The following is a 57,671-nucleotide window of genomic DNA, read 5'->3' on the forward strand; positions in this document are numbered from 1 at the left end:
GCCCGGACTTCTTCGAGTTGAAGCGGACGCGTACCGGAGGGCTGTCCTTCGACTGAACCAGGGGCCAGTTTCAGTCGCGCAGTGACATAAACGCGGCGCGAGACGCAGTACGGAAAGCGACCCCCGCGACCAGGCTCACGCCGGCGGGGGCCGTGCTGCGGACGGGCCGTCCGGGGTCCGACATCACAGGGGAGTGCCGGACTTCGGGCGGCACGGGCCGCCTAATCTTTTCGCCGGGTCGGTCGTGCGTCGGCTCGGCCCCCGTCCCGGTCTACGCCGGTCACGCGCCCGGATGTTCGGCCCGTCGTCCCCGTCCCGACAGCCGTCCCGCGAGTCGGCCCAGTGCGCCGGGGCGGTTCCAGGCGCGAAACGCTTCGAGTTTGTTGCGGCCCGCGTGGTCGAGCGCCGTCTCGACCGCGCCCTGGTCCGCTGCGGACAGGGCCCGTACGGCCGGTCGCAGCACCTTGGTCAGCAAGGACGTACGGGTCTCGTCCCAGGCGGGATACGTGCCCGGGAACGCGCTCCAGTCGCAGAAGCGGGCGGCGACGTACGTCGGCTCGGTCCGCAGCCGGTCGCCCACCCGCTCGGAACGGGCCGTCCGTTCGTACGCCGCGAGGAGGCGCGGCCCGGCCGAACGGGCCAGTGCGTACAGCTCGTTCTCCGGTGCCGTGCCCGCCAGGAGCCGCGCCGCGAGGGCCTGGAAGGCGCGTTCGGCGACGGCGTCCGGTATCGGGTCGGTGGCGGTACCGGTCATCAGCTCCAGTACCCGGCCGACCCACTCCTCGCCCTCACCGCCGGTGCCCAGCAGGCCGGTGAACTCCAGCAGGAGCAGGGCGGTACGCCGGCCCGGTCCCAGTTCCGTGGTGAAACAGCGCAGAAGATCCGTGGCGAGCGCCGGGATGTCGGGGTCGTTCGGGGGAGCGGCGAGCGCCGCCTCGATCAGCAACTCCCGGGTGCCGGCGGTGCGGTGGGTGTCGGAGCCCAGTTCCGTCAGGAGCAGGGCCGCCTCCCGGCCGGTGGGCAGTTCGGCGCCGGGCCAGGTGAGGCGGAACGCCGTGCGCAGGACTGTCGGGTCGGCGTGCGGCGAGACCCCGGCCGTGCGGAGCAGACCGTGGAACCGGTGGAGCGGATCGTCCGGCCCGGCGGGCGTGACACACATCCGCAGATGCGGGAACCCGGACTGCTGGACGTCGAGCGGCAGCCCCGAACCCTTCAACACCCGTGCCACAGACGCTGGTTCGGCGACGGCGAGCGTGTCGAGCGAACCGAACAGCGCGACCCGCAGCCCGGGATGGGTGTGCACCGCGTCGAGGAGCCCGGGCGGACAGCCCACGGCGGGAGGCTCGCCGCCCGGCGAAGACGCGGCCGAGGCGCCCACCAGCTCCCGCGCCAACCGCTCGGCCAGCTCCGGGAGTTGGTCCTGACAGTCGACGTCGAGGAGGTCGGCGGCGCGCAGCAGCGCGAGGGGCCGTCCGACGGCCGGTTCGTGCGTGTCCGCGATACCGGCCCGCAGGGAGGGCGCGAGATCGCGGGCCAGGTCGTCATGGGCCCGCGCGGTCAGGGACCCGGCGCGCAGCACGGGCACCGGTCCATGGGCGAGGACCGCCGACGCCAGCACACGCGCGGCGAGCGGCGCCGACACCGCGGCCGTCACGCGTCCGTCCAGCCGGGCCAACAGCGCGGCCAGGGCGACCTGTTCGGCCGTGCCGGGCAGGGTCGCCGAGGGGGAGCCCAGGTGCGGCACCGGGCCGCCGCACAGCCCGGCGACCAACGCCGTCAGTCTGTCGTCGGGCAGTGCGTCCACCTGCTCGGCAGCCCAACTCGCCGCCGCCGCACGGGCGTCCGTCCGCAGGTCGATGCCCGCGACGAGGGCGGACACCGCCAACGGGCCCAGATCCTCGGGGTCGTTGTGGAACAGGTCGGGGCGGCCCGCACGCCAGACACGGGCGCACACCTCGGCCCAGGTGTCCGTGACCGGCCCGGACGGCTGCCGGCCCGTGCAGTTGTGCACGCGGTAGCGCTCGTCGTCGGCGACGGGTTCGGAGGACGGCAGCGCGCCGATGAGCTGCCGGCGGGTCTGCCGGGGGTCGTGGGTGTACGTCGTGAAGGTGAGCCGGTGCGCCTGCTCGCGGGGCAGGACCGTGCAGGCGAGCGCGATCCACCGGGCCACGTCGGCGCTGTCGTGCTCCACGACCACGATCTGCCCGGCACCCGGGTCCGCGGCCACCGCCCGCAGATCGGCGAAGAACGCGGCGAGCCGTCCGGCCCGGGACACCGCGAACGGGACCAGCGCCTCCTTGCGCAGCAGCCCGGAAGGTTCGACACGGTCGACGGGGTCGGGCCCGCCGTCCGGGGGAGTCGACTCGGCCCAACGCGGGGACTCCCACGTGGAGATGGGCAGGACACCGTCCGGCAGCCGGGTCCCGGCCGGCAGCAGGACGGCGTGCGTGTGGAAGGAGACAGGGCCCCCGGCCCAGTCCGTGCCGGTGCACACGGAACGGCTCAACAGCCGTCCACCGTCGGCGAGTTCACTGAAGCTGAAGACTGTGGGGAACCACTTGAGCTGCTCGGCGTCGGGCTGTCGCGGGCTGTCGGGCGGCGGCTCGTACCCGAGGAGCCGCTCGGCCTCCCTCAGCACTCCCGGCGGCACCTCCGCGCCGACCGCCGTGAACCGGGGGCCGGGATCCTCGGAGCCGGCCGGCGCCGAGGTGTAATGCAGCTGGGCCAGGACAGGCCCTTCACGATGCCCGAACTCCTGACCCGCCACGTGTACTTGCTCCCCACTAGCCCGCAGAGGAACCATCCCAGCAGATCCCGGAGCCTGGGGTGACCCCTTTCCGGGAAACCGGGCAGGTGGGAACGGTGAAGGCGTTACGCGCCGACGGCCGCGAGCAACGGTGCCCGGGCCGCGTCGTAGCGCTCCAGCAGGACCCGCACCACCTCGGGTGCCGGACCCAGCACGTCGGCGAGCACATCCGCCTCCGCCGCGCCCCGCGCGATGCGGTCGGGCAGGAAGCCGGGCGCGAGGACGTACGGCGCGACCGCGATCCGCCGGCAGCCGAGCGCCCGGAGTTCGCGGACCGCGTCCTCGGTGCGGGGGAGCGCCGCCGAGGCGAACGCGGGGCGCACGGCACGCCAGCCGGTGTGCCACCACTCCCGCGCGAGGTCGTCGATCACCGCGATCGCCTCCGGGTCGGTGGACCCCGCCGAGGCCAGCACGATTCCGGTCGTGGACTTGTCGGCGGGCGTCAACCCGGCCTCGTAGAGCCGCCGTTCGAGCGCGCGCAGCAACAGCGGCGACGGGCCCAGCACCTCCGCCTGCCTGATCCGCAGCCGCGGCGGCGCGTCCCGCAGGACCGCGGGGATGTCCGCCTTCGCGTGGAACGCGCGGGTCAGCAGCAGCGGGAGCGCCACGACGTCCTGCACGCCCTCCGCCGCCAGGGACTCCAACACGCCGTGCACGGAAGGGACGTTGAAGTCCAGGAAGCCGGTCTCCACGCGCAGCCCGGGCCGTCGCGACCGTATCCGCCGCACCAGGGCGTGGACGGTCGCGGCGTGCCGCGGATCGCGGCTGCCGTGGGCGATGACGAGAAGGACCGGCTTCCTGTGCATGGGATCAGCTCAGCTCTTCACCAGCAGACCGCGGCTGCGCAGCACCCACCGCTCCAGCGGGCTGAAGATCAGCAGGTCGATGGCGATACCGACGAACAGGATCAGGATGATGGCCTCGAACACCATGGACATGTCGCTGTTGGTACGGCCGTTCTCCAGCAACTGGCCGAGGCCCACACCCAGGTCCGGGAACTGCGCGATGATCTCCGCCGCCATCAGCGAGCGCCACGAGAACGCCCAGCCCTGCTTCAGGCCCGCCACATAGCCGGGGAGCGCCGCCGGCAGCGTGACGTGCCAGACGCCCTTGACGCCGGTCGCGCCCATCGTGCGGCCCGCGCGCAGGAACAGCGGCGGCACCTGGTCGACGCCGGACACCAGGCCGTTGGCGATCGAGGGGACCGCGCCGAGCAGGATCACCGCGTACATCATCGAGTTGTTCAGGCCCAGCCAGATCACGGCCGGTGGCACCCACGCCACCGACGGCAGCGACTGGAGGCCGGACAGGATCGGGCCGATCGCCGCGCGCACGAACTTCACCCGGGCCACCACCAGCCCCAGCGGCGTGCCGATGAGCAGGGCGAAGAAGAAGCCCAGCAGACCGCGCGAGACGCTGGTCCAGATGTAGCCGAGCAGATCGCCCTTCAGCCAGGCGTCCTTGAACTCGCCGCCCACGGCACTCGGCGAGGGCAGCTTGCTCGGGTCGTCGACGACCGGGGTCAGGATCAACCAGATCACCATGACCACCGCGAGGGCGACGATCGGCGGGAAGATCTTGTTGACGAAGGTCTGCCGGAAGGTCGGCCGGCCCGTGACCTGATTCTCCAGCGCGTCGAGGCCGGCCTCGACGCTCCCGCCGTCCTGGACGGTCGTCGTCTCAGTGCTGGCCATGACGGCGGATCTCCCCACGCAGTACATCGGTGATCTCAAGGGACAGTTCGGCCACGGGCGCGTCCTCGATGCGGCGCGGCTGCGGGATGTCGACCGTCCACTCGCGGGCGATCCGGCCGGGCCGAGAGGACAGCAGGATCACCCGCTGGGCGAGCCGTACCGCCTCGCGCACGTTGTGCGTGACGAACAGGACGGAGAGCCCCGTCTCGCCCCAGATACGGGTCAGTTCGTCGTGCAGGACGTCCCGCGTGATGGCGTCCAGCGCCGCGAACGGCTCGTCCATCAGCAGGATCCGGCTCTCCTGGGCGAGCGCGCGGGCCATGGCGACACGCTGGCGCATACCGCCGGACAGTTCGTGTACACGCTTGCCGTACGAGCCCTGCAGCCGGACCAGTTCGAGCAGTTCCTCGGTCCTGCCGCGCCGCTCGTCCTTCGGAACTCCCCTGAGTTTCAGGGCGAGTTCGATGTTCTTGCCCGCGGTGAGCCAGGGGAACAGGGCGTGCTCCTGGAACATCAGCGCGGGGCGGCCGTCCGTCGTGATGGACCCGGCGGTGGGCCTGTCGAGGCCCGCCACCAGGTTCAGCAGGGTGGACTTGCCGCAGCCCGAGGCCCCCAGGAGGGTGACGAACTCGCCCGGCGCGACATCGATGCTGATGTCGTCCAGGACGAGCTGCTGCCCGCCCGGCGTCGCGAAGGACTTCGAGACATGCGCAAGGCGTGCCGCGTGCTCGACCGACGCGGTGGTCTCCTTGGCGAGAGTCGTGGCCATGGTCGTCACCTCCTGGGAAGTCATCGGGATCCCTCGGTCAGCTCGTGCCGAGGCCGGCGGCGTCGACCGTGCTGTCGCCGTCCGCCTTGAGGACCTTGTTGAGGAGCGTGAGGTCGTAGATGCCCGTCAGATCGGGCTTCTCCAGCAGACCCGCCTTCACCGCGTGCGCCGCCTCGGTGTTGAGGGTGGCGGCCAGCGGGTCGTTGGTGAACTGGATCGAACTCCACGCCGGGTCGAGCACGTTGGCGGGCAGCGCCTTGCCGGAGTCGGCCTCCAGCTGCTTGTTCGCCGCGGCCTTCGCCTCCGCCGGGTTGGCGTTGATCCACTTGTTGGCCGCGACCGAGCCCTTCAGGACCGCCTCGACGACCTTCGGGTGCGCCTTCAGGAACTTCTGCGACACGATGATGTTCGTGATCACGAACTTCTTGTCGGGCCACAGCGTCGACTCGTCGAGCAGCACCTTGCCGCCCTCGGCGACCAGCTTCGACGCGGTCGGCTCCGGCACCCAGGCGCCGTCGATCGAACCGGCCTTGAAGGCGTCCGGGGTGATCTTGTTGTCGGTGCGGACGACGGTCACGTCACCCTTGCCGCTCTGCGCGTCGACCTTCCAGCCCTGGTCCGCGATCCAGTTGAGGAACGCCACGTCCTGCGTGTTGCCGAGCTGAGGCGTCGCGATCTTCTTGCCCTTGACGTCCTTCAGGGACTTGATCTTCTTCGGGTTGACGACCAGCTTCACGCCGCCCGACGCCGAACCGCCGATGATCTTCAGGCTCTTGCCGTCGGACTTGGTGTACCCGTTGATCGCGGGGGAGGGGCCGATCCAACCGATGTCGATGGAGCCCGAGTTGAGCGCCTCGATCTCGGACGGGCCCGCGTTGAAGGTCGCGTAGTCGGCCTTGGTGGCGCCCAATTCCTTCTGGAACAGGCCCTGTTCACGGCCGACCAGTGCGGTTCCGTGGGTCAGGTTGCCGAAGTAGCCGATCTTCACGGAGGCGAGACCGTCGATCTTCGAGGACCCGGCGGCGACCTTCTCCTTGGAGTTGGTGCTCTTGGAGTCCGACCCGTAACCGCAGGCGGCGAGGGTGAGCAGAGGGAGCGCGGCGAACACGGCTATGCCGCGGCGCAGATAAGTCGAGCGGTTGGCAGGCACGGGAGGTGTTCCTCTCGTTGGCCCGGCGGTCACGGTCTCAGGTCGTGGCCGGGAGGTCGGCAGGTCTTCGTTTTCGTCGCGTCCGGGACGGCGGGTGGGGGGACTGGGCGCGCAAGCGGTGCGCGTACGTCAGCACGCACATCGCGCCACCCCGCCCTGCCCGCTGCCGAGGGCGCCGCTGCCGACGCGGCCGCCCTCCTTCGCGAACGTGGAGTAGAAGTCCGTGGAGTTCATGGTCAGAAGTCCCAACCGTCTTCGTCCGACGCGTCCTTGACCGGCTCCGGCGCCGCGAACGACTCGCCGACCATGCCGGCGGTGAGCGTGGTGCCGTCCGCCGGATCGATCAGGATGAACGAGCCCGTACGGCGCGAGTCGGCGTACGAGTCGACCGGCAGCGGCTCCGCGGTGCGGATCTTCACCCGGCCGATGTCGTTGGCGACGAGCTGTCCCGGATGCGGGTGCAGGGACAGGTCGTCGAGCGTGAGCCGGGACGGGATGTCCTTCACGATCGCCTTCACCGTGCGGGTGCCGTGCTTGAGGAGCACCCGGTGGCCCACGGTCAGCGGCGCGTCGGCGACATGGCAGACGGTCGCCTCGATGTCCTGCGTGGTCGCCGGGGCGTCCTTGCTGGGCACGATGAGGTCGCCGCGGGAGACGTCGATGTCGTCCTCCAGCAGGACCGTCACCGACTGCGTGGTCCAGGCGGTCCTGACCGGCTTGCCGAGCAGGTCGATGCCGGAGATCTTCGTGGCGCGCCCGGACGGCAGGACCGTCACGGCGTCACCGACGCGGAACGTACCGGCCGCGATCTGACCCGCGTACCCCCGGTAGTCCGGAAGGTCGGCGCTCTGCGGCCGGATCACGTACTGCACGGGCAGCCGCGCGTGGCAGTGGCTCAGGTCGTGGGCGACCGGCACCGACTCCAGGTGCTCCAGGAAGGTCGGCCCGCCGTACCAGTCCATGTTCGCGGACGGGTCCACCACGTTGTCGCCGGCCAGTGCCGAGATCGGGATCGCGGTGATCTCCGGGACGCCCAACTCGCTGGCGTACGCGGTGAATTCCTCGGCGATCGCGGCGAACACGGTCTCCTTGTACTCGACCAGGTCCATCTTGTTGACCGCGAGCACCACGTGCGGGACCCGCAGCAGCGCGGCGATCGCCGCGTGGCGCCGGGTCTGCTCGACGACACCGTTGCGGGCGTCGACGAGGATCACCGTCAGCTCGGCCGTGGAGGCACCCGTCACCATGTTGCGGGTGTACTGCACGTGACCGGGAGTGTCGGCGAGGATGAACCGGCGCCGGGGCGTGGCGAAGTAGCGGTACGCCACGTCGATCGTGATGCCCTGCTCCCGCTCGGCCCGCAGGCCGTCGGTGAGCAGCGCGAGGTCGGGACCGTCCTGGCCGCGGTCGGCCGACACCCGCTGCACGGCCTCCAGTTGGTCGGTGAGGACCGACTTGGAGTCGTGCAACAGCCGCCCCACCAAAGTGGACTTGCCGTCGTCGACGGAGCCCGCCGTGGCGAACCGCAGCAGCGTGGTGGCCGAGAGCTCCTCGGTCGTGATGGTGCTCATGGTTAGAAGTACCCCTCGCGCTTGCGGTCTTCCATCGCGGCCTCGGACATCTTGTCGTCGGCACGCGTCGCGCCCCGCTCGGTCAGCCGGGAGGCGGCGATCTCGGTGATGACCTGCTCCAGCGTCACCGCGTCGGAGTCGACGGCACCGGTGCACGACATGTCACCGACGGTCCGGTACCGGATGAGCCGCTTCTCCACGGTCTCGTCCGCCTTCGGCCCGCCCCACTCACCGGCGGTCAGCCACATGCCGTCCCGCGCGAACACCTCACGCTCGTGCGCGAAGTAGATCTCGGGCAGCTCGATGCCCTCCCGGGCGATGTACTGCCAGACGTCCAGCTCGGTCCAGTTGGAGAGCGGGAACACGCGGACGTGCTCGCCGGGCGCGTGCCGCCCGTTGTAGAGGTTCCACAGCTCGGGGCGTTGCCGACGCGGGTCCCACTGCGAGAACTCGTCGCGAAGGCTGAACACCCGCTCCTTGGCCCGGGCCTTCTCCTCGTCCCTACGTCCGCCACCGAAGACCGCGTCGAACTTCTCGCTCTGGATTTTCTCCGTCAACGGCACGGTCTGGAGCGGATTCCGCGTCCCGTCGGGGCGTTCGCGCAGCACACCGCGGTCGATGTAGTCCTGTACGGAGGCCACATGGAGGCGCAGCCCATGTGCGGCGACCACACGGTCGCGGTACTCAAGGACTTCGGGGAAGTTGTGTCCGGTGTCCACATGCAGCAGCGAGAACGGCACCGGCGCGGGCGCGAACGCCTTCAACGCCAGATGCAGCATGACGATCGAGTCCTTGCCGCCGGAGAACAGCACCACCGGCCGCTCGAACTCACCCGCCACCTCACGGAAGATGTGCACCGCCTCCGACTCAAGAGCGTCCAGGTGCGAGAGGGCGTACGGCGTGTCCGTACCCTCGTCGGCCGTGGCAACGGTCGTCGTCATGCCAGTCCCCTCTCGGTGAGCAGCGCGTGGAGTGCCGCCGCCGACTCCTGCACGGTCTGGTGCTGCGACTCGATCCGCAGGTCGGGCGACTCGGGCTCCTCGTACGGGTCGTCGACCCCGGTGAGCCCGGTCAGTTCACCGGCGGCCTGCTTGGCGTAGAGACCCTTCACATCGCGTACGGAGCACACGTCGACCGGGGTCGCCACATGCACCTCGACGTAGGCGGCGCCGCTCTCCTGGTGCCGCTTGCGGACGGCCTCGCGGCTGTCGGTGTACGGCGCGATGACCGGGACGAGCGCCAACACGCCGTTGCGGGCGAGCAGTTCGGCGAGGAAGCCGATGCGCTGCACGTTGGTGTGCCGGTCCTCGCGGCTGAAGCCGAGGCCCGCGGAGATGAACTCGCGGATCTCGTCGCCGTCGAGCACCTCGACGAGGTGGCCCTCCTCGCGCAGCCGGCCGGCCAGCTCGTACGCGATGGTGGTCTTGCCGGCACTCGGCAGTCCGGTGAGCCAGACGGTGGCTCCGGTCGTCACGTGCGACTCCTTCTCGGTGATGGTCATTCGTGCAGCCCGCACTCGGTCTTCCCGCGCCCCGCCCAGCGGCCGGCGCGCGCGTCCTCGCCCTCCAGGACCCGGCGGGTGCAGGGCGCGCAGCCGACGGACGCGTAGCCGTCCATCAGCAACGGGTTGGTCAGCACGCCGTGTTCGGCGACGTAGGCGTCCACGTCGTCCTGGGTCCAGCGGGCGATGGGGGAGACCTTGACCTTCTGGCGCTTCTCGTCCCAGCCGACGACCGGGGTGTTCGCCCGGGTCGGGGACTCGTCGCGGCGCAGCCCGGTCGCCCAGGCCGCGTACTTGGTGAGGCCCTGCTCCAGCGGCTGCACCTTGCGGAGCTTGCAGCACAGGTCCGGGTCGCGGTCGTGGAGTCGGGGGCCGTACTCGGCGTCCTGCTCGGCGACGGACTGGCGCGGGGTGAGCGTGATGACGTTGACGTCCATCACGGCCTCGACCGCGTCGCGGGTGCCGATGGTCTCGGGGAAGTGGTAGCCGGTGTCGAGGAACACCACGTCGACACCGGGCATGGCGCGGGAGGCGAGGTGGGCCACCACCGCGTCCTCCATCGAGGAGGTCACACAGAACTGTTTGCCGAAGGTCTTCACCGCCCACTGGAGGATCTCCAGCGCGGAGGCGTCCTCCAGGTCAGGGCCCGCCTGCTCGGCCAGGGCTTTCAAGTCGTCGGTCGGGCGCGCTTTCTGAGTAGTCGTCATATCTCGTCTCCCCCTGCGTCGGTCTGCCGGAGTCCCCGGGCGAGGAGCCCGAGGAACTTCAGCTGAAAGGCCCGATTGCATGCCGCGCATTCCCACGCGCCATGACCCTGCTCGCTGGGACGCAGGTCCTCGTCGCCGCAGTAGGGGCAGTAGAAGGGGGCGGCCCGCTCGCTCACGTGAGGGACTCCTCACTGGCGCGCGTGGCCCAGGCGGCGAAGCGCTCGCCGTCCTCGCGCTCCTGCTGGAACCGGGTGAGGACCCGCTCGACGTAGTCGGGCAGTTCCTCCGAAGTGACCTTCAGGCCACGGACCTTGCGGCCGAAGCCGGCCTCCAGGCCGAGGGCGCCGCCGAGGTGCACCTGGAAGCCCTCGACCTGCTCGCCCTGGTCGTTGAGGACCAACTGGCCCTTGAGACCGATGTCCGCGACCTGGATCCGGGCGCAGGCGTTCGGGCAGCCGTTGATGTTGATGGTGATCGGCTCGTCGAACTCCGGGATGCGGCGCTCCAGTTCGTCGATGAGCGTGATGCCGCGCTGCTTGGTCTCGACGATCGCGAGCTTGCAGTACTCGATGCCGGTGCAGGCCATCGTGCCGCGCCGGAAGGGGGAGGGCTTGGCGGTGAGACCGAGGGCTTCGAGACCCTCGACCAGGGACTCGATCTGGTCCTCCGCCACATCGAGCACGATCATCTTCTGCTCGACCGTGGTGCGCAGCCGGCCCGAGCCGTGCGCCTGGGCCAGTTCGGCGATCTTCGTGAGCGTGGTGCCGTCGACGCGGCCGACGCGCGGGGCGAAGCCGACGTAGAACAGGCCGTCCTGCTGGCGGTGGACGCCGACGTGGTCGCGCCAGCGGGCCACCGGCTGGGCGGGGGCGGGGCCGTCGACGAGCTTGCGCTTGAGGTACTCGTCCTCCAGGACCTGGCGGAACTTCTCCTGGCCCCAGTCGGCGACGAGGAACTTCAGGCGGGCGCGGGTGCGAAGCCGCCGGTAGCCGTAGTCGCGGAAGATGCCGATCACGCCGGCCCAGACGTCCGGGACCTCGTCCAGCGGGACCCAGGCGCCGAGCCGGACGCCGATCTTCGGGTTGGTGGACAGACCGCCGCCGACCCACAGGTCGAAGCCGGGGCCGTGCTCGGGGTGGTTGACGCCGACGAACGCGATGTCGTTGATCTCGTGGGCGACGTCCAGGAGCGGGGAGCCGGAGATCGCGGTCTTGAACTTGCGCGGCAGGTTGGAGAATTCCTTGGTGCCGATGTAGAGGCGGTGGATCTCGTCGATCGCGGAGGAGCCGTCGATGATCTCGTCCTCGGCGATGCCCGCGACCGGGGAGCCGAGGATGGTGCGGGGCGTGTCGCCGCAGGCCTCGGTGGTGGAGAGACCGACCGCCTCCAGGCGGTTCCAGATCTCGGGCACGTCCTCGATGCGGATCCAGTGGTACTGCACGTTCTGCCGGTCGGTGAGGTCGGCCGTGCCGCGCGCGAACTCCTGCGAGATCTCGCCGATCACCCGCAGCTGGTCCGTGGTCAGCCGGCCGCCGTCGATGCGGACGCGCAGCATGAAGTACTTGTCGTCCAGCTCCTCCGGCTCCAGGATCGCGGTCTTGCCGCCGTCGATCCCGGGCTTGCGCTGGGTGTACAGCCCCCACCAGCGCATACGGCCGCGGAGGTCGTTCGGGTCGATCGAGTCGAACCCGCGCTTGGAGTAGATCGTCTCAATGCGTGTCCGCACATTGAGACCGTCGTCGTCCTTCTTGAACTGCTCGTTGCCGTTGAGGGGGGTGAAGTGTCCGGCGGCCCACTGACCCTCACCGCGGTGACGGCTCACCTTGCGGCGGGGCGCTGCGGCTGCAGGGTTCTCGGGGGTGGCGGCCATGGTTCTACGTCCTCCGGGACAGGCGGGTTATCGGCTCTGACCTGCGTGTACGGGCGCATGCGGGCATACGCGCGCGTCTTTGCGCAGTATGAGGCAGATACGGGGAAATCCGGCGGTGCTGCGGCTCGGCTAGCCCGCCGGACAGATGGCGCTGGACATGCGGCCGAGGTCGACGTGCCGCCGACTCACCAAGGCAATTCCAGTTCCGGACATGACGGAAGCGTGTCACGGCGTTCTGGACACAGTCCAGCTTCGTCCGCCATGCGGACACCCTGGTCCCGCTATGTGAGACGAGGGTGTCGTCGGTCACAAGCTGCGCACGCTGTCTTGTCGGCGCAGGTCAGACGCGGTAGGCCCCCGGCCAGGGGCCCGGAGTGGGCGCCTGCGTCACCTCCTCGACCTGCGTGTCGAAGAGCTTGAAGCCCCGGCGCTGGTAGTTGTCCATCGCGTGCACGCCGTCCAGGCTGCAGGTATGCAGCCAGACCCGCTTCGTGGGGGCCCGCCCGGGCCAGCGGTCGGCGAGGTCCCAGGCGCGGGCGGCGCCGTACGCGAGCAGGTGGCCGCCGAGGCGGCGGCCGCGGAAGGCGGGGACCAGGCCGAAGTAGACGATCTCGACGACCCCGTCGTCCTGCGGCTCCAGTTCCACGTACCCGCCGGGCGTGCCCCGGTCGTACACGACCCAGGTCTCCACGCCCGGCCGGTCCAGGTGCTCCTGCCACTGCGCGAACGTCCAGTGCAGCCGGTCGATCCAGAGGATGTCCCCGCCCACGGACGCGTACAGGTAGCGGCTGAACTCGGGGGAGGGCACCTCGGAGCGGGCGATCCGCACGTCCCCCTCCGGCGCGATGGCCGGGAGGAGGTCGCTCGGGTCGGTCTGCTCCAGGGACCAGGTGGTCACCGGGATGTTCGTCATGCCCGTCAGGGAATCATCCGACCTGGGGATCTGTCGATCAGCTGATCAACCGAGCGAGCTGTCGATCGAGTTCAGCGGGAGTGCGAACAGCATCCGCCCGGACACCGACCAGACCTCGCCGGTCTCCTGCCAGTAGGAGAGGGAGTCGGTCTGCGGGCTCCAGCACTGGTGCGTCTCGTCCGCCCCGCACTCGGTGGCCTTGGCGCCATGCTCGTCCTGGCGCCACATCGAGCCCCGGCCGCCGTCCGTCCCGGCCGCGCCGCCCACGTACCAGGCGGACCGGTCCGCGAGCACGGCCCCGGCGCCGTCGACCTTCGTCGCGTACGCCTCGTCGGCCGTCGCGCGCCCCGCCGAGTCGGTGGCGAGCAGCCCCGCGCGCCGGGGATCCCCGCTGAAGGAGTACCGCCACAGCCGCTTGGCCCCGCTCGCGACCAGACTGTCGGGCACCGTGCTCCGGTCCAGGGACAGCCCCACGGGCCGTACGGCCGCTGTGCCACCGGCCAGCCGGTACGACCCGATCGCGGGCAGCACGTACCGGTACCCGGCCGCCGACCAGCCGTCACGCACCCGGCCGACCGCGGAGGCTGTCACCGTGGTGCGCTGGATGCGGTTCATGTCGTATACGTACAGCGCGTCGCGGGTCCCACTCGTGGTCGTGACCAGGAGCTTGTCCTGGTACCAGACCATGCCGGAGATCTTCGAGGCGAGCCCTCGGTAGTCACGCCCGCCGTCCGTCGGAACGGCGAGGAGGGCCCAGGTGTAGGTGAGATGCGCGGTGTCGGCGGCGTTCACGAAGGCGACCTTGGCCAGGCCGCGGGTGTTCGCGCTCCAGCCGGAGAGGATCACGCGGTTCGAGCCCCACCAGCCGTCCTCGTCGGCGTCGCCCGAGGTGGTCACCGAGCGGGGCGTCCAGGCCGGGTCGGCCGCGTCACCGCTGTCCCAGCAGTACGCGCGCGTCGCCGCCGGTTCGACGGGCAGCGCCGACTTCTCGTCGGTCGTGCAGTCCGCGGCATCGCGCAGGGTGTGGTCGGCGCTCTCCAGGACGGCGCCGACACCGACCGGGCGGCCCATCGCCGAGGACAGCCGGTCCAGTGACTGCTGTGGCTCCAGGTGCTCCCGCAGCCGTAACACGCTCAGATCGGAGGCCGAGGTGAGGGGCTTCAGCGCCCCGGGATCGGAACCGACCGTCGCCTGCGACGCGCTGATCATCGTCGCGGCCGCGGTGAGGCCGAGCGCGGCCCCGGTCAGCACGGCGCGCAGCGCCCTGCCCCGCCTGCGCCGGCGATGTCGCCCACGTGCACTCATAGTGTCCTCCCGAGGCGAGCCAACTGCGCCTGGTGATCCGTGCGTTGACCAGGGAGCAGGTGGGGTGGCCCGTACAGGGATGCTACGGCAGTCATGGCCGCCCCATGGGTAAGACCCCGCAAATATGCGGAAGATGCAGCCGGACGCGCCTTTTGCGCCACCTGTCCGCCACACCGCCCTGACCCGCACCTCCGCCTCCGCCACGGCATCCGGCGGGTCCTTCCGTCTCCGCCGCGGCACCTAAACCGACATCTCCGCTACGGCACTTGGGCCGACGTCCGCCCCCTGGTCACTCCGGGTGCCGTCGAGTGCGGCAGCAACTCCCGCGGGTCGCCCGGCAGCAGCACCTCGACCTCGGCGTCCTCACGGAAGCGGTACGGCCGGTGCTCCAGGAACGCCCCGAGATAGCGCCGTACCCGCGACATCTCGGCACGCACCGTCACCGTGCGGCCGGGGTCGCCGAACATGTCCTCGGCCAGGGCGGCGGCGCTGCGGCCGGTGCGGTGCAGGGCCAGGAGGTAGAGCAACTCGGCGTGCCGGGGGCTCAGTTCGTGGGTCCAGGAGCCCGCGCCGCCGTAGACCGTCACCGACCAGCGGCGCGGCAGCGCGAGGTCGAGGACGATCCGGGTGGCGCCCGGCACCGGTTCGTCGGCGGCGCGGACCAACCAGCCCCCGGCCAGCGGCTCCAGGGAGCACAGCCCGAGCGACGGCAGCCAACGGCGGCCCCCGGAGGGCGACTTGGGCAGCTGGATCCGCTTCACGTACGGCATCCCGGTGACCGCGGCCGTCCAGCCGTCCCGGTCCACCACCAGGGCCTGGCCGCCGATGCGGGGCAGGATCGGCGCCGCCACCGCGCGCAGCCGCTCCAGCGAGGTCATGTGCAGCTCGCGCAGCCGGGCCTCGGCGAGTTTGGCCACCGAGTCGACCCAGGCGAGGGTGGCCGGGTGCATGGTCTCCAGCGGGCCGCTGACATCGACGACACCGATCAGCCGGCCGTCCCTGGGGTCCGTGATCGGGGCGCCCGCGCAGGTGAACGTGGCCAGCGCGCGCGAGAGATGCTCGCCGGCGAAGACCTGCACGGGCCGCCGTACGACGGCCGGGGTGCCCACGCCGTTGGTGCCGATGACGTCCTCGCGCCAGTCGGTGCCGATCTCGATGCCGACCTCGTCGGCCTTGCGCAGCACGGCCGCGCTGCCCTCCCGCCACAGCGCGCGGCCCTCGTCGTCGGCGACCAGCACGATGTGGTGGGCGGCGTCCGCGACTGACACCAGACCCTCCCGCAGCACCGGCAGGACGTGCCGCAACGGGCTGGTGCCGCGCCGCCGTTCGACCTCCTCGCGGGACAGCAGCCCGGTCCGCAGGTCGTGGTCGGGGTGGGTCCCGCCGCGTAACGCGCGCTCCCAGGACTCCTCGATCACCGGGCGCGGAGCGGTGCGGGCGCGCTGTCCGAAGGGCGTGGCGTGCCGGGCGTCGCTCAGCATCCGGGCCGTCCGCGCCGCGTCGACGGTGGTGTGCCGCGGCAGTCCGGCCGGCGGGTTCGCCATGGGTCCTTCTCTCCGGTCCCGTATCGACTGCTGTTCTCGTATCTTCGACTGCTGTTCTCGTATCGACTGTTGGTCTTATAGTGCCGCTCCGCGGTGACGGAGGGAGACAGTCCGGACACAGAAGCCGCCAAGTTGCAACCCTCTGCAACCCTGGTGAACAGCCGTACGGTGTCTGAAACTTGTCCCAGCTGCGAGGGTGGTGCCGTGTCGGCGCAGCACCACCCTCGCGTTGTGCCGGTGTTGGCTCAGACCGTCGGCCGGGCCCGTTCCGCGATCGACGTGAGGTCCAGGCTCGGCGGCAGGGTGCCGAACGCGGAGCCCCAGTCGCCGCCCAGCCGCGAGGCGCAGAACGCGTCGGCGACCTCCGGTGGCGCGTGCTGGACGAGCAGCGCACCCTGCAGCACCAGCGCCATCCGCTCGACCACGCGCCGGGCGCGGCCCTCGATGCCCTCCAGGTCGGCGAACTCGGCGAGCAGGTTCTTCATCGCCCCGTCCAGCCGGTGATCGGCGCCGCGCACCCGGCCGACCTCGACCAGGAAGGCGTTCAGCGCCTGCGGCTCGCGCTGCAACGCCCGCAGGACGTCGAGGGCCTGGATGTTCCCGGCGCCCTCCCAGACCGAGTTGAGCGGTGACTCCCGTACCAGGCGCGGCAGTCCGGACTCCTCGACGTATCCGTTGCCGCCCAGGCACTCCGCCGCCTCGACCGCGACCGGCGAACAGCGCTTGGTCACCCAGTACTTGGCGGCCGGCACCGCCAACCGCAGGAACGCCAGCTCCTGTTCGCCGCCGTCGTCGTAGGCCGCCGCGAGCCGCAGCGCGAGCGTGGTGGCCGCCTCCGACTCCAGGGCGAGATCGGCCAGCACGTTGCGCATCAGCGGCTTGTCGAGGAGCTTGCCGCCGAACGCCTCGCGGTGGGCGGCGTGATGGACGGCCTGCGCGACGGCCTGCCGCATCAGACCGGCCGAACCGAGCACACAGTCGAGCCGGGTCGCCGCGACCATCCCGATGATCGTGCGTACCCCGGCGCCCTCGTCGCCGACCCGGCGCGCCCAGGTGCCGTCGAACTCGACCTCGGCGGAGGCGTTCGACCGGTTGCCGAGCTTGTCCTTGAGGCGCTGGAGGAGGAACACGTTGCGGGTGCCGTCCGCCAGCACCCGGGGGACCAGGAAGCAGGTCAGCCCGCCCGGTGCCTGCGCCAGCACGAGGAAACCGTCGGACATCGGCGCCGAGCAGAACCACTTGTGACCGGTCAGCTCGTACGTCCCGTCCTCGGCGAGCGGGCGCGCCTCCGTCGTGTTGGCGCGGACGTCGCTGCCGCCCTGCTTCTCCGTCATGCCCATCCCGAAGACCACCCCGGCCTTGAGGTGGGCGGGCCGCAGCTCACGGTCGTAGACCATGGACGTCAGCCGGGGCTCCCACTCGGCGGCGAGCGCGGGGTCGGCGCGCAGGGCGGGCACCGCCGCGTGGGTCATCGACAGGGGGCAGCAGTTGCCCGCGTCGACCTGGGTCCAGACGAGGAACCCCGCGGCCCGCCGCACATGTCCGGCCGGGCGGTTCCAGGCGGCGGTCAGCCCGGCGGAGATGCCTTTGCCGAGCAGCCGGTGCCAGGCCGGATGGAACTCGACCTCGTCGATCCGGTGGCCGTAACGGTCGTGGGTGCGCAGGCCCGGGGGGTTGTCGTTGGCCTGCGCACCCCACTCCTGGAGCTGGGCCGAGCCGGCGGCGCGGCCCAGTGCCGAGAGATCCTCGCGGACCTCGTCCAGCAGTCCGGGTGCCGTGTGCCGCTCGACCGCCTCCGTCAGGACGCGGTCGGCGGTGAAGACGTCGTATCCGACCAGTGGGGGAGTCTGGTTCGTCACGGTGTGGGTGGTGCGTGCCATGGCTGGAACCTACCCGTGGGGACGCTGGTGGTCTGGATCTCCACTGCGCGGTTGCTGTGGCGATCCACCCTGGCACAAGCGCCCCCGCCGACGTCAGGCCGAGCGGGACATGGCAGCCAGCATCGCGGTCTCGGGCGCCTCCTCCTCCAGCCAGCCGGTGCGGTACACCGTGTCCAGATAGCGTTCGCCCAGGTCAGGAGCTATCGCCACCGCCGTCGTGCCGTGCCGTCCGTTGCGGGCGAGCCACTGCTCGGCCCCGCTGACGACCGTGCCGGTGGACCCGCCGAACAGGAAGCCCCGCGCGGCCAGCCGACGGCAGGTCGCCACGGTGTCCGGCTCCCCGACATGGATCACGTCGTCGATGTACGACGTGTCGAGGAAGGGCGGCGCCACGCTGGTGCCCAGGCCCGGGATCATCCGCGGCCCGGCCTCCCCGCCGAACGTGACCGAACCGGCCGCGTCCACGGCGACGATCCGCACCCGGCGCCGCCACTGCCAGAACCAGCGCGCGCAGCCCATCAGCGTCCCGGTGGTGCCGGCGCCGACGAACAGCACGTCCAGCTGCGGGAACCGGCGGGCGATGGCGGGTGCCGTGGTGCGGTAGTGCGCCCGCCAATTCCCTTGGTTCGTGTACTGGTTGAGCCACACGTACCGCTCGTCGGAGGCGCACAGCGCCCGCACGTACGCGATCCTGGCGCCCAGAAAGCCGCCGTGCGCGTCGGGTTGGTCGATGACGTGGACCCGGCTGCCGAGCGCCTCCATCAGCTGCACCGTGGGCACGTTGCAGCGTCTGTCGGTGATGCAGAGAAACCCGTAACCGCGGCTCGCCGCGAGGACGCTGAGTGCCACCCCCAGGTTGCCGGACGACGACTCGACCAGCACCGAGCCGGGCCGCAGGATGCCGGCCCGCTCGGCGGCGTCCACCATCTCGGTGGCGGCCTTCAGTTTGACCGAGCCGGCGAAGTTGAACCCCTCGCACTTCAGATAGAGCGGTAGTTCCAGTGCTGCCCGCAGGTCGACGTAGAGGTCGTCCTCGTTGAACTCCGCGGGATCGGAAATAACAGCCATGTTTTCCCCCTAGTGGTGCGCCACGATCGCCGTCAGCCGTACCGGCGCAGCTCGTGGAAGAACCCGTCGACGACGTGGAGTTCGCCCCGTCGGACCACTTCGTCATGGACGAACCTGCCGACCGCGAGGTCGAGCACCCCGAGCCCGAAGGGCGAGAACACCACCGTCCGGTCGGTCGGTACGCTCACGCGGCCTGTCAGTACGTCGTCCAGCGTGCCGTCGATGAACTCCCGCCCCCCGGTGACCTGTTCGGCCAGGTGCGGTGACGTGTCGGCCTTCAGGCAGTGCTCGACGTCGTCCACGAAGTTCGCGGACGCGAGCAGGATCGCCGGGTCGAGATCCCGCAACGACACGTGCAGGACCAGCGGATGATGGTCGAACCAGGCCGGATCGTGCACATGCGGCGAGCCGGCGATCGTCGCGAACACCAGCAAGTCGCTGGAGCGGACCAGGCCTTCGGCCTTGTCGTGCACGGTGACCCGCCCCGGCGCCCCCGACCGCTCCAGATACCCCCGGAACCCCTCCGCGCTCTCCGCGGACAGGTCGTACACGCCCGTCTCCTCGAACTCCCAGCCGGTGGCCCGGAGATGGGTGTGGATGTAGCGGGCGATCAGCCCCGTCCCCACGAACCCGACCCGCAGCGGACGCGTCCGGCCCTGGCTGAGCTTGTCGGCCGCGAGCGCCGCCGAACTAGCCGTACGGGTCGCGCTGATCACCGAACTCTCCAGGCAGGCATACGGATAGCCGGTATCCGGGTCGTTGAGGATCAGCACCGCAGACGCCCTGGGCAGCCCCGACCCGGTGTTCCCCGGGAAACTGGAGATCCACTTCAGGCCGTCCACCCGCAACGGCCCCCCGAGCGAGGCGGGCAGCGCGATGATCCGGGACGACGGACGGTCCGGGAAGCGCAGGAAGTACGACGGCGGGTTCACCGAGTCGCCCGCGCCGTGCAGCCGGTAGGTGGCCTCCACGAGGGCGCCGATCTCCGACTCCCGCCCGGTCAGGGCCTGTTGGACCTGTTCGCCGCTGATGACCGCGAAGGAAGGTGTGTCGGTGCTCATGCGGCCCTCCCGCCGGCCGTCGGGGCGAGGTCCGTCAGGCGCACCGGATCGCCGAGCCCGGCGAGCACCTCGCGCGGCCCCTCGAACGGCTCCCTGCCGTGCGCGGTACGGATGTTGTCCACCAGCAGCAGATCCCCGGACCGCCACGGCTCGCGCCGTACGTGCCGGTCGTAGGCCTCGTTGACGGTCGTCACGATGCCCGGGTCGATCGGATCGCCGTTCCCGAAGCGGGTGTTGAAGGGCAGCGCGTCGGCGCCGTAGACGTCGACCAGGTACTCGCGGACCTCGGGTTCCATCGTCCACTCGTTCAGGAACGCGATCTGGTTGAACCAGCAGCGACGGCCTGTGACCGGGTGGCGGAGGACGGCGGCGCGGTGCTGGCGGGTGCGCAGCGAACCGTCGTGCTGCCAGGCGAACTCGATGCCCTGGGTGCGGCAGTAGCGTTCCACGACGGCACGGTCGTCGGTGCCGAAGGCTTCGGCGACCGACGCCCCGATCTCCTCGTGGTACGTCCGCGTCAGCATCCAGCCCTCCCGCTCGAACTGCTCCACGAGCGGCGCGGGCAGCGACTGGAGGACGGCCTCGGCGTCGGCGACCGGGGTCGCGCCGCCCTGCGTCGGTGCCTCCAGGCAGGCGAAGAGCAGCAGGCCCGGGAAGTCCAGGGCGTAGCTCAACTCGTGGTGCTGGCACATCGGTTGGTCGGTCGGCCACTTCGTGGCGGAGTACACGCCCTCCGCGTAGGTACGACGGGGCGCGAACGGCTCCCGGTCCGCCATCAGGGAGTCGGTGAGCCGCCGGAAGACGGTCTCGGCCCCGGCCGGGTCGGCGAGGCCGAGCCCGCGGACCAGGACGCAGCCGTGCTCGGCGACGACGGACCGCAGCGCCGCACGGTGCCCGGCGGCCCAGCCGACCGGGTCTCCGCCGACATCGGCGTGCAGCAGCGGTGGACTGTCCGGGCTCAGGGCGACGGAGTTGAGCAGCGTCGCGGAAGAGAGCGACATCTCGGTGTTCCTTTCGGTGGTGCTGTCGATCGTTCGGCCGGGGGTGCGGCGGGTCTCAGGAGGAGACGGGCGGGTCCAGCAGTCCGGCCAGGTCCGCGAGGACCGGGTGTCGGGTGACGTCCTTGAGGCTGATCGCCCGGTCGAGGGCGACCGCCAGCTTCACCGCGGCCAGCGAGGTGCCACCGCGGTCGAAGAAGTGGTCCTGGCGGCCGATCCGCTCGGCCGGAATACCCAGCACCACCGCCCACGCCGCCGCCAGCCGCCGCTCGGCGGGCGTGTCCGGCCCGTCCCCTACGGCGTCCAGATCACCGGCGAGCCCGGTGAGCGTCCGGCGATCGATCTTGCCGTTGGCGGTCAGCGGCAGGCTCGCCCGCCAGTGCACGACCGACGGCACCATGTACGCGGGCAGCGACTCGGCGAGCGTGGACCGCACCGCGTCGGCCTCGACGGGCAGCGGGCCGGTGCAGAACGCCACCAGCTGCGTCCCGCGGACGACGACCACCGCGCCGTCCCGCACCCCGTCCACCCGCAGCAGCGCGTTCTCGATCTCACCGATCTCGACACGGAAACCGCGGATCTTCACCTGGCTGTCCCGGCGCCCCAGGAACTCCAGCTTGCCGTCCGGCCGCCAGCGCCCGTGGTCACCGCTGCGGTACAGCCGCTCACCGGGCCGGTACGGGTCCTCGGTGAACGCCGCCCTCGTCCGCTCGGGATCGTTGACGTACCCCCGGCCCACGCACACACCGGAGAACACGATCTCGCCGGGTGCCCCCAGCGGCACGGGCACCAGATCCTCGTCGACGACGTACACCCGCACGTTGGCGACGGGCCGGCCGAGCGGGACGCGGTCGCCGTCCGGTGCCCGGTCCATGACCTCATGGTTGGTGTCGTCCGAAGTCTCCGTCAGGCCATAGGCGTTGACGAGCCGCACCCCGGGCCGAGCGGTGAACCAGCGGTCCACGAGCTCCTTCTTCACGGCCTCCCCGGTCACCGACACACAGCGCAGGTCCGGGAGTTCACGCGGCTGCCGCTCCAACTCGGCCAGGACGGCCTCCAGATACGACGGCACGACCTGGAGCACGTTCACGCGCCCCGCCTCGATCGTGTCGACGAACCGCGTCACGTCCAGGATGACGTCCTGCTCCACCAGCAGCGTCCGCCCGCCCACGAGCGGCGCGCACACCAGCTGCCACAGGGAGATGTCGAAGCACTGCGGCGCGGTCTGCGCCACCACCTGCCCGGCGCCGATCCCCAGGTCGTCGAGCTTCGCGAACACGTGGTTGAGGAAACCCGCGTGCTCGCACATGGCGCCCTTGGGCTCACCCGTGGAGCCCGACGTGAAGTAGATGTAGGCGAGTTGACCCGGCGACACCGCGATCCCGAGGTCGCCGTCCGAGTGGCCCTCGGCGTACGCCTCGTCGACGTAGAGAGTGCGGTCGGTCGGGTCGCCCAGCGCGCCGTCGCTTCCCCGCTCGGTCAGCACCAGCTCGCACCCGGCACGGTCGAGCACCCTCGCCACCCGGTCGGCCGGGAAGTGCGGCTCGACGGGCAGATACACCCCGCCCGCCTTGAACACGGCGAGGACGGCGGCCATCCAGTCCAGGTTCCGCTCCAGCACCACGGCGACGACACCCTCGCGGGTCAGTCCCCGGGAGAGCAGTGCCCGACTGAGCTGATTCGCCCGGGAGTTGAGCTCCCGGTACGTCCACTGCCGGTCCCCCTGCACGGCGGCGACGGCGTCCGGCTGCGCCGACACCCGCTCCTCGAACAGCTCGTGCACCCGCCGCTCGGGCAGCTCACGCTGCGGGCCCGCCAACTCGTCGAGCTGGAAGCGGAGTTCGGCGTCCGACAACAGCACCGGCCGGTCCGGCTCGGTCAGCGCGGTCAGGTGATAGCCCGCGATACGGGCGGCGGCCTCGGCGTCGAGGACATCGGTGCGGTACCGCAGCCGCAGCGTGCGGCCGGTGACACTCACCCGCACCGCCGGGTCCTCCTCGGCGGGTTCGCCGGACAGCGCCCCGAGGACCTTGGCATGGGCGACTTTCAGTGCGGCGGGCTCGACCAACAGCCCGTCGGGCAGGGACACTTCGTACTCCGCCACACCGGGCACCGGAGTGAGCGTCCACCGCGGAATGATCTCCATCGTTCTTTTCCCCCCTGTTTCCTTCCCCCTACGGCATGAGCCGTCAGGGAGCCATGTGCTGTCCGGCGCGCCGTGGCGCCACCGCCGGATTCCCGCCCCACCGGGATCGCGCCGGCATCTCCTCGCCCTTCATCAGGAAGGAGTCGGCGGCGAGTTCGGCCCCGTCACCCATCGAGACGCCGTAGTGGACGAGCGCACCCACCCCGAGGGTGCAGCCGGCGCCGATGGTGATCATTTCGGACTTGAAGGTGCCGTCCTCCTGCGAGTGCGACTGCACCTTGGTGTGCGCCGCCAGCGTGCAGTCGTCGCCGATCGCGGTCAGCGTGCGCTCGGTGATGTACGCGCCGTCGTCGAAGACCCGGCGTCCCATCCGCACGCCCAGCGACCGCCAGATCAGGTTCTTGAACGGCGTGCCGTTGAACACCTGGATATAGGTGTCCGGCACCTTCCACAGCCGCTCGTGCCACCAGAAGTACGGGTCGTAGATCGAGCACAACTTCGGCTCCAGCGGACGGAATCCACCGACCAGGCGCTCCACCAGCACGTAGTACCCGGCGGTGAAACCGAGCCCCAGCATCAGGGACGCGCCGATCAGCAGCCCCCCGCCGATGCCCTCGCCCCCGTACAGGTCGACCGCGGCGAAGCCGAGGACGGTGAGCACGAACCAGTGCAGCCAGCGCACGAACAGGTACAGGCCCATCGAGCGCAGGTTGGATCGGTTCTTCGCGGCCAGCCGGCGCTTCAGCTCGTCGCCCTCGCGCAGATGGTCGAAGCGGCTGTCGCGCTCCACCGAGCGCGGGATCTCGAAGCACGGCGAGCCCAACAGGCCGACACCCTCACGGAGTTCACCGTCGATCGGCACCATCACCTTCGTGGCGAGCAGACAGTTGTCGCCGGTGCGGCCCCCCGAGGGGTACGCGATGTTGTTGCCCAGGAAGTTGCGCGGCCCGATCTCGGCGCGCGACAGCCTGAACGACGTACTGGAGAAGTCCGCGTTGACGATCGACAGCCCGTCCGCGACCATCGTGCCGCTGCCCACGGTGGCCAGATACGGCGTCTCGTGCTGCACCTCCGTACCGAAGTTGGAGCCGGTCTGCTCCACCTCGCCGAGGTCGTAGCCGATGGCCTTGAGGTAGCCGACGATGTAGGAGCTGTCGCCGCACAGCCACTTGAAGAACTTCAGGTTGGTCGTCCGGGCCACCGCGCGCTGCACCGAGTAGTGGAAGCCGTACAGCGGATACACCGTGTCGGGGCGCAGCAGCGGACGCAGCAGCCTGGGCAGCAGCGACACGGCGGCGAAGCCGAGCACGACGAACCCGACGAACGCCACGAGCGACAGGGCCAGCGTCTCGCCGTAGAACCGGGCCGAGTTGAGGTCCTTCGTGTTCGGGTCGAGCAGATGGTCGAGGCCCGGTGCCACGGTCAGCACCATGTAGGTGCCGCCGATCGCGAGCGGGACGTAGACCAGCAGCATCTGCAGGACCGCGCCCAGGCCGTAGCCGAAGCGGCGCCATGTCGAGCAGTCCGCGTGCGGGATCCGGACGTAGTCGACGTCCGTGGGCTGGGCCGGGGAGCCGTGCACGCGCTGCCCCGCCGGGACCTGGGCGTCGTCGTACAGGGCGGAGGAGTGGCCGAGTTGGGACCCGTCGCCCATGACCGTGCCGATGTCGAGGACGGTCTTCTCGCCGACGTACACCTCGCTGCCGAGGGTGACCCGGCCGGTGCGGATACGGCCGGCTCGCGCCTGGTAGCAGAGGAAGAAGGTGTCCTTGCGGATGACCGTTCCGTCTCCGATGGTCAGCAGGTCGGTGCAGACCGGTACGGAGTGGGACAGAATCGTGACGCCCTTGCCGATCCGGGCGCCGAGGGCGCGCAGATACAGGACGTAGACCGGGTTGCCGGCGAACAGGATCATCGGGTTGGCGTGCAGCAGCGCCTTGACCGTCCAGAACCGGACGTAGGCGAGGCCCCAGACCGGGAACTCGGTCTCCTTCCAGCGGCCCACGAGAATCCACTTGGCCACCACCGGCACCGTGCACACACCGACGAACACCGCGCCGCCGAATATCGCGGAACGCAGATATACCTGGACCACTCCGGAACCGGAGGAGACCCATTCGTAACCCTGTCCCGTGACCGTCCCGGCGAGCACGCAATACACCGCGAAAACCAGGAACTGCAGTAGCCCGCACAGCAGATAGCGGGCCGTGCTCCCGGCCGGCGGCGCCTCCGCCTCGACCGGTGCGGTGGGCTCGGGTGTGTCGGCGAGCGCCGCCGCCAGACTGCGGATCGTCGGATATCCGTAGACGTCCCGCATCGACACCGACGGCAGGTCCTCGCGTTTCCTGACCCGGGCGCAGAAATGTGCCATCACCAACGAGTTGGCGCCCAGGTCGTCGAAGAAGTGACTGTCGAGGGGTATGACTTCCTTGCGTACGACACCGGCCAGGACCTCCGCGAGGACGGTCTCGGTGACGGTGCCGGGTTTTCCCACCACGTGGCTCCTTGGTGCTGATCGTCGCCTATGAATTGTCAAAGACGAATACGGTGGAGTCGCGCCCGTTGTTCACGGCAGGGGCAAATTAAATAACACGCGAAACGGGTGGGGTAAATGGGAATTCGTGAGATTTGAGTTCCCTGTTGTGTGCTGAGTTTCCAAATGGACTGGGCCCTGGTCCTGGGCCAATTGATTCCCCCGAGTCGTGTGCGCTGACGTCGTCCCAACGCGCGCAACGAATGCAGTCCGGATTATTTCTGGACATTCCGGAACGGGTCAAGGCTGTTTCGGTCAATGGCGCTTTTTCGTCTTCGCCGGCCGACGGGCTGGTCAACATGAATTGACGGCCGAAGTCCTCACCGGGACACTCTCCGAAACGGCCGTCAAAGTATCGAATGCGGCTTCGATTGTCGGGGCGATTATTTTCGGCCACCGCGAGCATGACACGACCGCCCCCGAGGGCGTCCCGCCCGGCCGACGACCCCGGGGGACGAGTGCATCCCGGCGCGGCGGATACCTTTAGGGCGTGCAGTCAGCAAGTGAACCCACCGAGCGGCCCACCAGCCGGTTCCACCGGGCGCGTGCCCTCTACCGGAACGTCTCCAAGCGCAGGACCGCCTGGCTGCTGGTCAAGGACACCGTCAACTCCTGCATGGAGTACCGCATCCTGGGCCTCGCGGCCGAGGCCGCGTTCTTCACGCTGCTGTCCGTGCCGCCGCTCCTGCTGAGCCTCATCGGCCTGCTCGGCTACGTCGACAGCTGGACCGGCGCCCACAGCATCGCCGGCCTGGAGAACAACATCCTGGAGGCGTCCCGCACGGTCCTGTCCGACAAGGGCGTGCACGAGATCGCCCAGCCGATCCTGCACGACGTCATGAAGGGCGGCCGGCCCGACGTCATCTCCATCGGCTTCCTGTTCGCCCTGTGGTCGGGCTCCCGCGCGGTCAACGTCTTCATCGACACCATCACCGTCATGTACGGCCTCGACGGCGTGCGCGGCATCGTCAAGACCCGGATCGTGTCCTTCGCCCTGTTCATCGCGGCCCTGCTGATCGGCTCGATCGCGCTGCCGCTGATGGTGGCCGGACCGGACGCCGTGGTGAACGTTGTGCCGTGGTCGGAGACGGTCGTCCAGGTCCTGTACTGGCCGGTTGTCATCGTCCTGTCCGTCGTCTTCCTGACGACCCTGTACCACGTGTCGGTCCCCGTCCGCTCCCCGTGGATCGAGGATGTGCCCGGCTCCCTGGTCGCCCTCGCCATGTGGGTCCTCGGCAGCTACCTGCTGCGCATCTACCTCACCGGCACGGTCGAGGGCCCCACCATCTACGGCTCCCTCGCGGCCCCCGTAGCCGTCCTGCTGTGGATCGGCGTGTCCGCGTTCGCCGTCCTCGTCGGAGCCGCCGTCAACGCCGCCATCGACCGCGTCTGGCCGGCCGCCGCGACCGCCGCCGCCCGCGCCGCCAACGAACGCCGCCAGGACGAACAGGTCGCCGAGTACGTCGCCCACATGGCCGCGGTCCGCGCCCGCGACGGCGAGGACGACGACCCCGACGACTCCTACATGCCCTCCGAGTTCCCGGAACGCTGGTCCCGCTTCCTCCCTCCGGAGGACGTGACGTCGAGGCTCCGCACCCACGCGAAGAGCACCCACACCCACAAGGGAACCCGGGACAACTCCCAAACACGGGACAAGTAAGGCGCCCCAAGGGGACGGGGCCCGCTCGATCACCGGCCGACTGAAGCGCGCCCCAAAGGGGCGCGGGGCCGTGTCGATCTGCGGCTCCGCCGCGCGGGCGCGACCAGCCACAACGGACCCGCAGCCGACAGATCGGCCTCCCCGCAGGGAACTACGCGCCGGCCTTCCAAACGCCCGCCGCCGCAGCCTCCCGCACGAACTCCGAGAAGTCCCGCGGCTCCCGCCCCAGCACATCCTGAACCCCCTCGGAGAGATACGAGTTCCGCCCGTCCAGGAGCGACTCGAACAACTCCACCAGGAACTCGAACTCCTCGCCCGGCACCCCGAACCCCGCGAGAACCTCCCCGTACTGACGGGCCGACACCGCCCGATACGTCAGCTCACGCCCCGTCACGGCGGCGATCTCCGCGACCGCCTCCCCGAACGTCAACAACCGCGCCCCGGACACCGTGATCGCCTGCCCGACATACCGGTCCCCACCCGTCACCGCCGCGACGACCACATCCGCGATGTCCCGTACATCGACTGGGGGCACCTCCCATGCCCTTAAGGCTATGGGGGAGGCTCCCGAACCGAACCCCCGGGGAACACCAGTTCCCCACTCTCCCGAAACCCCTCCACCAGCGGCCCCTCGCTGAAGTTCTGCGCGAACCAGGACGCCCGCACGACCGTCCAGTCCGCCCCCGACCCCCGCAACGCCTCCTTGGTCGGCCGCGCCCGCTCCTCACCCCGCGACGACAGCAGCACCAGCCGTCGTACACCCAACCCGACCGCCTCCTGCGCGAGCAGCCCCACCGCGCGCCCCGCCTCCGGCGCCCCGACGTCCGAGGGATACACCAGGTACGCCGCATCGGCACCCCGCAACGTGTCCGCCCACGTGGACCGCTCCGCCCAGTCGAACCCCCGCGCCCGCGAGGCCTCCCGCACGGTCAGCCCCGCCGCCCGCGCCGCCTCCGCCACCCGGCGCCCGGTACGCCCCGAAGCGCCGGTCACCACAATCGTCATGTTCCGCGCATTCTGTGTCATGCCCTCCAGTCAACGCCCGTGCGCGAGCATCGACCATCGCTGAACGGCTCATTCCCATAACCACGCGTCTACGCTGGCCACATGGACGCCCTGGCAGGCCTTCTGGAGGGTCCACGCGCGCGTGGCGCCTTCATGATCCGCGCGTGCTTCGACCCGCCCTGGGCGGTACGCATCGAGGACCGCGCCCCGCTCACGGTCATGCTCATGGTCCGCGGCGACGCCTGGATCACCCCGGACACGGGGGAGCGGATACGCCTGCGGGCCGGCGACCTCGCCATCGCCCGCGGCCCCGACCCCTACACCTGCGGCGACAACCCCGACACCGCACCCCAGGCCGTGATCCTGCCCGGCGCCGAGTGCCACTACCCCGACGGCACCCCGCTCAACGGCTCGATGGACCTCGGCGTCCGCACCTGGGGCGACCGCCCCGACGGCTCCACGGTCATGCTCATCGGCACCTACCTCATGCGCGGCGAGATCAACGGCCGCCTCCTGGACGCCCTCCCGCCGCTGCTCTCCCTCCCTGCGGAGGTGTGGGAGTGCCCGCTGACCCCGCTCCTCATGGACGAGATCGTCCGCGACGAACCCGCCCAGGAGGTCGTCCTGGACCGCCTCCTCGACCTCCTCGTCATCGCCGCCCTGAGGGCCTGGTTCTCCCGCCCGGAGGCCGAGGCCCCGGCCTGGTACCGCGCCCTCGCGGACCCGGTCGTCGGCAGGGTCCTGCGCCTCCTCCAGGACGACCCGGCGCACCCCTGGACGGTCGCCTCCCTCGCCGCCAAGGCCGGCGTCTCCCGCGCGGCCCTGGCCCGCCGCTTCACCGACCTCGTCGGCGAACCCCCGATGTCCTACCTCACGGCCTGGCGCCTGGCTCTCACGGCGGACCGCCTCCGCGACACCGAGGACACCATCGGCGCGATCGCCAGGCAGGTCGGCTACGGCAGCGCGTTCGCCCTGTCCAGCGCCTTCAAGCGGGTCTACGGCGTGAGCCCGCAGGAGCACCGGACGCGGTCGGCGTAGCCTTTTGGCCGTGTACGTGGAGAGGGCGTCCCGGCTGCCGGGCGCGGTGGTCTGGAGCCGCACGATCGAGGCCTCCACCGTCGGCCCGGTCCACCCCGTCCTGCCCGACGGCTGCATGGACATCCTCTGGAACGAGGGCCGCCTGCTGGTCGCGGGCCCGGACACACGCGCGTACGTCCCCGGGACCGCGCCCACACACTGGGCAGGCATCCGCTTCGCCCCCGGCACCGCCCCCACGTACCTGGGCGTCCCCGCACACGAACTCCGCGACCGCCGGGTCGACCTCACCGACCTCTGGCCCGCCGCGACGGTACGCCGCCTCACCGCCCGCATCTCCACGGCCCCCGACCCCGCGACCGCGCTGGAAGAAGCGGCACTGGAACGCGCGGCGGCCGTGTCCCCACCCGATCCGCTCCTACGGCACCTCGTGACGGCCCTCGACACCGGTCGCCCCGTCGCCGCCACCGCTGACGAACTCGGCCTCGGCGCCCGCCAGTTGCACCGACGCTCCCTCGCCGCGTTCGGCTACGGCCCCAAGACGCTCGCCCGGGTGCTACGCCTCCAACGCGCCCTCGCGCTGGCCCGCGTCGGAGTCCCGTTCGCGGAGACGGCGGCCCGGTCCGGTTACGCGGACCAGGCCCATCTCGCCCGGGACGTCAAGGAGTTGGCGGGGATGCCGCTGGGGCAGCTGCTCGGCCGGGCCGGTTAGGCAGGGCCCGGCGCGGGACTCGGCGCAGGACTCAGCGGGGCGAAGAGATCCACGCCGTTGCCGTCGGGGTCGTGCACGACGGCGTACCGCTGGCCCCAGAACGCGTCCCACGGCTTGAGCTCGCCGTGATGCCCGGCGCCGGTCAACTCCTCGTAGACCCGGTCCACTTCGGCGGGGTCGTCGCAGAGCAGGGCGAGCGCGGCCCGACCGCTGCCGGTGGGTGCCCGCCAACCCGGGTGGAACGAGCGGACGGTGTCCTCCGTGTCCAGCAACAGCCGTAGCCCACCCGGCAGTTGGGCCTCGGCGTGCGGCTGGCTCTCGGCATCCTCGGGGAACCCGAACCCGAGCCGACGGTAGAAGGCGACAGAGGCGGCCATGTCGGAGACGACCAGGCCGATCGCGTCGAATCGTGGAGTCATGGGGCAACGGTAGGCGGGGCCGGGCCGACCGGTCTTGAAGGAATCGGACACCGCGCCCGGCAGATCGTTCAGCTGAAGGTCACGGGTCCGCGAGGGGTGTCCACCGTGAAGGAGAGACCGACCGGCCCCGCCTCCACCACCAACTCCGCTCCCACAGCCGACAACAACGGGCGGATCTCGTCCGGGACCGGTGCCGTCGCGGTCAGCTCCAGCAGGGGTGCGACGGGCAGGCCCGAGGCGGTCGTCGGGTGGGGCGAGGAACTCCAGTCGATGAGGAACGGCACCAGACCGGAGGGATGCGCGGTGTCCCCGTCGGTGAGCCGCCACTCCAGCAGCGTGCCGTCGGGCCGGCGGCGGCTCATCGCCCGTACGGGCCCGGGGTCGTACCCCTGGGCCCGGGCCGCCGCGACCGCCGCGTCCAGGTCGGGCGGGGAGACCGCCCAGGTCACCGTCCGGGCGACGGCCAGCGCGTCGACGCCGAAGGGACGCGGACCCGACGGCTCGGGCTGCTCCGGGTCCGGACCGATGATCTCCAGGTAACGGGAACCGCCCAGCGAGACAAGGCAGTTGCGGGTTCCGAGCCCCACATGGGCACCGCCCGCGACCGGCGCGATGCCCGTGCGCTCGGTGAACTCGGCGACCGTCACCGCCAGTTCGGGGGTCGCGAGGACGAGATGGTCGAGGCGTGCCGGAAGAGCGTTCATCCCCACCGAGGCTACGTGGCGGGACCGCACCACAGGAGGGAAAGAGTCCCTTAACTGTGGAACACCTGTACGGCAGGATGGGCGCATGATCCGTGCCGTGCGCGCCCTGCCGCTGCTGTTGCTCCCCGCGCTGTCCCTCCTGCTCGCAGGCTGCGGCACCGAGAAGGCGGACACGGGTGCCGGAACCCCTGAGGCATCGTCCTCCCCTGTCACCGCCACGTCCGCCGAAATCACGTCCCGCGCACGGTCGTTGGGCTTCGACCCCGACCTCGTCCACGTCATCGACCCGCCCGGATTCACCCTCGCCGAGCAGTCGGTCGGCGTATCGGACGTCGGCCTCTCCATCGCGTACACGGACCTGAAGACCGGCGCCGTGATCACCCTGCGCGTGGAGCCGGGCGCGATGACCGACGCGAACTGCACGACACAGGCGGCGTTCAGCAGCCACATGACCTGCGTGCGCGACGGGAACGCCTGGTACCGCACCGGCGGCGGAACGATCGAGTACGTCATGGCGCAGAAGGGCCACCTCGTGCACGTCGACGCCGAACAGGGCAAGGTGACCCGCGCGGTCCTGCGCAAGTCGGCCCAGTCGCTCCGCCGCCCGTACAAGAGCGAACTCCCGGTCGTCCTCCCGCCCGCCCGCACGGCCGCCCCCGTGGAACGCGGCGACCTGCCCACGAACGGGGACGGGGCGCCCAACAACGAGGTGGGGAAGGGTGGTTGAGCACACGGCGTGAAGGAGCCCCAGTCCGTGAGGCCCGGTCCGTGGAGCTCAGTCCGGGTAGCTCAGTCCGTGCAGCCCGGTCCGTGAAATAGGCTGCGCCGCATGGCTGCCGCGCCCCGCCTCCTCGTCTGCACCCGGACCACCGACTACCGCCACGACTCCATCCCGGCCGCGGTGACCGCCGTACGCACCCTCGGCCCCTTCGAGGTGGACGCCACCGAGGACCCGGCGGCCTTCGAACGCCCCCTGGACGACTACGCGGCCGTCGTCTTCCTCTCCACCAGCGGCGAGGTACTGACGCCTGCGGGCCGCCAACACCTCGCCGCCTACGTCGAGTCGGGCGGCGGCTTCGTCGGCGTCCACGCGGCGGCCTGCACCGAGTACGACTGGCCGTACTACGGCGACCTCCTGGGCGCCCGCTTCGACCGGCACCCCGCCTACCAGCCCGGCAACGCGCTGATCGAGGACCGCACCCACCCGGCCACGCAACACCTGCCCGCCGTATGGCAGTTCACCGACGAGTGGTACGACTTCCGCACCAACCCGCGGAGTTCGGTCCACGTCCTCGTCTCGGCCGACGAATCCTCCTACGAGGGCGGCCGGATGGGCCCCGACCACCCCCTCGCGTGGTGCCACGAGAAGGGCGCCGGCCGGGTCTTCTACACGGCCCTCGGCCACGCCTCGGAGGCCTACGAGGACCCGGACTTCCGTGCGCATCTGCTGGGCGGGATCAACTGGGCGGCAGGGCTGGACTAGGGCCCGTCCGGCGGATCAGGTCGCAGGAAATCGGCGGGACCTGACCAGCGCCGGTGAGTGACGACAACGCCGCAGATGCGCGTGCCACACCCCGCGTCTGCGACAGGATCCGCCGGACAGGCCCTAGCGGCCCGGTCCGCGCTGTTCGCAGGAGGGAACCGGGCTCGTCCCATGGCCCGGGCGGCCGGGTCTCCATTGCCCGGAACTCCGAGTGAACCTCTCCCGGGTGGCAGCCGTAGCCGGTCACAGCGGGCGGCGCGATGAGCCCCCTTCTGGAGACCGGACGGCCGGTCGGGCACGGGAATGGGAATGGACTGGATGCAGATGTTCGACGGCGCTGCGAGCGCCCGCAAAATGAGGCTGCTTCGGCTCTGCCGACGCAATCCGCGACGCATGCTGGTCGTTCCCCTCGATCATCCTCTGACGGACGGGCCGATCGCCGGGGGCGGTTCGGGCCTCAACCGGCTGGTCGGCCAGTTGGCGACGAATGGCGCGGACGCCGTGGTCCTGCACAAGGGAAGCGTCCGCCGCGTGGATCCGGCCTGGTTCACTCAGATGTCGCTCATCGTGCATTTGAGCGCGAGCACCGCGCACGCTCCCGACCCTGACGCGAAATGCCTCGTCGCGACCGTCGAAGAGGCGCTGCGGCTCGGCGCCGACGCGGTGAGTGTGCACGTGAACGTCGGTTCCCGGGAAGAGGCCCGGCAGATATCCGATATGGCGGTGGTGGCGGAAGCCTGCGACCGCTGGAACATTCCGCTGATGGCGATGATGTATCCGAGAGGGCCGCGTGTCACCGACCCTCGTGATCCGGCGCTGGTCTCCGCCGCCGTGACGGTCGCGGCCGAAATCGGGGCCGACCTGATCAAGACCTACGCCCTCGAATCCGATGTGGACATGCTGCGCCTGACGGCCTCCTGTCCGGTACCCATTCTGGTGGCCGGCGGTCCGCGGGTCGGCAATGGGAAAGCGCTGCTGGAATTCGTCGATTCGGCGCTCCGGGGCGGTGCGGCCGGTATCGCCATGGGCCGGAACATCTTCGAATCCGACAACCCCGCCGCCACGACACGTGAGCTGGCCCGCCTCGTGCACGGGGATGTGCCTCCGCCCGCTCCGATCGAGTTCTATACGGAAGAGACAAGGAACCATGAAGCTCACGTGGCTTGATATTCGCGGTGCCGCCCATAAGCAGGCGGTACTTGAAGAAGCGCTGCACCAGCGGTTGGACGGCATTGTCTCGGACAGCCTGGTGGATCTGGGCGGCCTGCCCCCTACGGTGAAGAAGGTCTTCTTCCCGCACGGCAAGGAGCTCAAGGAGCTTCCCGACGATCTCGGCGCGGCCGACGTGGTGATCGTCGATCCGCGCGTGCACGGGACGCCCGCGGAACTCTCCTCGGTGCATCCGGGGGTCGAGTTCGGACGGTTCGTGGAGATCGTCGACGCGGAGACCCTGGAGGACGCCTGTCAGTCGGCCCGCACGGAGGAGTGGAGCCTGCTGCTGTTCCGCGATCCCACGAAGATCCCCCTGGAGATCGTCATCGCCGCCGCTGCCGGTGCCGAGGGCAGTCTGATCACCGTCGCCGGGGACGTGACGGAGGCGGAGATCATCTTCGGGGTGCTCGAACACGGCTCCGACGGCGTGATGATGGCGCCGAACGCCGTGGGTGACGCCACCGCGCTCAAGCAGGCGTCCGCCGTCGTGACCGAGCCCCTCGATCTCGTCGAGCTCACGATCGTCGCCACCGAGCATGTGGGCATGGGGGAGCGGGCCTGCGTCGACACGTGCAGCCACTTCCGTGAGGACGAGGGAATCCTGGTCGGTTCGCATTCCAAGGGGATGATTCTCTGCGTGAGTGAGACGCATCCGCTTCCCTATATGCCCACCCGTCCGTTCCGGGTGAACGCGGGGGCCATTCACTCCTACACGCTTTCCCGCGACGGGCGTACCCACTATCTCAGCGAGCTGAAGTCCGGCAGCAAGGTCATGGCCGTGGACGTCAAGGGCCAGACCCGTATCGTCACCGTCGGCCGGGTCAAGATCGAGAGCCGGCCTCTCATCTCCATCGACGCGAAATCCGAGGACGGGCGTGCCGTCAATCTGATCCTCCAGGACGACTGGCATGTGCGCGTGCTGGGCCCGGGCGGAGCGGTGCTGAACAGCACCGAACTCAAGCCCGGCGACCGCGTGTTGGGATATCTGCCCGCGGAGGACCGCCATGTCGGCTATCCCATCAACGAGTTCTGCCTGGAGAAGTGAGAGCGCCATGGACGACGAACTCATCGACGCCTATCTGGAACGCATAGGCGCCAAGCGGCCGGAGCGGGTGGACGCGGACGCCCTGCGCCATCTTCACGAACGCCATGTACTGTCCGTTCCGTTCGAGAACCTGTTCTTCCTTCTCGGGGAACCGATCCCGTACTCCCTGGACGCGGTCAAGAAGATCGTGCAGGAATGGCGCGGCGGCGGGTGTTTCGAGCTGAATTCGGCTTTCGCGATGCTGCTGGAATCTCTCGGATTCCACGTCACCCTGCTGGCCGGGTGCATCTATCGCGGTGAGGTACTGGACAGTCCCATCGGTCATCTGGCGCTTCGGGTGGAGACGGACGAGCCGGACGGACATTCCTGGCTGGTGGACGTGGGGCAGGGAAGTCACAGCCGATGGCCCCTGCGGCTGGATCTGCGCACACCGCAGGACGACCCGCACGGTGCGTACCTTGTCACCGAGACATCCGACGGGGACATCGACGTATTCCGAGACGGTTCGCCGCTGTACCGGATGGAGATGAAACCCCGGAAAATCGAATTCGGCCTTCCCTCCATGTGGTGGTACCAGACCGCCCCCGAATCGCCTTTCAGGAACCGGCTGATCTGTGTCCAGCCCCGGGAGGACGGAAGGGTCACTCTCGCGAACCGGGTCCTCATCAGGGAACAGGGCGGGGAGCGGACCAGGGAGCGGATCGTGACCGAGGAAGGGCTGAAGGAGGCGCTCGGTACCTGGTTCGGGATCCATCTCGACGAGGTGCCGAAGATCCCGGAAAGGTCCGCGGGGCCGTCCGCGGCCGGAGAGGGGCGTTCGTAGCCATGCCCGGGAACGTAACCCAGGATCTCTCCCAACTCGCCCGCGCCAGAGGGTGGTTGGAGCGGATCGCCTTCCTGGCCGACGACCGCGCCTGGACGTACGCCGAGGTGTTCGACGGCGCGGCGCGGGCCGCGCGAGGGTACCGGTCCGCGGGACTGCGCCGCGGCGACCGCGTCCTGCTCGCGCTGCCCGACAGCGTGGAGATGGTCTGGTCCGTGCTCGGCGCCTGGCAGGCCGGACTCGTCGCCGTCCCGGTCAACGTCCAGATGAGCGGGGAGGATCTGACGCGGGCCGTCGAGACCGTGGAACCCGCGCTGGCCGTCATCGACCCGGACAGCGCAGGGCAGTTGGAGCTGCCGGGCTTCGCCCCCGCCATGAAGGTCGCGACCCTGGTCGCGGGCGAACCGGACCCCGATTTCGCCGAGGGCGGGGACGCCCCGGCGCTGGCGGTCTTCACGTCCGGCACGACGGGCACCCCGAAACTCTGCTTCTTCCTGCACAGCAACTTCGCCGCGCCTCCCGGCCCGCCCGGTCCAAACGGCAGTAGCCGTACGACAGTTGGGCTGTCGGTCTCCCGCATGTACTTCCTGGGCGGACTGCACTTCTCGGTGCTCACCACCCTCGCCACGGGCCAGACCGCCGTCCTGTCGCGCACCCGGGCGACCCCGGCCGCCGCGATCGGGCTCATCGACCGCCACCAGGTCACGGACCTCTTCGCACAGCCGAGTTTCCTGGCCCGCATGCTCCTTGAGCCCGGCCACGCGGAGGCGTTCGGCCGCCTCCGGGAGGTGTCGAGCGCGGGGGAGGTCCTCTCGCTACGGCTGCGCCGGCGACTGGTGCCGATCCTGGAGGACCGGCTGGTCAACAACTACGGCGCCACCGAGATCGGCGTGATCTCCATGGGCCGGCCCGCCGCGTACCGGGCCCCTTCCGCGGTCGGCCCCGCCGTACCCGGCCGGCCGGTGCGCATCGTCGACGCGGACGGCCAGCCGATGCCCGCGGGCAGGCAGGGCGAGCTGCACGTCTACGCCGACTTCGCGTCCCGGGGCGTCGAGCGGGGGAGTCAGGGCCCCGATCAAGTGAGGGACACCTGGTGGCCGACCGGGGACCTGGCGTCGATCGACGACGACGGCGTCCTCCACGTGCACGGCCGACTGGACGACGTGGAGGTGATCGGCGGCCAGAACGTCGTACCGGGCGAGGTCGAACGGCTTCTTGAGAGCCATCCGCGCGTGCTCGAAGCGGCGGTCAGTTCGGTCCGGCGTCCCGCCGGGGACACGAGTCTGCGCGCCTACGTGGTGACCGTCCCCGACAAGGAGCCGGGCAACGGAGCCGACGACCCTGCCCTGGACGCCGAGTTGATCGCCCTGGCCCGGGCCCGGTTGTCCTGGTACAAGGTCCCGCAGGACGTCGTCCGGCTGGACACGCTGCCCCGCAACGCGAACGGCAAGATCCTGCGCAGACAACTCCGCGCGGCGGGCGGCCAGTTCGTCTGACACCGGGACGGCACACCCTGAAGGGGCAGCGGACGACCGGTCCGCTGCCCCGTCCTGCTCGCTGCCCCGTGCGTCGAGACGGCGGCGCGCCTTACTCGGCCGGGCGCCACCGGAACCAGTGGTCGACCCCGTCGAACCGGTAGCGGTCGTCCCCGTCGTCGAACCGCGGCTCACCGATGAGTCGGCGAGCACCGTCCGGTGCCTGACGGTGCGGCGCGAGGAGCAACTCCAGTTCGTCGTAACGGACATCGATCCCTCCGTGCCCCGGATGCTCCTCCGGCCCGGCATCGGAAAGCTGGTACCTGACGAAGATCGCCCACTGCTCGCGCTCCATCGCCACCGCCGCCTCGCTCGCGGACCACACGAGGTACTCCTCGGCCTCGTCGGCGCGGTTGCAGTCCCGGATCTCGTAGTAGTGCGGGACACCGTCGACGAGCGCGAGTCCCTTGCGCGGCCCGTCGTACCACTCCAAGTCCACGTACGTGGGCTCGAAGCCGTCCGCGATCAACTGCTGCTTGTCCCATGACCTGGCCATACCGGCAGGCTACCGACCGCCCGGCACCCCCGTGCTCGCCCGCTCCACCAACCGCGTCGACAACTCCGTCCGCGTCCCCTCCGGCCGGTCCCCGTCCATCAGCCGGACCAGCAACCGCAGTGCCGTGGCCGCCATCTCCGACAGCGGCTGCCGGATCGTGGTCAGCGCCGGAGTCACCCAGCGGGACTCGGGAAGGTCGTCGAAACCGACGACACTCATGTCGTCCGGGATGCTCAACTGCCGTTCCGCCAGGGCCTCGTAGACCCCGAGGGCCATACGGTCGGAGCAGACGAAGACCGCCGTGGGCGGCTCGGGCAGGTCGAGGAGTTCGCGCATACGGGTGCGGGCCATGGCCTGGTCGAAGCCGCCGTGGCGGATGTACTCGGGGCGCCCCGGAACGCCTGCGGCGGCGAGCGCGGAGCGGTAGCCGGCGACGCGGGCGCTGCTGCACATCTTGTGGCGGTGGCCGGCGATGACGGCGATGCGTTCGTGGCCCAGGGAGAGCAAGTGCTCGGTCGCGGTCACCCCGCCCTGCCAGTTGGCCGCGCCGACCGACACCACGCCCGGCGGCGGTTCGTGCACGGGGTCGATCATCACGAACGGGATGCGGTGCTGGTCGAGCCAGGAGTACTGGGACGGCGTCAACTCCGCCAGATTGAACAGGACTCCGGCCGAACCCCGGCCAACCAGCTTGTCCAGCCAGCCCCGTTCGGGCCGCTCGGCCCGCGTCCGGGTCAGCCCGGCCGAGACCACCACCTCAAGGCCGGCCTCGTACGCCGCCTCCTCCACCCCGTGCAGCACCGCCCCCGACCACGAACTCTCCAGCGAGTGCACGACCAGGTCGACCATCCCCGGCGCCTTGCCGGCGTCGAACCTGGGCCTGCGCACATAACCGAGCCGCTCCAGCGCCTCCGTCACCCGCCGCCGCGTCTCCGGCGCCACGTCCTCCCGGCCGTTGACCACCTTGGACGCCGTCGGCACGGACACCCCCGCCTCCCGGGCCACCACCGCCAGCGTCGGCCCCGCCGTCACGCTCGCGCTCCCCGTACGGACCATCGGGTACCGCCTCTCCAGCCCGCCCGAGGGCCATCGAAAGTTTCGACCAGCGCTGCTTCCCCGACTCCATCATCAGCCAGCCAGAAAGCGCTTCCTACGATAAGCGCGCGTCAACACGGCGGGAAGACCAGGGAATTCACGTGATGCAGCCGACCCAATCTTTCGAAACCCCGAACAAGGGAGAAAGCGTCACCTACAGGTCACTCTGCTGTACACGTCAGCCGGAAATCTGCGAAGTCCGCCGTGAAGGCACCCTCCACCAGATCCCACGCATGGATGCCCGCCATCGCCCCCGTGAACCGCAGCCGCGACCCGTAGTCGTCCGACAGCCGACTGAAGTCCAGCCCCGGCCCGACCGCCGTCCGAGCCCCGTCCCGCACGTACCAGAACCGAGCCTCGGCCCCCTCGACCGTCACCCCCAGCGCCACGGGAGCACGGACATCCACCTCTACGACGGCCACCTGCCGCGTGCCGTCCTCGTCCCGCTCCACCAGGCTCAGCACCGTACGGCCGCCACCCCGCCACTGCTGCCCCCGCTGCTCCTCACCCTCGGGCTCCGCCCAGGTCAGGTGCAGGCTCAGATACGCTTCGGCGCCGTACCAGAGCACCAGCCCGGCCGCCTGCGTGAACGTCAACGGCCTTGCCTCGACCGTGACTTCCGCCTCCGTGCGATGCTCCGTGATCCGCTGGGCGAGGAGACTGTGCGCCCAGCGCGACTCCGGCCCGTGCCGCCCGCGCAGCCGGATCCAGCCGGGGCGGGCGGCGGTGTCGGCCCAGGACGGGTCGGGGTAGGCGCGCGGGGTGCTCCACGGCCAGCCCAACGGCCCGTCGGAATCCGGGACTTGAGCCGGTGCGGCGGCGGGACGTGTCGGTACGTCCACCTCCACCACCGGATGCCAGCCGCCCTGCCGCAGCCTCGGCCAGCCGTCCGCGTCCCAGGTCACCGCCTGGATCGCGGTCTCCCGGCCCAGGGTGCAGCGCGGCCCGTCGGGTGTCTGCACCGGCCGTGCCGCCAGATGACTCAACACCCAGTCACCGCCCGGCAGTTCGACCAGCTCGCCATGGCCCGCCTTCTGCAACGGCAGCGACGGGTCGTCCCGGGACGTCAGCAAGGGGTGGTCGTCGAGCTCGTACGGGCCGGTGACCGTACGGCTGCGTGCCACCCGCACCCCGTGCTCGTACCCCGTGCCGCCCTCGGCGAGCAACAGGTAGTACCAGCCGCCCCGCCGCACCAACTTCGGCCCCTCGATGAGCCGTTCGTGCTGGAGCAGCAGATGAGTCACGCCGATCGGGGCGAGCGTGTCGCGGTCCAGCTCGGTCGCGACGATGCCCGCGAAGCGGCTGCCGCCGGGGCGGCAGTCGTTCTGGAGGTTGAGCAGCCACAGCCGGCCCTCGTCGTGGAACAGGGCCGGGTCGAAACCGTGGCTCGTCACCCGCCGTGGGGTCGTCCACTTCCCGGCGACGTCCGTCGCCGTCGTGACGTAGGTGTCCAGGTCGAAGTACGGCGTGCCGACCGAGCGGACCACCGAGTACGTCAGCCAGAAGTGCTCGCCGTCCCAGCTCAGCGAGGGTGCCCAGACGCCGCCCGAGTCGGGGACTCCGGCGAGGGAGTCGCCGGGGACCGCGCCCCGGGCGTGGCCCGCGTACTCCCAGTGGGCGAGGTCCCGCGAGCGGTGGATCGGGATCGTGGGGAACCACTCGAAGGAACTGGTCGCCACGTAGTACCAGTCGCCGACCCTGACCATCGAGGGATCGGGGGCGAAACCGCGGACAACAGGATTGTGCAGCAAGGTCACTTGAGGGCTCCCAGGGTGACCCCGGTACGCCAGTAGCGGCGCATCGCCACCATCATCACGGCCATCGGGACGATCGACAGAAGGGCGCCGGTGAGGACCAGGCTCGTCAGGTCGACGCCCGACTCCATGCGTTTGCCGGACCAGTTGTAGAGGCCGAGGTTGAGCGTCCAGTTCTCCTCGCCGCGCAGCACGGTCAGCGGGAGGAAGAAGGCGTTCCAGGTGTTGACGAAGGCCAGGAGGAAGACCGTCGCTCCGCCCGTCGTCATCATCCGCAGCACGATGCTGAAGAAGATGCGGAGTTCGCCCGCGCCGTCGAGGCGTGCCGCCTCCAGGAGTTCGAAGGGGACCGTGGCCTCCGTGTAGACCTTGGCGAGGTAGACGCTGAACGGGTTGATCAGGCAGGGGATCAGCATCGCCCAGGGGGTGTCGACCAGGCCGATCTTCGAGAACATCAGGTACAGCGGGAGCGTGAGCAGCGCGATCGGGATCAGGAAGGAGCCCACCACGCACGCGAACACCGCGCTGCGGCCCGGGAATTCGAAGCGCGCCAGGCCGTAGCCCGTCGCGAGGGCGATGAGTGTGCCGCCGAGGGAGCCGACTCCCGCGTACAGGAACGAGTTGGCGGTCCAGCGCAGGAAGATGCCGTTCTCGTAGGTGAAGACCTGACGCACGTTCGCCCACAGGTGCATGCCGGAGAACCAGAGGCCGTTGCTCTGGTACAGGCCCGTGCGGTCCTTGGTCGCGGCGACGATCAGCCACCACACCGGGAACAGGCTGTAGGCGCTGGCCAGCACCAGGCCGACGAGCAGGAAGCGCTGGCCGCCGCGTGAACGGGCCGCCGGATCGGGCTTGTTGAGGCGGCGGACCTGATGGGCGTTCCGGCGTTCTTCGGTGAGGGTCATCAGTCGGCCTCCTTCGCGGTGAGCCGGTAGAAGAGGAAGGAGGCGAGGCCGAGGATGAGGGCGAGCAGGACCGAAAGGGCCGCCGCGTAGTGGTAGTTGCCCGCGTTGAACGCCTGGTTGTAGATGATCATGATGGGCGTGAAGCTGTCGTTCACCGTCTGCGGGGTGACGTTCCGGAACAGCGCCGGCTCGTTGAAGATCTGCAGCATCTGGATGATCGAGAGCATCCCGGTCAGGACCAACGCCCCTCGTACGTAAGGGATTTTGATGCTCGTCGCGACCCGGAACTCGGAGGCGCCGTCGAGGCGGGCCGCCTCGAACAGGTCGCGGGGGACGCCCTGGAGCGCCGCGTAGATGATCACCATGTTGTAGCCGATGCCGTGCCAGGTCAGCAGGTTGCCGATGGACGGCCAGACCATCGAGGGCGCGAAGAAGTTCCAGGACAGCCCGAACACCTTGCCCAGCGGCGTCAACGGGCCGACGTCCGGGCTGTACAGGTTGATCCACACGATCGCCGCGACCACTCCGGGGATCATGTACGGCACGAGGAGGAAGATCCGGAAGCGGCCCGCGGCCTTCGAGGACAGCGCGTCCAGGAACAGTGCCAGCAGCAGGCTGACGAGCAGCATGACCGGGATCTGCACGCACGCGAACAGCACCACGCGCAGTACCGAGTTCATGAACGCCGAGTCGGTCAGGCCCTGTTGGTAGTTGTCCAGGCCGGAGAACCGCTGCGTGGAACCGCCGAGACCGAGACCCGACTGGTGCTCCACGAACAGCGACTCGTAGACGGCGTACCCGATCGGTATCAAGTACAGGAACACGAAACCGAGTTGGAAGGGCACCGTGAACGCGGCACCCTTCCAGCGCTGGGAGCGAATCATCGGCGCTGCCTCAGCCCTTGACGCTGATACCGCGGGACTTCAGGTCCTTGACCGTCCACTCCTGCATGTGCGCCAGCAGATCGGTGACCTTCTCCTGCTTGTTCATCACCTTCGCCCAGCCGGTCTGCAGCTCGGTGAACATCGCGGTCCAGTCCGGGCCGAACACCCAGTCCGAGGTGACGGTGTTCAGGCTGTCGGTGACGATCTGCTTCGCGGGCTCGTAGTTCGTGCCGAGCAGCTTGTCGGAGATCGCCTCGGCGACATAGGCATTGCTGTCGGCCAGCGCCGGCATCACACCGTTGCCGGTGGTCGGGCTCGCCATCGTCTTCACGGCACCGGCGTCGGTCGACATCCACAACGCGGCCTCGGCGGCCTGCTGTTGGTGCGCGCACTGCTTCGTCACCAGCGTGACGCCACCGCTCTGGTTGGTCCCGGCGGGCGTCTTGGCGCCCTCGCCCGCGAACGTCGGCCAGGGCGACAGCGCCCACTTGCCGTCGGACTTGGTGAAGTTCTGCACCATGCCCGCCATCTGCCAGGTGGAGATCTGCCGGGTCGCGGTGCCGCCGTTGTCGTAGTTGCGCTGCACGGCCGCGTAGTCCGCGAAGGAGAGCTTGGAGTTGAGGTCGTTGTCGATGATGTCCTGGATCACCTGGGCCGCCTTGAGGCTGCCCGCGTCCTGGAAGTCCACCTTCCAGGAGTTGCCGTCGATGGCGTACCAGTGCGCACCGGCCTGCATGGAGAGGACTTCCAGGGTGCTCGGGTCCTCACCGGCGAAGTTGGTGACCTTGATGCCGTGCTTCTTCAGGACCTTGCCCGCGGCGATGAACTCGTCCCAGGTCGTCGGCGCCTTGAGGCCGTACTTCTTGAAGACGTCCGTGCGGTAGATCGTGAACGCGGGGGCCGAACTGGTCGGCACGCCATAGGACTTGCCCTGCACCTGCGCACTGGCCCACGAGCCCGCGTTGAACTTGTCCTTGTCGGCCGAGACGTACTGCGAGATGTCGGCGAGCGCACCCTGCGAGACCCAGGTGGTCACGTACTCCGCCGTGTTCTGCACCAGGCAGGGCGCGTTGCCGGCCTTGACCGCGTTGGTCAGCTGCTTCTGCATCGTCAACTGGTCGGTGACCTTGGTGTACTTGAGCTTGACGTCCTTGTGGGCGGCGTTGAACGCCTTCACGACCGCGTCCTGCCCGTTGGCCCAGCCCCAGAAGGGGAGGGTGACCGGACCCGAGGACGCCTTGTCTCCCGAGCCGGATCCGCCGCAGGCGGAGAGCAGACCTGTCAGTGCGAGGCCCGCGACGGCTGCACGAGCGAACCTTCTCCGGGGGCTGGTGGAGTTCATCAGACCGTGTTCCTTCGGAAGAGAAGAGGTAGAAACCGGTTGCTGGGAAGGTAGGCAGGATGGTCTGTTCGGAGCAAGAGGTGTGCAGCAAGTTGTTTCGATCGGCCTGGACAGACCCCATCTGGCCAGGGGATTAGGTGGGAAACCGGTTACGTAACGCCTTGGTTCCATGTGCCGGGCCGGTCCCGCAGGGGGGTGCTGAGCCAGTCCCTGTACTAGTCCCGTCGGGCCGGCGGCCGTACCGAGTTCCGTACGACGACATGCGTGCCCAGGACCAGATGGTCGCCGTCGCTGCTTCTACGCCGGCCCGTGCCGCCGCCCTCGCGCCGGTCCGCGACCGCGCGCAGCGCGACCCGGCCCATCTCCTCGTACGGAACGTGCACGGTGGTGAGCTGAGGGGTGAGCTGGGAGGCCAGCGGGATGTCGTCGTAGCCGACGATCGACACGTCCTCGGGCACCCGCAGGCCCGCCGCGCGCAGTGCCTGCATGGCGCCCGCGGCGACCACGTCGGTCCCCGCCAGCACCGCGGTGAAGTCCACGCCCTCCTTCAGGGTGTCCTCCACTGCCTCGTACCCGTGCTCGTAGTCGTACGGACCGTGCCGCACCATCCCCGGGTCGAACGGCACGCCGTACGCCTCGAAGGCCCGTTGCGCGCCCCTCAACCTGCCCTGCGCGGTGCTGAGTTCGGCGTGCCCGGGGAGTACCAGGACGCGGCGGTGGCCCGCCGAGAGGAGGTGGCTGGCCATGGCGTAGGCGCCGCCCTCGTTGTCGTAGTCGACCGTCGTCGCCGGGACGTCGCCCTCCAGTGGCGGGCGGCCGACGAGCACGAGGTGCGAGCCCGCCGCGTCGAGGGAGCGGGCGAAGCGGGCCATGCGGAGCTGGTACTCGTCGACGTCGTACGCGCCGCCGAGCAACACCACGGCGGCTACGCCCTGTTGGCGCATGAGGTTGACCAGCGCGAGTTCACGCTCGGGGTCGTCGCCGGTCGTGCCGACCAGGGAGAGCCAGCCGCGCAGCGTGGCCGCGCCCTCGACTCCCTTGGCCACGTGGGCGAACGCGGCGCCGGTGATGTTGTTGATGAGGATCGCCACCGTGGGCGTACCGCCGCCGGCCAGGGAACGGGCGTGTGCGTTGGTGACGTAGTCCAGGTCGCCGACGACCTTCATCACCCGGCGGCGCAGCTCCTCCGACACCGGGTAGTTGCCGGACAGCACGCGCGAGACGCTCGCCACCGAGACCCCGGCGCGCTCCGCCACGTCCCGGATGGTCGCCCGGCCGATGTCGCCCGACGCCTTGCGCTGACTCACCGTAGCGACTCCTTCACCATGACCGTGTTTCCACCGGGCGCCCTGGGGCCTGCTCCGGCACCGGTCCGGAAACCGTATCCCAAGGTCGTTCCCGGTGCGCCGGCCTGTGGACGGCGCGGATCAGGCGACACGGGTCAGGTCCGCGTGCCGTACCTCGTGGGCCGGTGGCAGGCCCGCGGCCAGGCGCTCCAGCTCGTCGACGACGATGGCGCCGAGCCGCGCCAGCTCGTTGCCGAGGGAGCCCGCGATGTGCGGGGTGAGGAAGACGTTCGGCAGCTTGTACAGGGGAGAGGTGGGTGGCAGTGGCTCGGGTTCGGTGACGTCGAGGATCGCGGTCAGCCGGCCGGACAACAGCTCGTCGGTGAGGGCCTCGTGGTCGATCAGGGCGCCTCGCGAGGTGTTGATCAGGACGCCGCCGTCCCGGATGAGGGCGAGCCGTCCGCGGTCCAGCATGCGCTGTGTCTCGGGGATGTCCGGGGCGTGCAGACTCACGATGTCGCTACCGCTCAACAGGTGGTCCAGCGGCAGGAGTTCGGCCCCCAGCGCGGCGGCCTCGGTGACGCTGACGTAGGGGTCGTGCAGGAGGACCTCGAAGTCGTAGGGCCGTAGCAGTTCCAGCAGTCTGCGGCCCACCCGGGAGGCGCCGATGACGCCGATCCGGCGCCCGAGGTTGCCGATCGGCGCGGTCTCGGCGGGCGTCGGGTACGTGTGCGTGTGCCGGAAGCGTTCCCGCTGGGCGAAGGTGTCCTTCCCGGCGAGAAGGATCATCGCGAGGGTGTACTCGGCGACCGGGAGAGCGTTGCCGGTGACCGCGCTGGAGACGGTCACCCCGCGTTCCCACAGGGCCTCGCCGACCAGCGAACGGACCGAGCCCGCCGCGTGCAGCACGGTCCGCAGCCGGGGTGCCGCCGCCAGCGCGTCGGCGTCGAGGTGCGGGCAGCCCCACCCGGTGATCAGGACCTCGGCCCCGGCCAGGGCCCGGGCGGCCTCGGGTGCGCCGAAGTCCCGTACGACGAGCCCTGGTTCGATCTCGGCGGTCTGCCGGAGCCGGTCCATCAGGGGTGAGGGGAAGAGCAGGGGCAGGTGCACCGGATCCATGGCGAACACGGCCCTCGGCGGCTGGGCGCTGGGCATGACCCTCCCGTACGGAGTAAGAAACGTTTTCTGAAAGCGTCTTCTACCGTAGATCTGCTGTGGAGCGGGGGTCAATCGGTGAGAGAGGGCACAGAAACCGGAAACTGACCCGTCCAGCGGAGTTCGTCCGCCGGAATAGCCGGGCGCGATGTGATGCTCTGATGAGCATGGTTCACGAGCGCGACGAGGAGCTGGTGGGCAGATGAGGGCAGAGCAGCTGAACCCCGTGGTCGGCACCCCCTACGGGTCGGTGCGCGGCCGGTACGAGAACGGAATCGCGGTCTTCCGGGGCATCCCCTACGCGGCACCCCCGATCGGCCCCCGCCGGTTCCGCCCGCCCGTCCCGCCCGAGCCCTGGACCGGAGTGCGCGACGCGCTCGCCTTCGGACCGACCGCGCCGAAACCGCCGTACTCCGAAGCCTTCGCCAAACTGCTCTCCGACCCCGTCGTGCCCGGCGACGACTGCCTCAACCTCAACGTGTGGACCCCGGAACCCGGCCCGGGCGCCCGGCTGCCGGTCATGGTGTGGTTGCACGGCGGCGCGCTCACCCGGGGTTCGTCGGCCGTCCCGGTCTACGACGGACACGCCTTCGCCCGCGACGGAGTCGTGTTCGTCTCGCTCAACTACCGCCTGGGCGTGGAGGGTTACGGCCTCTTCCCGGACGCACCCGCCAACCCCGGCCTGCGCGACCAGCTCGCCGCGCTGCGCTGGGTGCACGAGTCGATCGCGGAGTTCGGCGGCGACCCCGACCGGATCACCCTCTTCGGGCAGTCCGCCGGCGCGATCAGCATCGGCGCCCTGATCGCCGCCCCGCAGGCCCAGGGGCTGGTCCGCCGGGCCGTCCTGCAGAGCGGGCCCCCGGAGGCCTTCGACCGCGACAAGGTACGGCGGATGGTGCGCCGGATGGCGACCCGGCTGAAGATCCCCGCCACCGCCGAGGCCTTCGCCGCCGTGGACCGCGAACTCCTCCTCCGCACCCAGGCCGACGTGGGCAGACTCAGCAGCCCGGTGCTCGGCGGACCCACGTTCGGGATCGTCATCGACGGCGACCTCGTCCCCCGCGACCCGCTGGCGGCGCTTGTCGACGGCGAGGTGGGCCGGGGCGTCGACCTGATGCTGGGCTGGACCCGCGACGAGTACCGGCTGTGGCTGGTCCCCGGCGGCCTCCACGAGCGCGTCGACCGGCTCGGCGCGGTCGCCCTGGCCGGCGCGATGGCCCGCTGCCACTGCGGTGTCGAGGTCCCGCGCGGCTACCGCGCCCTGCACCCCGGCGCCGGCACCGCCGAGACCGTCGGCCAGCTCGTCACCGACCACCTCCTCCGCTACCCGCTGCACCGCCTCGCCGACGCCCGCCCCGGCACCTCCCACGTCTACGAGTTCGCCTGGCCCTCCAACCGCCCCGACCTCGGCTCCTGCCACGCCCTCGAACTCGGCTTCGTCTTCGACACCGGCGAGATCCCCGAGTCCGCCAAACTCGCCGGCCAGGGCGCGCCCCAGGCACTCGCCGACGCCATGCACGGAGCCTGGGTCCGGTTCGCCGTGGACGGCGACCCCGGGTGGCAGACCTGGGACGACACGCACCCGGTCCGCATCTTCGGAGAGGGCGAGCCGTACGTCGCGCACGGGCCGCGCGACCCCGAGTTCGCCCTGTGGGCGGCCGACGCCGTGGCGAAGGCGAAGGAAGCGGCGGTTCCGGCCGAGGGCGCGCCGCCCGCGCGGAGCGCCACCGAACTGCGCTCGGTCGTACGGCGGCTGCGGCGGCCGGGGGATGTGCGGCGGTCGTCGTGAGGGCGGGCGTACGGCGTGGAAACCGGTTGCCCAACGCCGGTCGCCGACAACTGCCGTGCTGACGTAGGTGAATTGGCCGACGCACGCCCCTCGTCCCGCCCCTCGCTCACTGCTACTCTCCGCGCAGGGAACCGGTTGCTGGAGTGTTGCCGCAGGCCCTGAGGGGGTACGCGACGGGCCGGGGGAGGGGCGAGGCGGTACATGACCAGGAAGAGCCAGGACGCGAGCGGGAGCACCATCCGGGATGTGGCGGCCCGTGCCGGGGTGTCCGCGTCCACGGTGTCGCGGGTGCTCGGCGGGGAGTACCCGGTGAGCACGGCGACCCGCACGCGCGTGCTGCGGGCCGTACGCGAACTCGACTACGTCGCCGACGCCCGCGCCAAGGCCGTGGCAGGGGTCGGGACGCCGACCCTCGCCTTCGTCCTGGAGGACATCACGGGACCGTCGTTCGCGCTGATGGCGCACGGCGTGGAGCGCGAGGCGACCCGGCTCGGCCACCTGTGCCTGGTGTGCAGTACGGAGGGCGACGTCCAGCGCGAACTGGACTTCATCGAGACCATGCGCGCCCAGCGCACCGCCGCCGTGATCCTGGTCGGCGGCACCGCCGACACCCCGGAGTACCGCGAGCGCACCCGCCGTATCGCGGACTCGCTGGCATCGGCCGGCTCGCGGCTCGTGCTCTGCGGGCGGCCGCCGCTCGGTCCGGGCGCACCGGTCACGGTCATCGAGTACGACAACGAGGGCGGCGCCTACGCCCTCGTCGCGCACGTCCTGGCCCAGGGCCACCAGCGCGTCCTGTTCCTCGGCGGCAGGCCGGACCAGGCGACCGCGCAGGGCCGTGAACGCGGTTACCTGGCCGCCCATCGCGCCCGGGGTCTCGAACCCGACCCGGACCTCCTGCTCCACGGCGACTTCACCCGCGACTCGGGGCACCGGCTGATGCGCCTCGCCCTGAGCCGGAAACTGGAGTTCACGGCCGTGGTAGCCGCCACCGACATGGTCGCCGCGGGCGCGCTCACCGCGCTGCACGAGGCGGGCCTGGACGTCCCCGGCGATGTTTCGCTGGCCGGTTACGACGACATTCCGTTCGCCCGCGATCTGTACCCCGCCCTGACCACGGTCCATGTCCCCTACGAGGAGCTGGGCCGCCTCGCCGTACGCACCGCGCTGGGGCGCACGGCGGAGTCCCCGGACGAGCACCTGTTGCTGGGCACGCATGTGGTGGTGCGGGACTCGATCGAGGCGGTCACGGTGTAAGCGTCCGCCTGATGGATGCGATTGCCCCCGGTCCCACCCGACAGCACCCCCCGATCAGCCGCGCCCCGGACGCCTGCCACCCCTCCACCTGCTCGGTGGTGAAAGTGGAACGGCCCGTCCACGCACGGGCGTTGGCGTCCCAGGTCTCGCCGCTGTTGGGGTAGACGACGACGGGCTTCCCGGTCACGCGGGCCGCGATCTCGACCGCGCCTTCGACATCCTCCGGGGCGCAGCAGTTGACGCCGACCGCGATGATCTCGTCGGCGTCGGCGGCCAGGGCGAACGCCTCCTCCAGCGGCTGCCCGGCGCGGGTGCGGTCACCCGCGATGGAGTACGACAGCCAGGCGGGCGTCCGCAGTCCGCGCACCGCCCGCAGCAGCGCCTCGGCCTCATCGGCGTCCGGGATCGTCTCGAAGGCCAGCACATCCGGCCCGACGAGATCCAGCACCTCCAGGCGGGGCCGGTGGAAGGCCTCCAGCTCGGCCACACTCAGCCCGTATCGGCCCCGGTACTCGGAGCCGTCCGCGAGCATCGCGCCGTACGGTCCGACCGAGGCCGCCACGTAGAGCGGCCGCCCGATGCCCCGCCGTCCCGCGTCCACCGCCGCGTCGACGGCCAACTCCACGCTCTCGGCGATGAGTTCGGCCGCCCGGTCGTGCTTGATCCCGCGCTTCGCGAAGCCCTCGAAGGTGGCCTGGTAGCTGGAGGTGATCGCCACGTCGGCGCCCGCCTCGTAGTACGCGAGGTGCGCCTCGGCGATCGCCTCGGGCTGGTCCGCGAGCAGTCGCGCCGACCACAGCTCGTCGCTCAGGTCGTGCCCGGCCGCCCCGAGCTGGTTGGACAGACCGCCGTCGAGGACGAGCGTCCCGGCGGCGAGGGCGTCGGCGAGGAGGGGAGCGGTGTCGCTGGTCATGTCTCGACGCTAGTCGATACGGCCGCAGGGCCGGGGCCGCGTCCAGCTGTCGAACGGAATGCCCGGAATGTGGAATGCCTGAGGGATTTCAGAGGGGCGCTAGCCTTGCCCGCATGCTCGACATCGCGGCCACGGGGGCCGAAGCGCGCGAAGTCCTCGGTCACTCCGCCGGATCGGTCGGCGCGGCAACGCTCACCCACAACGCCAAGAACGGTGTCACCGCAGGCGTCTGGGTCATCACAGCGGGCGACCGTTCGGCCGTCCTCAAGGTCCTCACCCGCAGCAAGGACGCCACCGGCCGCTGGGCCGCCTCCGACGACCCCCGCCACTGGAACTACTGGCTGCGCGAGGCGCATGTCTACGAATCCGGGCTCGCGCAGACCTGGCAGCCGTACGGCATCCGCGCGCCCCGGCTGCTCGCCCGGGTCGAACGGGCCGACGGGGACGTCGCGTTGTGGCTTGAGCATGTGCGGGGCGAGCCGGGCACCGCCTGGCCGCTGACCCGCCACATCGAACACGCCCGCCGCCTCGGCGCCGCGCAAGGAGCCGCATCCGTCCCCGACCAACCCTGGTTCTCCCACCGCTTCCTGCGCCAGTACGTCGGCAACAACACGCTCGGCGAGGAACTCCTCGACGACGACGAAGCCTGGCAACAGCCCCTGGTCCGCGACCACTTCCCCGCCGGACTGCGCCACGACATGGTCCGGCTGCACCACGACCGCGAGTGGTTCCTGCAGATCATGGAGGCCCTCCCGCGCGCCTTCAGCCATCTCGACCAGTGGCCCGCCAACGTCCGTTCGCAGGGCCCGGACAGCGTCCTGTTCGACTGGGCCTTCGCCGGCGACGGCGCCCTCGGTGAGGACCTCGGCAACTACCTCCCCGACTCCGTCTTCGACCTGTTCGTCCCGGCCGACCGCCTGCCCGGCTACGCGGCGCGGGCCTACGACGCGTACCTGCACGGCCTCCGCGAGTCGGACAGCCAGGTCGACGAACGGCTCGTACGTCTCGGGGTGTGCGCCTCCGCCGTGAAGTACGACTGGCTCACCGCCCTCATGCTCGCCCGCGCGAGCGAGGAGCGGCAACTGGACTACGGCGGTGAGCGTGCCGTCTCCGCCGAACTCCGCTACCGGGAGCGGGGGTTGGCCCTCGCCTTCCTGGCCGGGTGGGCGGCCGAGGCGCGTGCGCTGGCCCCGCAGCTGGGGTTCCCGGAGGCGCCGAGCGGCCGTTAGCCCTATGCCAGCCCTACGCCGCGTGCTTCCCGCCCCCGCGCCTGCCGCTGCCCCGGGTGCGCCTGGTCGCCGGGACCAACAGGCCGCCGAGCAGGCCGAGTCCGAGTGCGTAGGGCCACCAGCCGAAGCCGTCGCTGCGGGCGGTGTTCGTCGTGCGGGCCTCGGCGAGCGTCGTCCCCGGCGAGGACGTGGGGTGGGTGCTGGGGGAGGGGCTGCTTGCGGTGACGGCGGTCAGGACGACGTCGTTGCCGTCGCCGCCCCGGTAGCTGATGCGGTACGTCGTGTCGGCGAGCTTCAGCTTGCTGCCCTCGCGAAGTCCCTTGAACGCGCCCGTCGTTGAGCCGTGACCCGTGTGGTCGAGGATCGTGACGGTCCGCGCGGGACGCGTCCCGGCGGCCGAGAGGTCCAGGTCACCCGCCAGCCCGACCTTGCCCGCGACCTTCAACGGCTTGTCGCGCAGGACCAGTTCGCCCTTCGCGCTCTGCGTGTAGTTCCCGGTCACGGTGAGGCCGGTCGTCACCAGGCTGTCGTTCGTCACCGAACCCTTCACCGTGCCCACACCGGTTAGATCGGTCGACACACGCAGGCCCGCAGTACCCACGTCCAGCCGCGCACCCGCCGACGTGAGCCGAATCGCCCTGCTGCGGGCGAGAGTTGCCCCCCACCTGAGCGCCAGCGTGCCCTTGGAGACCGTCGTCGTCCCCGTGTACGTCACCGCCGCACCCGTCAGCGTCGTGGTCGCGGCGCCGGACTGGACGAGGGACCCCTTGCCGCTGAGATGGGACAACTGGATGCCGAGTGCCGCATTGCGCAGCACAAGGGTCCCGTCGTCCACGATCCGCCGCTGCTCCGTACCGGTCAGCAGCCCGCCGTCGCCGCCGGGCTTTCCGGACCCCAGTCGCAGCACCGCCCCCTGCTCCACGGTTGTGGAACCGTCGTAGTACTGCGGAGCCGCGAAGGTCACGTCGTTCCCGCGCGTCCCGGCGATCACGATGTCACCGGCACCGGACGCGGCCAGGGTGTCGTGGTACCTGCCGCCGCCGATCGGCGCGCCCAGGGTGACCGGACCGTCGTAGTCGAAGGTCAGCCGGGACCGGACCCCGCTCGCCGCGTGGAGGTTGATGTAGACGGTGTCCTTGGTGCCCGGCATGAAGATCTGGTGGGTGGTGCCGTCGCCCCAATGGACGTTGGCCCCCTCGATGTTGGTGCCGCGCTTGTTCAACTGGTGGGCGATCGCACGCCAGTTGAGGTTCGGGTCGCTGAGTGACGGGTTCGTGTCGCCGCCCTGGTCGCTGTAGCTGTAGTGGCCCGTGAGGACGACCTTGCTGCCGGGTCGGGAGTGGACGTTGACGTCGCTGCCGTACTCCCGTTGGTAGAAGTTCTGGCGCAGGGTGATCGTCTGGTACAGCGGGGTGTCGATGATCCAGGAGCCCTGGTTGAGGATCGCGCGGGCGTTGGGCAGCGCCACCGGGTACTCGGGGCGGCCGACGGCCATGCCGGTGCCGTTGTCAATCACCCCTGAAAACGGGTGAGTTCCGGCGAGGTCGAGCGTGCCCCACATGTTGCGGGGCTGGGTGACCAGGCCCGAGCCGCTGATCGTGCCGATGTTGAAGGTGCGGGTCAGGGAGAGGCGCAGGGTGCCGTCGACCCGGACGTTCAGCTCGTTGAGCTGGTAGCCGGGCGTGCTGTAGGGGAAGTGGCCGATCAGTCCGGTCCCACCGCCCGTGCCGTACTGGAGAGTTGTGCCGCCGGCGACCGTGATCGCGGGCGGGTCCGGGTTGCTGACGGTCGTGTACGGGTGGTTGCCGCCCTGGGTGGTCACCTTCTGCCGCTGCCGGGACGCCGGGAGCGTGAAGTCGCTGTCCTTGGTGAGGATCAGCGTGCCGCCGCCGCGCACGGTCAGCGTGCCCTGGCCGCGGAACACCCCGTCGTACGTCGTCGTCCCGGACGGCACGGTGACCACCGTGTCGCCGGTGAGCGTGACGTCCCGGTTCGCGAGGACGTCGGCGGTCGCGTCGCGGGCACCGGCGGCCGAGGCCGGGGGAGCGCCGACCAGGAAGGCGACGGTCGCGAGGGCGCCTACGGCGGCTGCTGTCTTGCGGGAATGGCTGCGCACGTCATTGGAGACGTGCATCGGCGGCGGCGATAACAGAAATCTCGCCTTCATCTTTGTCACGCGCGACCCGTTGACCTTCCCGTAACACACCCTTACCTTTTCGGCGTTCGTAATGACAGATGGCGTACGAGATACCGAACCAAACCCTGAGTCGTACCTCGAACCCCCCACCGTTCCCCACTCTGTCCCCCCACCTTCGAGAGGCGTCAGATGAGACGTGTGTACGCAATCCTCGTCGCCCTGTGCTGCGTGCTCGCCGCCGCACTGGCGACCGCGGGACCGGCCCAGGCCGCGGCGCAGACCATCACCAACGGCACGCAGTTCACGGACACTTCGGGCAACGCCGTGCACGCGCACGGCGGCGGGGTGATCAAGGTCGGCAGCTACTACTACTGGTTCGGTGAGGACCGCAACGCCGACAACACCTTCAAGTACGTGGACGCCTACCGCTCCACGGACCTGAAGAACTGGGAGTTCCGCAACCACGTCCTGACCCAGTCCAGCGCCTCCGAGCTGGGCACCGCCTACATTGAGCGGCCGAAGGTCATCTACAACGCGTCCACCGGTCAGTTCGTGATGTGGATGCACAAGGAGAACGGCGTCGACTACAGCGAGGCCAAGGCCGCCGTCGCCGTCTCCTCGACCGTGGACGGCAGTTACACCTACCAGGGCAGCTTCCAGCCGCTCGGCGACAACATGTCCCGGGACATCACCACGTTCGTCGACACCGACGGCACCGCCTACATGGTGTCCGCCGCCAACGAGAACTACGACCTGCACATCTACAAGCTCACCGCCGACTACACCGCCATCGACAGCCTGGTCGCCAACCCGTGGGTGGGCGGACACCGCGAGGCACCGGCCCTGTTCAAGCGCAACGGCGTCTACTTCATGCTGACTTCGGGCGCCACCGGCTGGAGCGCCAACCAGCAGCAGTACGCCACCTCCACCAGCATCAGTGGCCCGTGGACGGCGTTCACGAACGTCGGCGACTCGACCGCGTACAACTCGCAGACCGCCTACGTCCTCCCGATCACCGGGACTTCGGGCACCTCGTACCTCTACATGGGCGACCGCTGGGGCAACTCCTTCGGCGGCACCGTCAACGACTCCCGTTACGTGTGGCTGCCGTTGACCTTCCCGACCACGACCTCGATGTCCATGGCGTCCTGGTACCCGGAGGTGTCCATCGACACGGCCGCCGGCACGATCAGCGGGACGAGCGCGACCTACAACACGCTCATCGCGCGGAACAGCAGCAAGTGCGCGGACGTGGCCAACCAGTCGCTGTGGCAGGGCATCGCGATCAGCCAGTACACCTGCAACAGCGGCACCAACCAGAAGTGGTGGTTCAAGGACCTGGGCACCGGCTACTACGAACTCGTAGGCCGGGGCAGCTCGTTGTGCCTCCAGGAGAACTCGACGAACGTCACCCAGGAGAACTGCACCGGCGCCACCACCCAGCAGTGGAGCCTCACCACGTCCGGCAGTTACGTCCTCGTCAAGGCCGCGACGAGCGGCGAGTGCCTGGACGTGTCGGGCGCGTCCACCGCCAACTCCGCCGCGATCATCACCTACACGTGCAGCGGGGCGACCAACCAGCAGTGGACGCGCGGTAGTTGAGCACACGGTTACCGGACAGGGTTCCAACCGTCCGTGCCCGCCAGGTACTTCTGGGCCGTGTAGCTCGCGGCCTGGGAGTCGGTGAGCTGCGGGCGGTTGGAGTTCACCGTCGCGCCCGCGCCGGTGTTCTTGTACTCGAAAAAGCGGGCGTTCTTCCAGGAGTACCCGCTCATGTCCGTCCAGGGCCCGGCGACCTTCACTGCGGCGGGCAACGAGGTCTGGCGGACGACCAGTTGGCCCACCGCGTCCGCCGTCGGGTGCCAGGGGCGGCCCAGGTAGTAGGTGTTGGCCGCCGCCGAGCTGGTCACCGAACTGCCGGTGACGAGGATGCCGTAGGTCTTCGCGGAACTGGTGTTGGGCGCGGAGAGGAAGCCGTTCAGACCGCCCGCCGCGGCACCCGAGTTGCGCAGCTGGATGTTCACCCGGTCGTAGACGGCGGTGGCGTTGCCGAAGACGAAGTCGACGTCGCCGGAGATGAACGACGAGTAGAAGTACTGCCGGTACTGACCAGTGGACGACGGCGACCAGTTGAGGACGGTGTCCTGGCGGCTGATGAACCGGTCGTTGGTGAACGTCTGCCGGTCGCCCTGCGCGGTGATCGCGACGGCCTGGGTGTCGGTGATGTCGGGGTGGGCCGTCTTGTCGAAGGTGTTCTGGACGGTGATCCCGGTGACGGTGAGGCCGCTCGCCGAGAAGGTCGCGACCGAACTGCCCAGCGTCCCGTACTTGTTGCCACTGGAGTCGGTGTAACCGGCGGCCCGGTCGTAGGTGATGACGACGTCCTCGGCGTTGCCGGTGGCGCCCTGGATGGTCAACCCCGTTTTACCGGAAGGCACGTTGACGATCTCGGTGTACGTGCCCTTCGCGACGGAGATGGTGTCACCGGCGGCGGCCGCGTTCACGGCGGCCTGCACAGTGGCGTACTGGCCCGAACCGTCCTTGGCGACGGTGATGACGGTGGCGGCCCGCGCCTGGGTCGCCAGCGACACGGCGACCAGCCCGAGGGCGGCCGCGGTACCGGTCGCCACGGCGGCGGGCCGGCGCCGGGCGGGGGAGCGGCGGTGCGTGTTCGGCTCTGTCATGCCTACAAGTCGCCGTCCCCCGTCCGGGAGTTGCCGCCTCTAGGCCAGCAGATCGATCGCGTCGACCGAGGTACCGGCACTCAGGAACGACGTCGTCCCCGAGCCGCTCGCCACATAGATCTTCAGCGTGTTGTACGCACTCGCGTCCGTCAGCCAGGCGGACGCGGGAACGCTGTACGTGAACGTGTTGTTGTTGCCCCGGTACGAGCCCACGGTCAGCGACCGGGTGCTCGGCTGGGTGGGCGGCGAGGGGACGGCCGAGGTCCAGGTGTCGTTGACGACGACCTGCGGCCGGCCGTTCGCGTACGCCGTCGTCACCCCGATGCGCAGGGTGTGCGCGGCGGCCAACTGAGCGGCCGTCAGCTTGAAGTACACGATGATGCCGCTGTTGACGTCCTTCCACAGATAGCAGGGGAACGCCGAGGTCTCGGTGCCGCTGCCGACGACGACGTTGCCGGTCCAGGACGCGGCCCGCACGTCCGAGGGGTGCGCGTACGTCATCAGGTCCGCGTTCTTGAACCCGCTCGGCGAACCGTCCCAGTTGCCGATCCGCCAGATCGCGCTCGCGTTGGACGGATCGTTCGAGGAGGGGATCGCGATGCTGTTCAGCGTCGTCGTCCCGCCCGCCGTGACCGCCACCGACCCGGTGTAGACGGCGAGTTCACCCTTGAAGACCGTCAGCGTGTACGTCCCCGGCAGGATCCCCGTGATCGAGAAGTAGCCGTCCGAGGCCCGCGCCGAACCCCAGTACTGGGCAGCCGAGTTGGCGAGCCCGACCGTGTACGCGTACGCCGTGTCGCGCCCGGTGATGCCCACACCTGCGACCCGGCCCCGCGAACTCGCCGCCGTATAGCCGGAGATGCCGAGGGAATCTGCCCACGAGGTGGTGAGGCTGGCGTGGTAGAGCGAGGAGGAGGGCGCGCCGCCGTCCGTGAGCGCGATGACGTACGGCCCCTGGAGACCGAACCTCTGCGCCTCCGTCTGGTTCTCGCCGTAGTACAGGATCTCGTACAACCCGCCGCCGTCCGCGCTCTGGTGGCGCAGCAGGGAGCGGTAGAACGGGCCGCCGGACGCCTTCTCGTGGTTGCTGCGCACGACCCACAGGCCGACGCTGCCGGTGGTCCAGCCGACGTAGTCGTAGTCGATGACCCGGTTCTTCGAGTAGTGCTTGGAGCGGGTCTGGCCGTCGGACTTCTCGAAGACGTCCGCGGACTCGATGGTGGTGGGCGCGTAAGTGTAGGAATCCGGCTCGTCGTTGAGGAACAGGCCGGCCTTGACGCGCACGATGTAGCGGGTCGCGCTGACCGAGGTGTCGGCCTTGTTGGTCCACAGGTAGACGTTGTTCTCGCCGCTGCGGGCCGCGTAGTAGTGCTTCAGCGTGCCGTACGCGACGGAGATCAGGATCGTCGTGCCGGACTGCGCGATCGTCACGGTGGAGGTGCCGAGGCCGGACTCGACGTGCGAGTTCTTGCCGCCGTAGCCCTGGTACTCGGTGCCCTTGTAGACCAGCGAGGTCAGGTCGCCGTTCGTCTTGCTGACCTTGAAGACGAGGCTCGCGCCGGTGTCGACGACGTAGTTCGAGCCGTCGTCGGTGTA

49 protein-coding genes and 1 pseudogene (2 of these 50 running past the window's edge) are annotated in these 57,671 nt (G+C 70.2%); 14 read left to right on the forward strand and 36 right to left on the reverse strand.

Annotation, left to right across the window (positions count from 1 at the left end):
• Positions 1-56, forward strand: the 3' portion of a protein-coding gene (locus OG496_RS42205; RefSeq protein WP_405974615.1) for a DsbA family protein. It extends 562 nt beyond the left edge of the window; only the last 56 of its 618 coding nucleotides appear in the window; its start codon lies off the left edge, out of view; the stop codon is at positions 54-56.
• Positions 57-280: 224 nt separating this feature from the next.
• On the opposite strand, the gene OG496_RS42210 is transcribed toward OG496_RS42205, so the two are convergent.
• The 21 genes from OG496_RS42210 to OG496_RS42310 form a co-directional block, all read right to left on the reverse strand.
• Positions 281-2,767 (reverse strand): GTPase-associated protein 1-related protein, encoded by a 2,487-nt coding sequence (locus OG496_RS42210; protein ID WP_405974616.1) that lies wholly within the window; start codon positions 2,765-2,767, stop codon positions 281-283.
• A gap of 104 nt (positions 2,768-2,871) precedes the next feature.
• Positions 2,872-3,612, reverse strand: a complete 741-nt coding sequence (locus tag OG496_RS42215; RefSeq protein WP_366493071.1) for a sirohydrochlorin chelatase — start codon at positions 3,610-3,612, stop codon at positions 2,872-2,874.
• 9 nt (positions 3,613-3,621) lie between these two features.
• Positions 3,622-4,500 (reverse strand): ABC transporter permease, encoded by an 879-nt coding sequence (locus OG496_RS42220; RefSeq protein WP_366493070.1) that lies wholly within the window; start codon positions 4,498-4,500, stop codon positions 3,622-3,624.
• Positions 4,487-5,269 (reverse strand): ABC transporter ATP-binding protein, encoded by a 783-nt coding sequence (locus tag OG496_RS42225; RefSeq protein ID WP_366493069.1) that lies wholly within the window; start codon positions 5,267-5,269, stop codon positions 4,487-4,489. Before OG496_RS42225 ends, OG496_RS42220 begins: the two co-directional genes overlap by 14 nt.
• 37 nt (positions 5,270-5,306) lie before the next feature.
• The gene (locus OG496_RS42230) at positions 5,307-6,419 is read right to left on the reverse strand and encodes an aliphatic sulfonate ABC transporter substrate-binding protein (protein ID WP_366493068.1); all 1,113 of its coding nucleotides are present in this window, start codon (positions 6,417-6,419) and stop codon (positions 5,307-5,309) included.
• A gap of 236 nt (positions 6,420-6,655) precedes the next feature.
• Positions 6,656-7,990, reverse strand: a complete 1,335-nt coding sequence (locus tag OG496_RS42235) for a sulfate adenylyltransferase subunit 1 (protein ID WP_405974617.1) — start codon at positions 7,988-7,990, stop codon at positions 6,656-6,658.
• A 2-nt stretch (positions 7,991-7,992) separates the two neighbouring features.
• A complete protein-coding gene (cysD, locus tag OG496_RS42240; RefSeq protein WP_405974618.1) occupies positions 7,993-8,931 on the reverse strand; it encodes a sulfate adenylyltransferase subunit CysD in 939 nt (312 codons plus the stop codon).
• The gene (gene cysC / locus OG496_RS42245; protein WP_366493065.1) at positions 8,928-9,491 is read right to left on the reverse strand and encodes an adenylyl-sulfate kinase; all 564 of its coding nucleotides are present in this window, start codon (positions 9,489-9,491) and stop codon (positions 8,928-8,930) included. Before cysC ends, cysD begins: the two co-directional genes overlap by 4 nt.
• On the reverse strand, positions 9,488-10,198 hold the full coding sequence (locus OG496_RS42250) for a phosphoadenylyl-sulfate reductase (protein WP_405974619.1): 711 nt from the start codon (positions 10,196-10,198) through the stop codon (positions 9,488-9,490). Before OG496_RS42250 ends, cysC begins: the two co-directional genes overlap by 4 nt.
• Complete coding sequence (locus OG496_RS42255) at positions 10,195-10,374, reverse strand: hypothetical protein (protein ID WP_033281522.1); 180 nt, start codon at positions 10,372-10,374, stop codon at positions 10,195-10,197. Before OG496_RS42255 ends, OG496_RS42250 begins: the two co-directional genes overlap by 4 nt.
• A complete protein-coding gene (locus OG496_RS42260) occupies positions 10,371-12,068 on the reverse strand; it encodes a nitrite/sulfite reductase (RefSeq protein WP_366493063.1) in 1,698 nt (565 codons plus the stop codon). Before OG496_RS42260 ends, OG496_RS42255 begins: the two co-directional genes overlap by 4 nt.
• 129 nt (positions 12,069-12,197) lie before the next feature.
• Positions 12,198-12,281 (reverse strand): putative leader peptide, encoded by an 84-nt coding sequence (locus OG496_RS42265; RefSeq protein WP_309500612.1) that lies wholly within the window; start codon positions 12,279-12,281, stop codon positions 12,198-12,200.
• Between the two features lie 127 nt (positions 12,282-12,408).
• On the reverse strand, positions 12,409-12,981 hold the full coding sequence (locus OG496_RS42270) for a GNAT family N-acetyltransferase (RefSeq protein ID WP_405974620.1): 573 nt from the start codon (positions 12,979-12,981) through the stop codon (positions 12,409-12,411).
• 45 nt (positions 12,982-13,026) lie between these two features.
• Complete coding sequence (locus tag OG496_RS42275) at positions 13,027-14,286, reverse strand: hypothetical protein (protein WP_405974621.1); 1,260 nt, start codon at positions 14,284-14,286, stop codon at positions 13,027-13,029.
• A gap of 257 nt (positions 14,287-14,543) precedes the next feature.
• Positions 14,544-15,830, reverse strand: coding sequence for a GAF domain-containing protein (locus OG496_RS42280; protein ID WP_405974622.1), 1,287 nt, complete (start codon positions 15,828-15,830; stop codon positions 14,544-14,546).
• Between the two features lie 245 nt (positions 15,831-16,075).
• Complete coding sequence (locus tag OG496_RS42285) at positions 16,076-17,710, reverse strand: acyl-CoA dehydrogenase family protein (RefSeq protein ID WP_405974623.1); 1,635 nt, start codon at positions 17,708-17,710, stop codon at positions 16,076-16,078.
• 93 nt (positions 17,711-17,803) lie between these two features.
• Positions 17,804-18,778, reverse strand: coding sequence for a 2,3-diaminopropionate biosynthesis protein SbnA (gene sbnA / locus OG496_RS42290; RefSeq protein ID WP_366493058.1), 975 nt, complete (start codon positions 18,776-18,778; stop codon positions 17,804-17,806).
• 32 nt (positions 18,779-18,810) lie between these two features.
• On the reverse strand, positions 18,811-19,839 hold the full coding sequence (sbnB, locus tag OG496_RS42295; RefSeq protein ID WP_405974624.1) for a 2,3-diaminopropionate biosynthesis protein SbnB: 1,029 nt from the start codon (positions 19,837-19,839) through the stop codon (positions 18,811-18,813).
• Entirely contained in the window at positions 19,836-20,840 is a 1,005-nt protein-coding gene (locus tag OG496_RS42300) for a TauD/TfdA family dioxygenase (RefSeq protein ID WP_405974625.1), read from the reverse strand. The genes sbnB and OG496_RS42300 overlap by 4 nt, the downstream gene beginning before the upstream one ends.
• A gap of 55 nt (positions 20,841-20,895) precedes the next feature.
• The gene (locus OG496_RS42305) at positions 20,896-22,983 is read right to left on the reverse strand and encodes a non-ribosomal peptide synthetase (RefSeq protein ID WP_405974626.1); all 2,088 of its coding nucleotides are present in this window, start codon (positions 22,981-22,983) and stop codon (positions 20,896-20,898) included.
• A 43-nt stretch (positions 22,984-23,026) separates the two neighbouring features.
• A complete protein-coding gene (locus OG496_RS42310) occupies positions 23,027-25,477 on the reverse strand; it encodes a Pls/PosA family non-ribosomal peptide synthetase (protein ID WP_405974627.1) in 2,451 nt (816 codons plus the stop codon).
• 529 nt (positions 25,478-26,006) lie between these two features.
• Here OG496_RS42310 and OG496_RS42315 point away from each other — a divergent pair.
• Positions 26,007-27,176 (forward strand): YihY/virulence factor BrkB family protein, encoded by a 1,170-nt coding sequence (locus OG496_RS42315; RefSeq protein WP_405974628.1) that lies wholly within the window; start codon positions 26,007-26,009, stop codon positions 27,174-27,176.
• Between the two features lie 151 nt (positions 27,177-27,327).
• Here OG496_RS42315 and OG496_RS42320 read toward each other — a convergent pair.
• Positions 27,328-28,202, reverse strand: a pseudogene (locus OG496_RS42320) (NmrA family transcriptional regulator).
• Positions 28,203-28,283: 81 nt separating this feature from the next.
• Between OG496_RS42320 and OG496_RS42325 the strand changes: the two are divergent.
• Complete coding sequence (locus OG496_RS42325) at positions 28,284-29,219, forward strand: AraC family transcriptional regulator (protein WP_366493052.1); 936 nt, start codon at positions 28,284-28,286, stop codon at positions 29,217-29,219.
• A gap of 10 nt (positions 29,220-29,229) precedes the next feature.
• Entirely contained in the window at positions 29,230-29,928 is a 699-nt protein-coding gene (locus OG496_RS42330; protein ID WP_405974629.1) for a helix-turn-helix domain-containing protein, read from the forward strand.
• Here OG496_RS42330 and OG496_RS42335 read toward each other — a convergent pair.
• Together OG496_RS42335 and OG496_RS42340 are read right to left on the reverse strand one after the other, a co-directional pair.
• Complete coding sequence (locus tag OG496_RS42335; protein ID WP_405974630.1) at positions 29,925-30,347, reverse strand: VOC family protein; 423 nt, start codon at positions 30,345-30,347, stop codon at positions 29,925-29,927. The two genes, OG496_RS42330 and OG496_RS42335, sit on opposite strands and share 4 nt — an antisense overlap.
• 68 nt (positions 30,348-30,415) lie before the next feature.
• Positions 30,416-31,051 carry a VOC family protein gene (locus OG496_RS42340; protein WP_366493049.1) on the reverse strand — a complete coding sequence of 212 codons (636 nt, stop codon included), beginning with the start codon at positions 31,049-31,051 and terminating at the stop codon, positions 30,416-30,418.
• Between the two features lie 85 nt (positions 31,052-31,136).
• Between OG496_RS42340 and OG496_RS42345 the strand changes: the two genes are divergently transcribed.
• From OG496_RS42345 to OG496_RS42370, 6 genes are all read left to right on the forward strand, one after another.
• On the forward strand, positions 31,137-31,778 hold the full coding sequence (locus tag OG496_RS42345; RefSeq protein WP_405974631.1) for a hypothetical protein: 642 nt from the start codon (positions 31,137-31,139) through the stop codon (positions 31,776-31,778).
• 102 nt (positions 31,779-31,880) lie between these two features.
• Positions 31,881-32,534, forward strand: coding sequence for a ThuA domain-containing protein (locus OG496_RS42350; RefSeq protein WP_366493047.1), 654 nt, complete (start codon positions 31,881-31,883; stop codon positions 32,532-32,534).
• A 309-nt stretch (positions 32,535-32,843) separates the two neighbouring features.
• Positions 32,844-33,701 (forward strand): 2-amino-3,7-dideoxy-D-threo-hept-6-ulosonate synthase, encoded by an 858-nt coding sequence (locus OG496_RS42355; protein ID WP_405974632.1) that lies wholly within the window; start codon positions 32,844-32,846, stop codon positions 33,699-33,701.
• Complete coding sequence (locus tag OG496_RS42360; RefSeq protein ID WP_405974633.1) at positions 33,682-34,791, forward strand: 3-dehydroquinate synthase II family protein; 1,110 nt, start codon at positions 33,682-33,684, stop codon at positions 34,789-34,791. The genes OG496_RS42355 and OG496_RS42360 overlap by 20 nt, the downstream gene beginning before the upstream one ends.
• Before the next feature lie 7 nt (positions 34,792-34,798).
• On the forward strand, positions 34,799-35,614 hold the full coding sequence (locus OG496_RS42365) for an arylamine N-acetyltransferase (protein WP_405974634.1): 816 nt from the start codon (positions 34,799-34,801) through the stop codon (positions 35,612-35,614).
• Positions 35,615-35,616: 2 nt separating this feature from the next.
• Entirely contained in the window at positions 35,617-37,110 is a 1,494-nt protein-coding gene (locus tag OG496_RS42370; protein WP_405974635.1) for a class I adenylate-forming enzyme family protein, read from the forward strand.
• A gap of 91 nt (positions 37,111-37,201) precedes the next feature.
• Here the strand turns inward: OG496_RS42370 and OG496_RS42375 are convergent, their stop codons facing one another.
• The 8 genes from OG496_RS42375 to OG496_RS42410 all read right to left on the reverse strand — a co-directional run bounded on the left by OG496_RS42375 (position 37,202) and on the right by OG496_RS42410 (position 46,066).
• Positions 37,202-37,645, reverse strand: coding sequence for a hypothetical protein (locus tag OG496_RS42375; protein ID WP_366493042.1), 444 nt, complete (start codon positions 37,643-37,645; stop codon positions 37,202-37,204).
• A gap of 9 nt (positions 37,646-37,654) precedes the next feature.
• Positions 37,655-38,701 (reverse strand): LacI family DNA-binding transcriptional regulator, encoded by a 1,047-nt coding sequence (locus OG496_RS42380; RefSeq protein ID WP_405974636.1) that lies wholly within the window; start codon positions 38,699-38,701, stop codon positions 37,655-37,657.
• 200 nt (positions 38,702-38,901) lie between these two features.
• Positions 38,902-40,497 carry a family 43 glycosylhydrolase gene (locus tag OG496_RS42385; protein ID WP_405974637.1) on the reverse strand — a complete coding sequence of 532 codons (1,596 nt, stop codon included), beginning with the start codon at positions 40,495-40,497 and terminating at the stop codon, positions 38,902-38,904.
• Positions 40,494-41,399, reverse strand: a complete 906-nt coding sequence (locus tag OG496_RS42390; RefSeq protein WP_366493039.1) for a carbohydrate ABC transporter permease — start codon at positions 41,397-41,399, stop codon at positions 40,494-40,496. The genes OG496_RS42385 and OG496_RS42390 overlap by 4 nt, the downstream gene beginning before the upstream one ends.
• The gene (locus tag OG496_RS42395; RefSeq protein WP_405974638.1) at positions 41,399-42,283 is read right to left on the reverse strand and encodes a carbohydrate ABC transporter permease; all 885 of its coding nucleotides are present in this window, start codon (positions 42,281-42,283) and stop codon (positions 41,399-41,401) included. The genes OG496_RS42390 and OG496_RS42395 overlap by 1 nt, the downstream gene beginning before the upstream one ends.
• Positions 42,284-42,293: 10 nt before the next feature.
• Positions 42,294-43,625 carry an ABC transporter substrate-binding protein gene (locus tag OG496_RS42400; protein WP_405974639.1) on the reverse strand — a complete coding sequence of 444 codons (1,332 nt, stop codon included), beginning with the start codon at positions 43,623-43,625 and terminating at the stop codon, positions 42,294-42,296.
• 215 nt (positions 43,626-43,840) lie between these two features.
• Positions 43,841-44,932 carry a LacI family DNA-binding transcriptional regulator gene (locus OG496_RS42405; protein ID WP_366493036.1) on the reverse strand — a complete coding sequence of 364 codons (1,092 nt, stop codon included), beginning with the start codon at positions 44,930-44,932 and terminating at the stop codon, positions 43,841-43,843.
• Between the two features lie 120 nt (positions 44,933-45,052).
• Positions 45,053-46,066, reverse strand: a complete 1,014-nt coding sequence (locus OG496_RS42410; protein WP_366493035.1) for a hydroxyacid dehydrogenase — start codon at positions 46,064-46,066, stop codon at positions 45,053-45,055.
• 202 nt (positions 46,067-46,268) lie between these two features.
• Between OG496_RS42410 and OG496_RS42415 the strand changes: the two genes are divergently transcribed.
• Together OG496_RS42415 and OG496_RS42420 are read left to right on the forward strand one after the other, a co-directional pair.
• Positions 46,269-47,855 (forward strand): carboxylesterase/lipase family protein, encoded by a 1,587-nt coding sequence (locus OG496_RS42415; RefSeq protein WP_405974640.1) that lies wholly within the window; start codon positions 46,269-46,271, stop codon positions 47,853-47,855.
• Between the two features lie 201 nt (positions 47,856-48,056).
• Entirely contained in the window at positions 48,057-49,112 is a 1,056-nt protein-coding gene (locus OG496_RS42420) for a LacI family DNA-binding transcriptional regulator (RefSeq protein ID WP_405974641.1), read from the forward strand.
• On the opposite strand, the gene mmuM is transcribed toward OG496_RS42420, so the two are convergent.
• Complete coding sequence (mmuM, locus tag OG496_RS42425) at positions 49,102-50,025, reverse strand: homocysteine S-methyltransferase (RefSeq protein WP_405974642.1); 924 nt, start codon at positions 50,023-50,025, stop codon at positions 49,102-49,104. The two genes, OG496_RS42420 and mmuM, sit on opposite strands and share 11 nt — an antisense overlap.
• 113 nt (positions 50,026-50,138) lie before the next feature.
• Between mmuM and OG496_RS42430 the strand changes: the two genes are divergently transcribed.
• Positions 50,139-51,254 (forward strand): aminoglycoside phosphotransferase, encoded by a 1,116-nt coding sequence (locus OG496_RS42430; RefSeq protein ID WP_405974643.1) that lies wholly within the window; start codon positions 50,139-50,141, stop codon positions 51,252-51,254.
• 13 nt (positions 51,255-51,267) lie between these two features.
• On the opposite strand, the gene OG496_RS42435 is transcribed toward OG496_RS42430, so the two are convergent.
• Positions 51,268-53,388 carry an autotransporter gene (locus OG496_RS42435; protein WP_405974644.1) on the reverse strand — a complete coding sequence of 707 codons (2,121 nt, stop codon included), beginning with the start codon at positions 53,386-53,388 and terminating at the stop codon, positions 51,268-51,270.
• A 192-nt stretch (positions 53,389-53,580) separates the two neighbouring features.
• Here OG496_RS42435 and OG496_RS42440 point away from each other — a divergent pair, with 192 nt between their 5' ends.
• A complete protein-coding gene (locus tag OG496_RS42440) occupies positions 53,581-54,993 on the forward strand; it encodes an RICIN domain-containing protein (protein WP_405974645.1) in 1,413 nt (470 codons plus the stop codon).
• A gap of 8 nt (positions 54,994-55,001) precedes the next feature.
• Here the strand turns inward: OG496_RS42440 and OG496_RS42445 are convergent, their stop codons facing one another.
• Together OG496_RS42445 and OG496_RS42450 are read right to left on the reverse strand one after the other, a co-directional pair.
• Positions 55,002-56,075, reverse strand: coding sequence for a pectinesterase family protein (locus OG496_RS42445; protein ID WP_405974646.1), 1,074 nt, complete (start codon positions 56,073-56,075; stop codon positions 55,002-55,004).
• A 39-nt stretch (positions 56,076-56,114) separates the two neighbouring features.
• On the reverse strand, positions 56,115-57,671 hold the 3' portion of the coding sequence (locus tag OG496_RS42450; protein WP_405974647.1) for a rhamnogalacturonan lyase B N-terminal domain-containing protein. The gene runs 123 nt beyond the window's last position; only the last 1,557 of its 1,680 coding nucleotides appear in the window; its start codon lies beyond the right edge, outside the window; it ends in the stop codon at positions 56,115-56,117.

Source organism: Streptomyces sp. NBC_00988, assembly GCF_045162645.1.
In the GTDB taxonomy this organism is placed as follows: Bacteria; Actinomycetota; Actinomycetes; order Streptomycetales; family Streptomycetaceae; genus Streptomyces.

Excerpts from the sequence above, each read along its gene's own strand:
- OG496_RS42250 (WP_405974619.1), bottom strand. The coding sequence starts at position 10,198 with ATGACGACTACTCAGAAAGCGCGCCCGACCGACGACTTGAAAGCCCTG.
- OG496_RS42375 (WP_366493042.1), bottom strand. The coding sequence starts at position 37,645 with ATGGCCAGGTCATGGGACAAGCAGCAGTTGATCGCGGACGGCTTCGAG.
- OG496_RS42335 (WP_405974630.1), bottom strand. The coding sequence starts at position 30,347 with ATGACTCCACGATTCGACGCGATCGGCCTGGTCGTCTCCGACATGGCC.
- OG496_RS42430 (WP_405974643.1), top strand. The coding sequence starts at position 50,139 with ATGCTCGACATCGCGGCCACGGGGGCCGAAGCGCGCGAAGTCCTCGGT.
- OG496_RS42225 (WP_366493069.1), bottom strand. The coding sequence starts at position 5,269 with ATGGCCACGACTCTCGCCAAGGAGACCACCGCGTCGGTCGAGCACGCG.
- OG496_RS42350 (WP_366493047.1), top strand. The coding sequence starts at position 31,881 with ATGGCTGCCGCGCCCCGCCTCCTCGTCTGCACCCGGACCACCGACTAC.
- OG496_RS42420 (WP_405974641.1), top strand. The coding sequence starts at position 48,057 with ATGACCAGGAAGAGCCAGGACGCGAGCGGGAGCACCATCCGGGATGTG.
- OG496_RS42435 (WP_405974644.1), bottom strand. The coding sequence starts at position 53,388 with ATGCACGTCTCCAATGACGTGCGCAGCCATTCCCGCAAGACAGCAGCC.
- OG496_RS42270 (WP_405974620.1), bottom strand. The coding sequence starts at position 12,981 with ATGACGAACATCCCGGTGACCACCTGGTCCCTGGAGCAGACCGACCCG.
- OG496_RS42370 (WP_405974635.1), top strand. The coding sequence starts at position 35,617 with ATGCCCGGGAACGTAACCCAGGATCTCTCCCAACTCGCCCGCGCCAGA.
- OG496_RS42390 (WP_366493039.1), bottom strand. The coding sequence starts at position 41,399 with ATGACCCTCACCGAAGAACGCCGGAACGCCCATCAGGTCCGCCGCCTC.
- cysC (WP_366493065.1), bottom strand. The coding sequence starts at position 9,491 with ATGACCATCACCGAGAAGGAGTCGCACGTGACGACCGGAGCCACCGTC.
- OG496_RS42360 (WP_405974633.1), top strand. The coding sequence starts at position 33,682 with ATGAAGCTCACGTGGCTTGATATTCGCGGTGCCGCCCATAAGCAGGCG.
- OG496_RS42235 (WP_405974617.1), bottom strand. The coding sequence starts at position 7,990 with ATGAGCACCATCACGACCGAGGAGCTCTCGGCCACCACGCTGCTGCGG.
- OG496_RS42280 (WP_405974622.1), bottom strand. The coding sequence starts at position 15,830 with ATGGCGAACCCGCCGGCCGGACTGCCGCGGCACACCACCGTCGACGCG.
- OG496_RS42300 (WP_405974625.1), bottom strand. The coding sequence starts at position 20,840 with ATGTCGCTCTCTTCCGCGACGCTGCTCAACTCCGTCGCCCTGAGCCCG.
- OG496_RS42415 (WP_405974640.1), top strand. The coding sequence starts at position 46,269 with ATGAGGGCAGAGCAGCTGAACCCCGTGGTCGGCACCCCCTACGGGTCG.
- OG496_RS42215 (WP_366493071.1), bottom strand. The coding sequence starts at position 3,612 with ATGCACAGGAAGCCGGTCCTTCTCGTCATCGCCCACGGCAGCCGCGAT.
- OG496_RS42285 (WP_405974623.1), bottom strand. The coding sequence starts at position 17,710 with ATGGCACGCACCACCCACACCGTGACGAACCAGACTCCCCCACTGGTC.
- OG496_RS42325 (WP_366493052.1), top strand. The coding sequence starts at position 28,284 with ATGGACGCCCTGGCAGGCCTTCTGGAGGGTCCACGCGCGCGTGGCGCC.
- OG496_RS42445 (WP_405974646.1), bottom strand. The coding sequence starts at position 56,075 with ATGACAGAGCCGAACACGCACCGCCGCTCCCCCGCCCGGCGCCGGCCC.
- OG496_RS42410 (WP_366493035.1), bottom strand. The coding sequence starts at position 46,066 with ATGCCCAGCGCCCAGCCGCCGAGGGCCGTGTTCGCCATGGATCCGGTG.
- OG496_RS42305 (WP_405974626.1), bottom strand. The coding sequence starts at position 22,983 with ATGGAGATCATTCCGCGGTGGACGCTCACTCCGGTGCCCGGTGTGGCG.
- OG496_RS42440 (WP_405974645.1), top strand. The coding sequence starts at position 53,581 with ATGAGACGTGTGTACGCAATCCTCGTCGCCCTGTGCTGCGTGCTCGCC.
- cysD (WP_405974618.1), bottom strand. The coding sequence starts at position 8,931 with ATGACGACGACCGTTGCCACGGCCGACGAGGGTACGGACACGCCGTAC.
- OG496_RS42265 (WP_309500612.1), bottom strand. The coding sequence starts at position 12,281 with ATGTCCGGAACTGGAATTGCCTTGGTGAGTCGGCGGCACGTCGACCTC.
- OG496_RS42340 (WP_366493049.1), bottom strand. The coding sequence starts at position 31,051 with ATGAACGCTCTTCCGGCACGCCTCGACCATCTCGTCCTCGCGACCCCC.
- sbnB (WP_405974624.1), bottom strand. The coding sequence starts at position 19,839 with ATGAGCACCGACACACCTTCCTTCGCGGTCATCAGCGGCGAACAGGTC.
- mmuM (WP_405974642.1), bottom strand. The coding sequence starts at position 50,025 with ATGACCAGCGACACCGCTCCCCTCCTCGCCGACGCCCTCGCCGCCGGG.
- OG496_RS42275 (WP_405974621.1), bottom strand. The coding sequence starts at position 14,286 with ATGAGTGCACGTGGGCGACATCGCCGGCGCAGGCGGGGCAGGGCGCTG.
- OG496_RS42345 (WP_405974631.1), top strand. The coding sequence starts at position 31,137 with ATGATCCGTGCCGTGCGCGCCCTGCCGCTGCTGTTGCTCCCCGCGCTG.
- OG496_RS42220 (WP_366493070.1), bottom strand. The coding sequence starts at position 4,500 with ATGGCCAGCACTGAGACGACGACCGTCCAGGACGGCGGGAGCGTCGAG.
- OG496_RS42365 (WP_405974634.1), top strand. The coding sequence starts at position 34,799 with ATGGACGACGAACTCATCGACGCCTATCTGGAACGCATAGGCGCCAAG.
- OG496_RS42355 (WP_405974632.1), top strand. The coding sequence starts at position 32,844 with ATGGACTGGATGCAGATGTTCGACGGCGCTGCGAGCGCCCGCAAAATG.
- OG496_RS42395 (WP_405974638.1), bottom strand. The coding sequence starts at position 42,283 with ATGATTCGCTCCCAGCGCTGGAAGGGTGCCGCGTTCACGGTGCCCTTC.
- OG496_RS42380 (WP_405974636.1), bottom strand. The coding sequence starts at position 38,701 with ATGGTCCGTACGGGGAGCGCGAGCGTGACGGCGGGGCCGACGCTGGCG.
- OG496_RS42260 (WP_366493063.1), bottom strand. The coding sequence starts at position 12,068 with ATGGCCGCCACCCCCGAGAACCCTGCAGCCGCAGCGCCCCGCCGCAAG.
- sbnA (WP_366493058.1), bottom strand. The coding sequence starts at position 18,778 with ATGGCTGTTATTTCCGATCCCGCGGAGTTCAACGAGGACGACCTCTAC.
- OG496_RS42400 (WP_405974639.1), bottom strand. The coding sequence starts at position 43,625 with ATGAACTCCACCAGCCCCCGGAGAAGGTTCGCTCGTGCAGCCGTCGCG.